Here is a 57,671-nt window from a genome sequence, read left to right as displayed (position 1 = left end):
ATCTAAATTCTAGATTTAAGGACTCCAATTATAAAATATTTTCGGTACTATATGAGCAATTATCTGAGCGCGTAAATATGTTAATTGCAAATTATTCTTCTAAATTTATAGATGCTATAATTGATTTTTCTGAAGATATATTATCTTTAGCTGTAGTTCCTATAGTAAGTTACTATTTTTTAGCTGATAGTGATATTATAAATAAAAAATTTTTGCTCCTATTTTCTTCAACTAAAAGAAAGGTAATAAAGGATTTAGAAGATGATGTAGATAGGGTATTAGGTAAATATATTTTAAGTCAACTTATACTATGTTTAATTGTTGGTGTATTAACCTTTATAGGATTAATTATATTAAAAATACAATTTCCTATATTTTTATCTATACTTAATGCAATAGTTAATATAATACCATACTTTGGAGCTATATTGGGTTCAATTCCTATAATTTTAATAGCATTAGCTAATTCACCCTCTAAGGCTATTTTAGCCTTTATTATGTGTATATTAATTCAACAAATAGAGGGAAATATATTATCTCCTCAAATAACTTCAACAAGTGTAAGTATGCATCCCTTGATAGTTATAATATTACTTTTAATAGGTGATAAATTAGGAGGTTTTATTGGAATGATTTTAGCTGTTCCAATTGGAGTGATAATAAAAGTAATTTATGAAGATATTAATTATAACTTATTTTAAATATATAGTATTGACATAGTTTGAATTTTTTCATATAATTTGCCTATAACTTAATAAAAAGTGATGATAAGAATGAGTAAATAGAATTTTTTTATTTAGAGAGGAAGTGTTTGGGTGAAAACTTCTTAAAAAGTCTATTGAAGCTATCTTTGAGCTATATTTACTTAAGAGGTGTAAAGTTTTTTACATAATTAGGGTGGTACCGCGGAAGTAGAGCTTTCGTCCCTTGGTTAGGGATGTAGGCTTTTTTTTATAAAAAATATTAAATTGGAGGAATTGCTATGAAATATATGGGAGCAAATGAATTAAGAGAGAGTTATTTAAGCTTTTTTGAAGGAAAGGAGCATTTAAGATTAAAGTCAGCACCGCTTATACCTAAAAATGATAAAAGTTTATTACTTATAAATTCAGGTATGGCACCTTTAAAGCCTTATTTTACAGGACTTGAAACTCCGCCTAAAAAGAGGATAACAACTTGTCAAAAGTGCATTAGAACAGGTGATATAGAGAACGTAGGTAAAACTTCAAGACATGGTACTTTTTTTGAAATGCTTGGGAACTTTTCTTTTGGTGATTATTTCAAAAATGAAATAATTCCATGGGCTTGGGAATACATAACAGAAGTTTTAGCTATTCCAAAGGATAAACTTTATGTAACTATTCATTTATCAGATGATGAAGCATTTGAAATTTGGACTTCTAAAACAGATATAGATCCAAAAAGAATTTTTAGATTGGGAGAAGATAACTTCTGGGAAGTTGGTATAGGTCCATGTGGTCCTTGTAGTGAAATACACTTTGATAGAGGTGCTGGAAAAATAGAAACTTCAGAACAGTTTGAAGAAGCTTCTGAAGCTGATAAGATAGTTGAATTCTGGAATCTAGTATTTACACAATTTGATAAGGATGAAGATGGAAAATACAATAATTTAGCTCATCCTAATATAGATACTGGAATGGGACTTGAAAGAATTGCAACTATAATGCAAGGTGTAAATAATATATTTGAAATAGATACAGTTAAAAATATAGTAAATAGGGTTTGTGAACTTACTAATAGTAAATATGGTCAAGATTCGGAAAAAGATATTTCTATAAGAATAATAACAGATCATGTTAAGAGTATATCTATGATGTTATGTGATGGAGTTCAACCATCTAATGAGGGTAGAGGTTATGTATTAAGAAGACTTTTAAGAAGAGCTGCAAGACATGGAAGAAAGCTTGGAGCAGAAGGAATATTTCTTCATAAAATAGTAGATACTGTAGTAGAAAATTACGGTGGAGCTTACGAAGAATTAAGAGAAAAGCAAGATTTTATAAAGAAAATAGTTACGTTAGAAGAAGAAAGATTTAATGAAACTATAGATGCTGGCATGGATAAATTACAGGTTGTTATTGATGAAGTTTTAGCTAACAATAAAAATATAATTGAAGGTAAAGATATATTTACTTTATATGATACATTTGGTTTTCCAGTAGAGCTTACTGAAGAAATAGCAGAAGAAAAAAATCTTAAAATTGATTTAGAAGGTTTTAAATCTCATATGGAAGAACAAAGAAGAAGAGCTCAAGAGGCAAGAGGAGAAAACACATACATGGGGAGTGATGAAAACCCTATCAATAAAATTTCTTCAGACATTATAACTGAATTTGATGGATATTCAAAAACTATTTTGCAAGCAAAGGCTATAGTTTTAGCTACAAAAACAGAATTTGTAAATGAACTTATAAAAGGTGAAGAAGGTTATGTAGTAACAAATGTGACTCCATTTTATGCTGAGATGGGAGGTCAAGTTGGAGACAAAGGTATAATTTCAAATGAAAATTGTAAGATAGAAGTTATAGATTGTAAGAAAAATGTTGGCGGTAAAATAATTCATTATGTAAAAGTAATAGAAGGAAAGCTTACCTTAAATGAACTTGTGACTTTAGAAGTTAATAAAGAAAGAAGAGGAGCTATTTCTAAAAATCATACAGCAACTCATATGTTACATGAGGCTTTAAGAGAAGTTTTAGGTTCTCATGTAAGCCAATCAGGATCTTATGTTGATCAGGAAAGGCTTAGATTTGACTTTACTCATTTCTCAGCCATTACAGAAGACGAACTTAATAAGATAGAAGCTTTAGTTAATGAAAAAATAATGGAAGTGTTTGAAGTAAAAACAGATGTTATGAGTATAGAAGAGGCTAAAAAGTCAGGAGCAATGGCTTTATTTGACGATAAGTACGCTGCTGATGTTAGGGTGGTTTCTGTTGGAGAATTCTCAAAAGAATTATGTGGTGGAACCCATGTATATAATTCAGGTCAAATAGGTATAATAAAGATAGTATCAGAATCAGGGGTTGCGGCTGGTATAAGAAGAATAGAAGCTGTTACAGGAGTAAATGCTATTAAATTCATGGAAAATAAAAATAATCTTTTGAAAGAAGTTTCAAGTATGCTTAAATGTTCTGATAAAGATATAGTTAAAAGATTAAATTCACAAATTCATGAATTAAAAGATAAGGAAAAAGAAATTTTTGAATTAAAAGCAAAGCTTGTACAAGGAGCGGAAGATGACATTTTAGCAAATGCGAGAGAAATAAGAGGGGTTAAGGTTGTTACGTCTAAAGTAGAAGGTTTGGATGGAAACTCTCTTAGAGATTTAGCAGATAAAATAAGAAATAAAATGGAACTTGGAGTTGTAGTACTAGCAAGTGCTGTAGATGGTAAAGTTAACTTTGTAGCTATGGCAACAAAGAATTCTTTATCAAGTGGAGTTCATTGTGGAAAGGTAATTAAAGAAGCTGCAACTGTAGCTGGCGGAGGCGGTGGTGGAAGACCAGACATGGCTCAGGCTGGTGGTAAAAATGCAGAAATGATCGAAAAAGCTCTAGAAAAAGCGTACGAAGTTTTAGAAACTCTTGTAAAATAGTATACAAATTAATAAATATGGGTTATAATAAAATTATAATTATCAATAAAAAATAAATAAAATAAAATGTAAGTTATATTAAATATAGAATAAACTATTATTGTGAGGGGGTGAAACTGCAGTTTTGCAGTGAACTATGGGCAATAACATAGATAATACAATGCAGTTTGACTTTAGTAAAAACAAAAAAGATTTAACTAAGGCTATTTTAACGGAAGTGTATGATTCGCTACAAGAAAAAGGATATAATCCTGTTAATCAGCTAGTTGGATATTTGATATCAGGTGACCCTACTTACATTACAAATTATAATGGGGCGAGGGCTTTGGTAAGAAAACTTGAGAGAGATGAGATTCTTGAGGAAGTAATAAAAGCTTATTTAGAATTAAAATAAAGAGTGCCCTTTGGGCACTCTTTATTTGCACATAAATTTAAAAAATGAGAAACCTTTAAATTAAGGAGAAACAGATGAGAATATTAGGTTTAGATATAGGTTCAAGAACTGTTGGTATAGCGATAAGTGATCCACTTGGATGGACTGCACAAGGTATAACAACAATAAAAAGAAAAAATTATACTCAGGATATTGAGGAAATAAAAAAAATATATGATGAATATGATGTGAGCATAATAGTTGCAGGTATGCCTAAAAATATGAATGGAACAATAGGACCATCAGGAGAGATGGTTAAAGAATTTTGTGAAAAGTTGAAGGAAAGTTTTGATCCTAAGATAGAATTTTGGGATGAAAGACTTACAACGGTAGCTGCACATAAAGCTATGCTAGAAGCAGATTTATCTAGAGCAAAGAGGAAGAAGATAGTTGATAAGATTGCTGCAACATATATTTTACAAGGATATCTAGACAGAATTTCAAATAAATAATAAAAGTAAAAGGAGATAAAAAATGCAAAATGATTTAAGCAGAATAGTTCTAATGGATGAGGATAATAATGAAATAGAATTTAATGTTGTTACTAAGTTAGAAATAGAAGGTGAAGAATACTTTATATTATCACCAGAAGGTGAAGATGATGTGAATATTGCTATGAAAGTAGTATTAGATGAAGAGGGAAATGAAGTTTTAGCAAGCGTAGAAGACGAAAATGAAATAGACATGATAGAAGAAGCATATGCTACCTTATTCCTAGATGAAGAATAAAATAGGAAAAGTGAGGTTTTGAAAATGTCACAATTAACATCAAGAGATTTTGAAAGTTTAAAAGAAGAATTAAAGAAGAGAGGTTATAAATTAACACCTCAAAGAAGATCAATAGTAGATACAATTATTGATAATGAAGGAAAGCATTTAACTACAGAAGAAATTTATGATGAAGTAAAACAAAGGTGTCCTGAAATTGGGCTTGCAACAGTTTATAGAACAATTTTACTTTTAGAAGAAATGGGTGTAGTATATAAGCTTGATTTAAATGATGGCTGTAGTAGATATGAACTTGCTCATGTAAATGAGACTCATAGGCATCATCATTTAGTTTGTAATTCTTGTGGTAAAGTTCTAGAAGTTCAAGATGATCTACTTGAGGATTTAGAAGCACAAATTGAATCAACTTATAAGTTTAAAATATTAGATCATAGTGTTAAATTTTTTGGATTATGTGAAGACTGTAAAGAAAAATAAAGATAATAAAGGGACCTCTATGACGACTATAGATGACAACCTTTGTAATACATAATGTGTAGCAACACGGAAAAGGAGGGGAAATATGAAAAGAGAAAAACTTAAAGTCAAAATAATTCCTTTAGGTGGATTAAATGAAATAGGGAAGAATATAACAGCTATAGAATATAAAGAAGATATAGTGGTTATAGATTGTGGGTTGAAATTTCCAGAAGAAGATATGTTTGGTATAGATATAGTAATACCTGATGTTTCATATTTATTAAAAAATAAAGATAAGGTTAGAGGAATATTTTTAACTCATGGTCATGAAGATCATATAGGAGCGTTACCATATATTCTGAAACAACTAAATGTTCCAGTGTATGGTACTAAACTTACGCTTGGTATAGTAGAGACAAAGCTTAAAGAGCACGGACTTTTAAGTACAACAGAGCTTATAAGAGTAAAGCCTAGAGATGTTATAAAATTACAATCTGTTTCTGTAGAGTTTATAAAAACAAACCATAGTATAGCTGATTCAGTGGCGATTGCTATTCATACTCCTATGGGAGCGGTACTTCATACAGGGGATTTTAAGGTGGATTATACACCGATAGATGGAGAAGTAATGGATTTTGCTAGGTTTGCAGAACTTGGAAGAAAAGGTGTGCTATGTATGATGGCTGATTCTACAAATGTAGAAAGGGCAGGATATACTATGTCTGAAAGAACTGTTGGCGCAAGTTTCTTAAATATATTTGGAAAAGCAAAGGGAAGAATTATAGTTGCTACCTTTGCATCTAATATACACAGAATTCAGCAAATAGTACTTGCAGCAGAAAGCTTAGGAAGAAAAATAGCTGTATCAGGAAGAAGTATGGAAAATATAGTTCAAGTAGCTATAGAATTAGGATATTTAACTGTAGAAAAAGATAGTATGGTAGGTATAGATAATATAAATAAGTATCCAAATGATCAAATAGTCGTGATAACTACAGGTAGTCAAGGTGAGCCTATGTCTGCACTTGCTAGAATGGCAGCGTCAGAACATAGAAAATTAAGTATTGTTGAAGGTGATACTATAATAATATCAGCTACACCAATACCTGGAAACGAAAAAACGGTTTCTAAAGTCATAAATCAACTATTTAAAAAAGGCGCGGAGGTTATATATGAATCTTTAGCGGCTGTACATGTATCAGGGCATGCTTGTCAAGAAGAGCTAAAGCTTATGCATTCATTAGTTAAACCTAAATATTTTATACCTGTACATGGAGAGTATAGACATCTTAAACAACACTCAGAACTTGCAATAAAGTTAGGTCTTCCAGAGCAAAATACAGTAATTGTAGATAATGGAGACATTATAGAACTTTCAAGGGATGCTATAAGAAAAAATGGAACTGTTCAATCAGGCCAAATATTTGTAGATGGTCTTGGAGTTGGTGATGTTGGTAATATAGTATTAAGAGATAGAAAACATTTATCACAAGATGGTATATTAACTGTGGTAGTTACAATTGAAAAAGAAACAGGTACTTTAGTCGCAGGACCAGACATCATTTCTAGAGGTTTTGTTTATGTAAGAGAATCAGAAGATTTGATGGTAGAAGCTAGGGAAATAGTAAAATCAGTATTATTAGATTGTGAAGAAAAGAATATTACTGATTGGGCTACAATGAAGTCTTCTATGAGAGATCAATTAAGAATGTATTTATATGAAAAAACTAAGAGAAAACCAATGATACTTCCAATAATAATGGAGATTTAACTATTTGAGAATGTTATAAGGAGGATAAAAATGAATATTTATGATAAAGCTCACGAATTTGCAAATGAACTTAAAAATTTACCAGAAGTAGTTGAGTATAGAAAAAAATCTCAAGAAGTAAATGAAAATGAAGATCTTAGAAAAATGATAGAAGACTTTAGAAAAGTTCAATTTGAAGCTTATACTGAGCAGATGCAAACTGGAAAAATAAAAGATGAAACTAAAATTAAAATGCAAGAAGTAGCAAATGTTGTTATGTTAAACCCAGAAGTTTCTGCTTATATTCAAGCAGAAGCAAAGTTTGCAGTAATTTGGGAAGATCTTTTAAAAATTTTAAATGAAGCTATTGGTGTTAATGTAATAGCACCAAATGGAAACTAAGGTTTAATTAAATAGTTGACATTTACAATTTATAATATTAAAATCAATATGATAAACAAGATTGGGTACACAAGTATCCAATTTTATTTTGCACTTAATTTTTTGGAGGAATATTAATGAACAATTTTGTAAGAGAAGATATAAGAAACGTAGCAATTATTGCCCACGTTGACCATGGTAAGACAACTTTAGTAGATGCCCTACTTAGACAAAGTAATATATTTAGACAAAATGAAAAATTAGAAGAAAGAGTAATGGATTCTAACGATCTTGAAAAAGAAAGAGGAATTACTATTCTTTCTAAAAATACAGCTGTAATGCATAATGGAATCAAAATAAATATAGTTGATACTCCAGGACATGCTGATTTTGGTGGAGAAGTTGAACGTGTACTTAAAATGGTAGATAGCGTTATACTTGTTGTTGATTCTTATGAAGGACCAATGCCACAAACTAAATTTGTTTTAAGAAAAGCACTAGAACTTGGATTAAATCCAATGGTAGTTATAAATAAAATAGATAAGAATGATGCTAGACCAGAAGTAGTAATAGACGAAGTATTTGAATTATTCTTAGAACTTGGAGCTAATGATGAACAATTAGATTTTCCAATAGTTTATGCTTCAGCTAGACAAGGAATAGCTATGATCAATTTAGAAGAACCTAAAGACAATATGGAAGATTTATTTGAAACTATAATATCACATGTTAAACCACCAGAAGGTTCAAAGGAAGAACCATTCCAAATGCTAGTAACTACACTTGATTCAAGTGAATATGTAGGTAAAATAGCAATAGGTAAAGTAACTAGAGGAACGCTTAAGAAAAATCAACAAGCTGCTATAGTTAGAAAAGATGGAAGTATAACTAACTTTAAAGTTTCAAGTCTTTTCACATATAATGGTCTTAAAAGAGAAGAAACAGAAGAAATTTCAATGGGAGATATAGTTGCTATAAGTGGTATAGGTGATGCTAACATTGGTGAAACTATAGCTGATGCACAAAATCCAGAGGCACTTCCATTTATAGAAATAGACGAGCCTACTTTGAATATGAACTTTATGGTAAATGATTCTCCATTTGCTGGAAAAGAAGGAAAGTTTGTTACTTCAAGACATTTAAGAGATAGACTTATGACAGAACTTGAAACTAATGTAAGTTTAAGAGTTAAAGAATTATCACCAGATTGTTTTGAAGTAAGTGGTAGAGGAGAACTTCATCTTTCAATACTTATAGAAACTATGAGAAGAGAAGGATATGAATTCCAAGTTTCAAAACCAAATGTTATATTCAAAAAAGAAGATGGAGTTACTATGGAACCAATGGAATACTTAACTATAGATGTTCCGGAAGAATTCATGGGACCTGTTATGGAAAAATTAGGACCTAGAAAAGCTGAAATGGTAAATATGACTTCAGCAGTTAATGGTTATTCAAGACTTGAATTTAGAGTTCCAGCTAGAGGCCTTATTGGATTTAGAAATGAATTCATGACAGACACTAAAGGAAATGGAATAATGAATCATGTGTTTGATGGATATGAAAAGCATAAGGGTGATATGCCAGGAAGAAGTAGAGGTTCTCTAATTGTTTTTGAATCTGGAGAAGCTGTAACTTACGGATTATTTAATGCTCAAGAAAGAGGATTATTATTTACAACACCAGGTACTGAAGTTTATTCAGGAATGATATGTGGATCATGCTCAAGAGCAGATGATGTAGAAGTTAATATCTGCAAGAGAAAACATCAATCAAATACAAGAGCATCAGGTTCAGATGATACAGTAAAATTAACTCCTCCTGTTGTTATGTCTCTTGAACAATGCCTTGAATATATCAATTCTGATGAATTAGTAGAGGTTACTCCAGTAAATATAAGAATGAGAAAGAGACTTCTTGATAGTACTGAAAGAAAAAGAGCAGTAAGTAGAAGTAAAAAATAGTTTATTATTTCATATAAACATATTATAATAGGAGTAAATAGCCAAATTAGGCTATTTACTTTTATATATGGGGGATTTTTATGAAAAAATATTTTAATTTAAAAATTATAATTCCTATTTTTGTTTCTTTATTACTAATGATTTCAGGTATAGTTTATTTAAAGTACATACGAACTCAAAATTCACCTTTAATTTCTTCTCAAAGCACAGTTAAAATTGTGGTAAAAGAGGGAGATTCCATTTATAATCTTTTTGATAGTTTAGAAAATGAAAATAAACTTAAAAGTAGTTTTTTTGCTAAGCTATATATTAAGAATAATAAACCTAAAGTAGAAATAAAACCAGGTGAATATAATGTTAGGACTGAAACAAGTCTTAAAAATTTAATAACGCTTTTAACTGAAGGTGGAGATACATTAAAAGTTACAATTCCAGAGGGGTTTACAGTAGATGAAATAGCTACTAGACTTGATAAAAATGGAATAGTAAAAAAGGAAGAATTTTTAAAAGCGTGTAAAGAATACAAAGGAAAAGGTTATATTAAAGATACTCCAGGTAAAAAGTATTTAGTGGAAGGTTTCTTATTTCCAGATACTTATAATTTTTCTAAAAAAGTAAAATCAGAAGATATCATTAAAGAAATGATAGATAGATTTGAGGCTGTTATAAAAGATATACAAATTGAAACAAATGTTGAAATAAAAGAAGAGGACTATGAAAAGTATGCTAATATAGCATCTATGATTGAGAAAGAAGCGAGAGTAGATAAAGATAGAGAACTCATTTCTTCTGTTATCAAAAATAGATTAGACAAGAAAATGATGCTACAAATATGTTCTACAGTTATATATGCTTTGGGAGAACATAAAGATAAGCTTTATGATAAAGACCTTAAAATAGATTCGCCATATAATACTTATAAAAATTATGGACTTCCGGTTGGTCCTATAGGAAATGCAGGAAAACCTTCTATAAAGGCTGCTATAAGTCCTGCTGATACAAATTATATATATTATATATTAGAATTAGATCAAAAAACACATTTCTTCACTAATAAAAGTAGTGAGTTTGAAAATAAAAAGAAAGAGCGCCAAAATGCAGGTCTATAAATTAGGAGGAAAATATGAGCCAAATAACTTATGATTATATGGAAGATTATTTAAGAAGCTTAATTCCAGATAGTACTGGGATATTAAAAGAGCTTGAGGATTTTGCAAAAGAAAATAAGGTTCCAATAGTACAAAAAGAAACTGCAAAATTTTTGGAATTTATGGTGTCATTAAATAAACCAAAAAGAATTTTAGAATTAGGAACAGCTATTGGATATTCATCTATACTTATGTATAATGCGGCAGAAAAAGAGACTAAGATAAAGACTATTGAAAGAAGTCCAGAGATGATTGAACTTGCCAAAAAGAATATAATTAAATATAATTTTAATGATAATATAGAGATTATAGAAGGCGATTGCCTAGACGTACTAAAAGGACTTGAAGGTGAATTTGATTTTATATTTATGGATGCAGGTAAAGGGCATTACAATCATTTTCTTCCAGAATGTTTAAGACTTTTATCAAAAAATGGTATAATAATTGCGGATAATGTGCTTTTTAGAGGTATGGTTGCAACTGATGATTTAGTGAAAAGAAGAAAGATAACCATAGTAAAAAGAATGAGGAGCTATCTTGAAATGGTATCTAATGATAAGGGTTTAATAACCACGGTAATACCTATGGGTGACGGAATAGCTTTAACTAAGAGGAGGTAATTAAATGAGAAAGCCAGAAATTCTTGCTCCAGCTGGGAGCTTAGAAAAACTAAAAACAGCTATAGATTTTGGTGCAGATGCTGTTTATTTAGGGGGAAGTAAGCTTAATTTAAGAGCTTTTGCAGATAATTTTACAAATGAACAAATTTCAGAAGGTGTTAAATATGCTCATGATAGAGGGAAAAAAGTTTATGTAACTATGAATGTTTTTCCTCATAATGCAGACTTAAATGGATTAGAAGAATATTTAACAGAACTTTATAATCTTAAAGTGGATGCTATAATAGCGTCTGATCCAGCTATTATAGCTACAGCTAGGGAAGTAGTTCCTAACTTAGAAATACATTTAAGTACTCAAGCAAATAATGTTAACTGGAGAAGTGCTAAATTCTGGTATGATCAAGGTGTAAAAAGAATAGTTTTAGCTAGAGAAGTTGGATTTAAAGAGATAAGAGAAATGAGGGAAAAGTTACCAGAGGAATGTGATATAGAAGCTTTTGTACATGGTTCTATGTGCATGGCTTATTCAGGAAGATGTTTATTATCTAATTATATGACAGGTAGAGATGCAAATAGAGGGGCTTGTGCTCAAGCTTGTAGATATAAGTATTATTTAGTTGAAGAAAAGAGACCAGGAGAATACTTTGAAATAAAAGAGGATGATAGAGGCAGTTATATCATGAATTCTAAAGATTTATGTATGATAAAGCATATACCTGAAATAGTTGAAAGTGGTATTTATTCTCTTAAAATAGAAGGAAGAATGAAGAGCCCTTATTATGTAGCTGCCATTGTTAAGGCTTATAGACAGGCGTTAGATGCTTATTTAGAAGATCCTGAACACTATGAATTCAAGCAAGAGTGGTTAGATAATCTAATGAAAGTTAGTCATAGAAAATATCATACAGGTTTCTATTTTGGAAAATCAGCAGAGCAAATATATGAGAGCTCATCATATATAAGAGAATATGACATAGTTGGAGTAGTTAGGGATTATGATGCAGAAACTAGCACGGCAATTATAGAGCAAAGAAATAGAATATTTGAAGGGAATACTGTAGAAGTTTTAAGACCGGAAGGTGATTATTTTGAGGTTACATTAAGTGATTTCTATGAAGGTCAAAATAAAATAGATGTCGCAAATAAAGCTCAGATGATATTCAAAGCAAAAACCACAAAACCTTTGAATAAAAATGATATGTTAATAAAAAACAAGGAGGAGAACTAATGAAAAAGCCAATACTAATAGGTATTACAGGTGGAACAGGTTCAGGAAAAAGTACTATAGCAAAAGAAATATTCAATCAATTTGATGAAGATTGCATAGCTATGATAGAACAAGATTCCTATTATAAAGATCAAAGTCATTTGTCAATGGAAGAAAGAGTTAAAACTAATTATGATCATCCTAAAGCTTTTGATAATGATTTATTAGTAGTGCATTTAGAAAAATTATTAAATGGAAATTTAATAGAAAAGCCAATTTATGATTTTTCAATGCATACAAGAATTGAGAATACAGTTCCTGTAGAACCTAAGGAAATAATAATAGTAGAAGGAATATTAGTTCTTGAAGATCCTAGAATAAGAGAACTTCTTGATATTAAAATATATGTGGATACAGATGCTGATGTAAGAATAATAAGAAGGCTTGTTAGAGATATAAATGAAAGAGGAAGAACTGTGGATTCAGTTATTAATCAATATTTAGGAGTTGTAAGACCTATGCACTTACAATTTACAGAGCCAACTAAAAGACATGCAGATTTAATAATACCAGAAGGTGGACAAAATAAAGTAGCGATAGATATTATGGTTGCAAAAATAAAACAAATTCTTCAGAAGTAGTTTGAATAAAATACCTTCCTTAAGGCTAGAATTAAGCTAAGGGAGGTGTTTTTTTTATGCTCAATAATAACAAGATAGAGTTTAAAAGAATAAGGGCTTATAAATGGATAGTATTTGGTATTTTTCTTCTTTTGATAGTAAGACTTTATTATTTACAAAATAAATATAATTTGGTAGCTGAAACTTCTAGTGATGCACATAATTTTCAAAGTGAAAAGATATCAGATACAAACTTTTTGTTACTTGATGATAAGGGTAGAGATTTGTCAGATTATAACAAATCATATGTTTTGATAATTGATTTAAAACCTTTTAAACTAAATAATGTAGAACAAAATCTTCAAAATTTAATGGCCTTTAATTTTATAATGAAATCCGAAGATAAAGATTTTTCGTTCGATAAAGTTATTCAAAGTAACAAATTTAAATTGTATTATAAAATAAGTGAAGATAGTTATAATAAAATAAAAGAGCTTAAAAATTTAAAGGGTATATATTGTTATAGATATGATGAAACTCAAAAAAAAGAGAGTTGGAAAATCGAGAATATGATAATAAAAAATACTTATTATGATGGTGGTAGAGAAACGGAAAAGTCAGTAAATTCGTTAGAACAAAAATTAAATGGATATATAAAAGATAATAAAGTGCCACAAGCAAAATTTTCATTAGATGCAAATAGTATATATAATGAAGAAAAATTTGATATAAGTGATAAAAATTTGAATATACAATTAACATTAGATAGAGATTTACAAGAAAAAATTAGATCAATATTAAACTCTGATAAATACAAGGAGTTTAAAAATATAGGAGCTGTAGTTGTAGAGGCTAAAACTGGAAAAATAAGAGCTTTGGCTCAAAAAAATGAAAGTATGCCTAACTTAATAACGGGAGCTGGTGGCGGCTATGGTTATGATCCGGGTTCTATATTTAAGATAATAACAGAAGAAGCAGCATTAGAATATGGAAACGTAAATTTAAATGAAAAGTATACTTGCGCAGGTCAAAAATGTAAAGGAAAAATTCATGGTACATTAACAGTAAGGCAAGCATTGGATGTTTCTTGTAATTATGTATTTTCAAAACTAGGTGATAAAGTTGGTGAAGATAAAATAGTATATCTTGCGAAGAAACAAGGGTTATTTAGTCGTGTTTTAGGATTGGATGAGAAAACAATGGAGAGTGCAGGACAAGAACCACAAGAAAAAATAGGGATTGATAATTTATCTATAGGTCAGTCTTTATATGTGACACCACTTCAAATGGTGGGAATGTTATCTAGTGTTGTGAATAATGGTAAATATGTAAAACCTTATTTGGTAGATTCCACTGTAAACCAAAAAGGAGAAGTTGCTAATAAATTTAATACAACTTATGAACAAGTTATTTCTCCAACTACAGCGAGACTTGTTAGAGATAATATGATACAAGTTGTTGAAAAGGGGACAGGAATTAATGCCATGATAAAAGGTGTTGAAATAGGTGGTAAAACCGGAACTGCTGAAACCGTTAATGAGGGAAAAAAAGATTTCCATGGATGGTTTATAGGGTTCTTAAAACAAGATAATAATTATTATACAATAGCGGTAATGGTTCCTAATATAGGTGACAAAAATGAAAATGGAGATAATACCGTGGGTGGAAATACCGCAACGCCAGTCTTTAAAGAAATAGTACAAGAAATTATAAAAAAATAAATATAGACAGGCAATTTTTTTTATTGTCATCATATTATATTATAAGCACTACTAGGAGGAGCACCAAGTGTTCGTTTTCAATAATGTTATTGATATGATAGGCAATATAGTAGTACTTTCTGGTTATGTTACTGGAAATACTACATTTCCTCAACCACTAGATGAAAAAGAAGAAGAAAAGTATATTGAAAAGCTTAAGAATGGGGATTTAGAAGCTAAGAGTGTTCTTATTGAAAGAAATTTAAGATTAGTTGCTCACATTGTAAAAAAATATTCCTTCCAAAATAAGGATGTAGATGATTTGATATCTATAGGTACTGTAGGCTTAATAAAAGCAATAGATTCTTTTGATTCTTCTAAAGGAACTAGACTTGCAACTTATGCTGCAAGATGCATTGAAAATGAAATTTTAATGCTTTTTAGAAATAATAAAAAAAGTAAGGGTGAAGTGTACCTTCAAGATCCCATAGGAATCGATAAAGAAGGTAATGAGATATGTTTAATGGATGTTTTAAGTAGTGAAAATGATTCAGTTTTGGAAACTGTGGAAAACAATATTGAAATTAAAACTCTATATAACAAGTTAAATTCTGTACTTACATTGAGAGAACGAGAAATAATAGAAATGAGATATGGTCTTAATGATGGAAACTCTAAGACACAAAGAGAAATAGCTGTTATCTTAGGTATTTCTAGATCTTATGTTTCTAGAATAGAAAAGAAAGCGTTAAAGAAATTATATAAGGAATTTAATTCAAAAAGATGATTCTAAGTAATAGCTAAATTTTTATAATATTTTATAAGAATTTAGCTTTTTCTATGGTAATAAGAAATCTTTTACATTATAATTAGGGTGAGAGAAAATGAAAAGAGGGAGATATTTATGCTAACACTACATGATTTATTGCAAATAACAATACAAGAAGGCGCATCAGATTTACATTTAACAGTTAATTTACCGCCTACAATAAGAGTTAATGGTAATCTGGTTAAAATAGGTAGTGAAAAATTAGAGCAAAGCCATACAGAAGCGTTTGTAAAAGAAATTTTAGGAGATTTTTTTGAAGAATATGATAAAAGAGGAGAATTCGATACATCTTATTCTCTTCATGGGGTAGGAAGATTTAGAGTTAATACTTTTAAACAAAGAAATAGTCATGCTATTGCAATTAGAGTAATTGCTCTCAAGATACCAACATTAACAGAGTTAGGACATCCTCCTATACTTAGAGATTTAGTACTTAAAAAAAGAGGTTTAGTATTGGTGACAGGACCTACAGGAAGTGGTAAAAGTACAACATTAGCAGCTATGATAAATGAAATAAATTACACTAGGGAATGCCATGTAATTACTTTAGAGGATCCTATAGAATTTTTACATAAGCATAATAAGTGTATAGTAAATCAAAGAGAAATAGGAAAAGATAGTGAATCTTATCAAAATGCTTTAAAAGCAATATTAAGAGAAGATCCAGATGTTATACTTGTAGGTGAAATGAGAGATCTTGAAACTATAGCTATAGCTATAACAGCGGCTGAAACAGGTCATCTAGTATTTTCAACACTTCATACTATAGGCGCATCAAAGACTATAGATAGAATAGTTGATGTATTTCCACCATATCAGCAACAACAAATAAGAATTCAATTAGCTGCTGTATTACAAGGAATAGTATCACAGCAACTAGTACCTACTGTAGATGGGAAAAGAGTAGCTGCATTAGAAATAATGACAACAACTCCAGCAATCCAAAACCTTATAAGAGAAGGTAAAACTCATCAAATAGATTCTTCAGTTCAAACAGGAACTAAGTATGGAATGAAGAGTATGGATATGGCTTTAGCTGAATTATATAGAAGAGGAATTATAACAGCGGAAAATGCTTTAAGTTTTTCTGTTGATAGAGAAATGTTAAGTAGAATGCTTATGTTATAAAAAGAACTGACTTTTAGTGTTTTCTAAAAGTCAGTTCTTTAATTTTTGTATATTATAACATAAAATATAAAATTATCCAAATTGAAAAGAGTACGTTTTTTAGTAAATAATAAATTTACACATAATAAAATTAATTTATAGTAAAAATAAGAAAGATATATAGTAATATTTTATATTTTATGCTAAAATAACAATGAACTGGAGGGGAATTTAATGGATGTAGTAAAAATAGTAAAAGAGGTTTTTTGTGAAGCAGTTGGCATTATTGCAATGTATTATTTGATATTATCATTTTTTGGAATAATAAGGTTTAATAAGAAAAGTAATGTAAGTCCCCAAAAAAGTTTTGCTATGATAGTAGCAGCTCATAATGAAGAAGCAGTTGTAAAAGATGTAATAGAAAGTTTAAACAATTTAAATTATCCTAAAGAATTATACGATGTTTTTGTTATAGCTGACAATTGTACGGATGATACTGCAGCAATAGCGAGAAGCCTTGGAGCAAATGTTTTTGAGAGATTTGAAAAAGAAAAAAGAGGAAAAGGTTTTGCACTAGAGTGGATGTTTGATAAAATTTTTAGAATGGAAAAAAAGTATGATGCTGTAGCAATTTTTGATGCAGACAATCTTGTTTCTAAAGATTTTCTTTTGGAGATGAACAAAAAGCTTGTTAAAGGATATAAAGTAGTACAAGGGTATTTAGATTCTAAGAATCCAAAAGATACATGGATAACAGGTTGTTATTCTATATCGTTTTGGAGTTCTAATAGGCTTTTACAAATGTCTAGAAGCAATTTAGGACTTTCAAGTCAATTAGGTGGAACTGGATTTTGTATTGAAACAAATACTTTAAAAGAGTTAGGCTGGGGAGCTACTTGTTTAACAGAGGATTTAGAGTTTACTTGTAAATTGGTGTTAAATGGGCACAAAGTTGGATGGGCTCATGAAGCCGTAGTATATGATGAAAAACCGCTTACTTTAGCTCAATCTTGGTCTCAAAGAAAAAGATGGATGCAAGGTTTTGCAGATGTTTCAAGTAGATATTTTTTTAAACTTATGAAAAGGGCCTTTACAAAATTTGATTTTGTTGCTTTTGATTGTGCAATCTATAGCATTCAACCTATATTATTAATACTTTTTGGTATATCTATGCTTATAACAGTTTATGATCAATCTGGTAAGTTGCTAGATTACATATATAATATTATGAAATCTGGTTTTTCTTTTTCGAGTATAAACATGGGCTTAATTTCATTACTTATTTTACAATTTATATATACACCATTTGTATTGATTTTAGATAAGAAATTGAACTTTAAAATTTTCTTATATTATATATTACCAATGCCTATTTTTGCGTTAACTTGGGTTCCTATATCTATTCAAGGTATAATAAATAAAGATAAAAAAGAATGGTCTCATACAAAACATACAAGAAGTATAAATATACAAGAATTAGAACAAGTTAATTGATTTTAAAAATAACTCAAACAAAATAGTTTGAGTTATTTTTTAAAATTTTAATAAACTAAAGGATTTTTATATTTTATGTTGAATATAAAGAAGAGGTGTTTGAATTGATTTCTAATTAAGATAACAAAGGAGGTATAGAGTACGCAAAATGATTGGATATGTTGTTGGGCTTGACTTAGGTAGTGCTATTATAAATGCTACTTTAGCAGAAGAAAATAACAATGGTGAATTTCAGATATTACATTCAGTAAGTAAAGAATCTAAAGGTATTATTAAAGGAAATATTGTAGATATAGACAAAGCATCAATTGTTATAAAAGAATGTATTAATGAGCTTATTAAGCAGAGCAATGTACATATAAAAGGAATTTATGTTGGTGTAGGTTCATATAATGGGCGTATTGTATCTAAAAAGAATATATATTATACTGATACTGATAATGAAATTATTACTAGAAAAAATATAGAAAAACTTATAGATATGTCTAAAAATGTATCTTTAACAGATAAGGAAATTGTGGTACAATGTATTGTAAACAATTTTTATAATAAAGAGATGGGGATTGTATATAACCCTACTAATAAAAAATGTACTAGTTTAGAATTAAATTCAGATATATTTATTTCTCAAAAAGAACTTTTAAATAATATTAAAAAGGCAGTAATTACAGCTGGTTTTGAGGTAAGTGGTTTTACTTTAAGAATAAATTCATTAAAAAAAATATTTTTAGGAGAAAAAACAGCCACATCTAATATGTTATTAATAGATGTAGGTGCTGAAAAAACAGAAATAGCTTTCTATAAGAATAATGAGTTAGTTGCACTGTCTTACATACCTTTAGGTGGAGAAAATATTACAAATGATTTGGCAATATGTGCATCCATTCCAAAGGAAGAAGCAGAAACTATTAAAAAAACATATAGTTCTTGCTTTATTAGAAAATTAGAAGATGAGAACAGTTTCAAAGCTGGTAATTATGAAATAGACAATAAGTTGTTTTATAATGTTATTATAGCTAGAATAGATGAAATTATTAATTTCATTTATGAAGATTTACTTAATAGTGGTTTTTACGAGGAAATAGATAGTTTAATTCTATTAGGCAATGGACTTAATTATTTTGAAGGAATAAAGAGGATTTTTGAAGAAAAATTCAAAAAAAAGGTTATTAATATAACAAAATATGATTTAGATATTAAAGATTCATCAGCAATTACTTCAATAGCTATTGTTAAAGATGCCTATGATAATGTAAAATTAGTATATGATGAAAATAATATACCAGGAAAAGAAATAACAAATACTGATGAAAGAAAGAAAGATAGTATTAGCAGTAAAAATACGTACTTAAAAAAAATAAGAGGATTTTTTGACTTTTAAAGGAGGAATTGTTTTGTTAGATTTTGATGTTGATATGCATGATTTTGCAAATATTAAAGTAATAGGTTGTGGTGGCGGAGGAAGTAATGCCGTAAATAGAATGATAGTTGAAGGACTTAAAAATGTTGAGTTCATAGCTATAAATACGGACAAGCAAGCGTTAATGCTTTCACATGCAACACAAAAAATACAAGTAGGAGATAAACTTACAAAAGGTTTAGGAGCAGGAGCTAATCCTGAAATAGGTAAAAAAGCAGCAGAAGAAAGTAAGGATGAAATATCAGAAGCTATTAAAGGTTCCGATATGGTATTTATAACTGCCGGAATGGGTGGTGGAACAGGAACCGGTGCAGCACCAGTAGTAGCAGAGATAGCTAAATCTATGGGTATACTGACAGTTGGAGTTGTAACTAAACCTTTCCCATTTGAAGGAAGAAGAAGAATGAAACATGCTGAAATGGGAATAGAAAATCTTAAACAAAGGGTAGATACTTTAGTTACTATACCTAACGAAAGATTACTTACAATGGTAGATAAAAAGACTACTTTATTAGATTCATTTAAACTTGCAGATGATGTTTTAAGACAAGGTGTTCAAGGAATATCTGACCTTATAACAATACCAGGAGTTATAAACTTAGACTTTGCAGATGTAAGAGCTGTAATGCTTGATAAGGGATTAGCTCATATGGGAGTTGGAACTGGAACTGGTGATACAAGAGCTCAAGATGCAGCTAAACAAGCTATATCTTCACCATTACTTGAAACATCAATAGTTGGGGCTACTGGAGTGCTTTTAAATGTAACTGGTGGCGTTGACTTAGGAATGCTAGAAATAAATGAAGCAGCAGAGATAGTTCAAGATGCAGCTGACCCAGATGCAAATATAATATTTGGAGCTGTAATTGATGAAACTTTAAAGGATGAAATTAGAATAACTGTTATAGCGACAGGTTTTGAAAAAGAGATTGTTCAAAGAGGAAACAATATAGCAGAAACTAAAGAAGCACCTAATAAAGAAGAAACAGTTAAAGCTAAAGAAGAGGCAGCAGCTACAGTTGAAACAATTAATATAGGTGATGAATTAGATATACCAGCTTTTTTGAGAAGAAGAAAATAATGTTTAAAAGGATGTAGTTTTACATCCTTTATTTTTAGTGTAAAATGGAAAAAAATGTAATAATTATTGGAATGAATTTTAGAATATCTCCATATGTTTTGACAAAATTTTACTGTTTTAAGTCTTATAATGTATTTAAGGAGTGAAGGCAATGGATGTTTATGTTGATGTTGTAGTTTTGGAGAATTTTATAATTAATTTTTTTTTGCTATTAATCACTATTAATATAGTTAAAATAAGGGGGGATAATAAACGGTTAATATTATCTAGCATAATTGGAGCTTTATATACTCTTCTTATGTTTGTACCAGAGGCTACAATATTAGTTTCATTACCTGTAAAACTTATGATAGCATTTATTATGATAGTGATAGTAGCTTGGAAGAAAAATTTTCTTTTTTATATAAAAAGTTATTTATGCTTTTTGATGTTATCATTTATACTTTGTGGAATATGCTTTGGATTTGCCTTATTTCAGAATCCTTATTCTTTTCAAGAAGGTTATAGAATGGACAATTACTTATACAAATATTTATTATTAGGAATAATAACTTTATATATTTTAATAAATAGAGTAGTATTTTTTATTAAAGATCGTATAAGTGTTTCAAAACTTATTTATGATTTAGAAATTGAGTATAAAGGTAAACAAATAAATGTAAAAGGCTTTTTAGATACAGGTAATTCATTAGTTGAACCTGTTACTTCTTTACCAGTAATAATTTTAGAAAAAAATTTTTTAAATGATATAAAAATAGATGAAGATAGGTGTTTTTATATACCCTATAAGGTTGTTGATGGATTTAATGATAAGTTAATTGGATTCAAGGCTGATAGAGTAAAAATATCTAGTCAAAATGGATTTAGTTATGTAGTGAAGGCAGTTATATGCCTTTGTGATATTAAATTGAGTAAAGATGATGAATTTGTAGCTTTGTTATCGAGAGGAGTAATTTAGGGGTGTGGTATTATGATTAGACTTAAAATTTTATTTAACAGATTTTTATCAAAGTTTAAAATTTTTATACAAGGGGTATATTATGTAGGTGGAAATGATGCATTGCCACCTCCGCTTACAAAGGAAGAAGAAGAGGACTTAGTGCTTAAACTAATGCATGGAGATGAAAGTGTTAGAAGCGTTCTTATAGAAAGAAACCTGAGATTAGTTGTATATATAGCAAGAAAATTTGAAAATACAGGGGTTGGAGTAGAAGACTTAATATCAGTTGGAACAATAGGACTCATAAAAGCTGTAAATACATTTAATCCTGAAAAGAAGATTAAGCTTGCAACATATGCATCTAGGTGCATAGAAAATGAAATTTTAATGTATTTAAGACGTAATTCAAAAGTTAAAGCAGAGATATCTTTCTATGAACCATTAAATATTGACTGGGATGGAAATGAATTGCTTTTATCGGATATTTTAGGAACTGATAATGATATAGTTTATAATTTAATAGAGGATGAGGTAGATAAACAATTACTCTTTCTTGCTATGAAAAATTTATCTGAAAGAGAAAAAGAAATAGTAAAATTGAGATTTGGTTTATATGGAAGCAGGGAAAAAACCCAAAAAGAGGTGGCAGATATGCTAGGTATATCACAATCTTATATATCTAGATTAGAAAAAAAGATAATAAAAAGATTAAAAAAAGAAATTAGTAGGATGGTATAATTAAGTATAAAAATCAACTCTATAGGTAATAATTTAAATGCAGTATTTAATTACTTCTAAGGGGTTGATTATAAATGATTGTCAATAAGGTTGAAATTTGCGGAGTTAATACGGCTAAGTTACCTGTTTTAAAGGAACGTGAGATGAAAGAATTACTTGTAAGAATGAAAAACGGGGAAGAAGAATGTAGAGAAATATTTATAAAGTCGAATTTAAGGTTGGTATTAAGTGTTATACAAAGATTTAATAATAGAGGAGAAAATGTGGATGATTTATTTCAAGTAGGATGTATAGGGCTTATGAAGGCTATAGACAATTTTGATTTAACTCAAAATGTTAAGTTTTCTACATATGCAGTTCCTATGATAATAGGCGAAATAAGAAGGTACCTAAGAGACAATAATTCTATAAGAGTAAGTCGCTCTTTAAGAGACATTGCATATAGAGCACTTGTTGTAAGAGATAAATTAGTTAATGATAATAATAAAGAACCAACCATATCTCAAATTGCAAAAGAATTAAATTTGCCAAGAGAGGAAGTTGTATTTGCATTAGATGCGATTCAAGATCCAGTATCATTATTTGAACCTATATACCATGATGGAGGAGATGCTATCTATGTTATGGATCAAATAAGTGATACTAAAAATCAAGATGATAGTTGGCTTGAGAATATATCTATAAAAGAAGGGATGAAAAAATTAAATCCTAGAGAAAAACTTATATTAACATTAAGATTTTTTAACGGAAGAACTCAAATGGAGGTTGCGGAGGAGATTGGAATATCTCAAGCACAAGTATCAAGGTTAGAAAAAACTGCATTAAGACATATGAAGAAATACATATAGAGCTCTTATGAGCTCTATTTTAAATTTGTAGAAAAATATTTAGATTTGGTAGTTATGAATAATTTATTTTAGAGTAGTATATAAAAGAATAATAGGATTAATAATAAATTTATTACCTTAGTAGCTTAATATATATGGTAAAATTTTTATATAATATTTGGCAGATAGTAATCATACTAATATAATAACTATAAATAATGAGAGGTGATTATATGGAACTTATGATGTATTCTGTTAATAATTTAAAGACTATGGAAGTGATAGATATAAATTTAGGAAGTAAGCTTGGGTTTGTTAGAGATATTAAATTCGATTGTGATGAGAATAGGATAGTTTCTCTTATAGTTCCAGTCCAAGCACAATCGTGGTTTGGTAAAATGGACATGTTAGAAATAATGTGGGATGAAGTTTATAAGATAGGGGTAGACGTAATATTAGTTAAAACAGAAGCTAAAATACACGAAGAGGTATAGTAAATTAAAGAAAAAATGTGTATAATATAGATACTCTTTTATAGAAAGGCGTGAAGAAAATGAGATGTCCATATTGTTTATATGAGGAAAGCAAAGTTGTGGATTCTAGATCTACAGATGATTATAGTACTATAAGAAGAAGAAGAGAGTGTCTAAAATGTAGTAAAAGGTATACAACTTATGAAAAGGTTGAGGATATACCAGTGTTAGTAGTTAAAAAGGATTTAACAAGAGAGAGTTTTAATAAAGAAAAAATTGTAAATGGGTTAATCAAAGCTTGTCAAAAGAGACCTGTATCAAGAGAACAAATAGAAGAAATAGCAGATGAGGTAGAAAAGAATATAAGTAATAAGATGATTACAGAAATAAAGTCTGAAATTCTTGGAGAAATGATAATGGATAAACTTAAATATATAGACGAGGTGTCATATGTTAGATTTGCCTCTGTTTACAGACAGTTTAAGGATGTTAATACTTTTATGGAAGAAATCAAGAATCTTATGAACTATAGAGATGGTAAATAGAGCTACAAATGTAGTTCTATTTTTTTATAAAAAATATTCAAAAAATATAAATGATGGTATACTTATGTTAAGAATGGGTTAATTTCAGTTAAAATATTTAAGCTTATATTTTTAAATAATAAAGTAAATGTTAAAATTAATAAAAAGGTAGTGGTAATGTGATTAATAATATGAAGATTGTAAATGGCGATATAAAGATTAAGAATGATAAAATTAACATATATTTTACAACAGCAGAAGCTAGTATAGATTATAAAATAGGATTAGGGGAGGGAGAAAAATCAATAAATATTTTAGAAAATAAATTAAATTTAAAAAAAATTTATTTTTTGAAGCAGATTCATAGTGATAAGATAATAAACACAAATGACATTAATAATGATTTAATAGTAGAAGGCGATGCACTTATCTCAAACAAAAGAGATATTGGCATAGGTGTTTTTACTGCCGATTGTGTTCCAGTAATAGCTTATGATAAAGAAAAAGAAATAATAGCTGCTATTCATAGTGGGTGGAGAGGCACATATGATAATATAGTAGGAAAAACCATAGATAAAATGATTAAAGACTATGGATGCAGTAATATAGAAACTATTATAGGACCACATATAAAAGAATGTTGTTATGAGGTATCTATGGAAATAGTAGATAAGTTTAATGAAAAATATAACTATAAAACTAAAAGTAGAAACATAAGTATTGAAAGTTATATAAAAGAACAATTAGAAAAATATAATGAAGTTAAAAAAATAGATAATGTTAATCTATGTACTTTTTGTTCAGATAAACCTAAGTTTTATTCTTATCGTAAAGAAGGAGATTTAGCGGGGAGAATGTTTTCGTTTATATTTTTAAATTAGTGGAGGGTACTATGGCAGAGGAAAAAATATTAATTGTAGATGATGAAGAACATATAGTGGAACTATTAAAGTTCAATTTGGAAAGTTCAGGATTCAAAGTTATAACAGCATATAATGGAATAGATGCACTTAAAATAATAAAGGAAGAACATCCTAAGCTAGTATTGCTTGATTTGATGTTGCCAGGACTAGATGGATATGATGTTTGCAAGGAAGTAAGAAGAGACCCATTAATATCTAATATTTCAATAATAATGATAACAGCTAAGGGAGATGAACTAGATAAGATTTTGGGCTTAGAACTTGGTGCAGATGATTATATAACCAAACCATTTTCAGTTAGAGAGTTAGTAGCAAGAGTTAAAGCTGTACTTAGGAGAATAGGGAATAATACAAGCTTTGAAAAAGTGTTTACAATAGGAAATATAAAGGTGGACTTTTTAAAGCATGAAGTCTTAAAAAATGGAGAAAAAATAGATTTAACACTTAAGGAATTTGAATTACTAGAAACTCTAATTAAAAATAGGGGGAAAGTTTTAACTAGAGACACTCTGCTTGATAAAATATGGGGATATGAGTATATAGGAGAAACTAGAACTGTAGATGTTCATATAAGACACTTAAGAAAAAAAGTTGAAGATGATGATAAAAATCCTAAATATATAGAGACTATAAGAGGAATAGGTTATAGATTTTCAAGTGGAGAATAGACAATATGAAAAAGAAAATAATTATATCTGTAATAATAACTATAGCTTTTTCATTGATTGTTTTAACATCATGCTTTATAGCTATTTCAAATTATCAATATATAGATAGTATAAAGAGTAGTTTAGCACATTATAATATACTACTCGAAGAAACCATACTTGATGAAAGTAAGGATAACAATCAAAGATTTGATGCTATAAAAAGATTAGGAGAAGATATTAGATTTAGTTATATAAATAAGGATGGAAAAGTAATTTATGATACAGATACAGAGCTAGATAAATTAGATAATCATCAAAATAGAGAAGAAATAGTAATGGCAAAAAAAACTGGTTCAGGGACTAGTGTAAGGTATAGTAAAACTTTAAATAAAAATATGGTTTACTGTGCTAGCAAGCTTAGAGATGGAAGTATTGTAAGAACATCAGTACCTATGAACAATGTAAAGATATTTCAAAATGAAAATATAAAATATTATTTAATTATATTAGTATTTGTAATAATATTATCAATATTATTATCAATAAAACTTACAAAAATGATTATAGCACCTGTTAAGGAATTACAATTCATAACTTCAAGAATAGCTAAGGGCGAACTTGATAGAAGAGTAAATATAAGATCAGTAGATGAGCTTGACAGTCTTGGAAAGACTTTTAATAATATGGCAGATCAACTTAATCATACCATGGATGAACTTATAGATAAACAAAATAGACTTCAAGCAATTCTTAAGAGTATGGATAGTGGAGTAATAGCTGTAGATAGACTTCATAGGGTAATAATGATAAATCCATATGCAAAAAAAATATTTGGAATAGAGAAAGATATTATAGGTGAGCAACTAATAGACCATATTAGAGATTTTGAATTTGATAGTGTTTTTGATAGTAGTGATGATTATAAGGAAATCAAGATAATATGGCCAAAAGAAAGAGAACTTAGAATTAGAACTGCTGAAATAATAAATGGAACAGAGCATATGGGTACGGTTGCAGTAGTTCAAGATATTACGGATATTAAAAAGCTTGAGAATATGAGATCACAGTTTGTTGCCAATGTTTCACACGAACTAAAAACTCCATTAACATCAATTAAAGGTTTTGCGGAAACTTTAAAGTATGTAGATGATGAGGTTAATAAAGAAAAATTTCTAAATATAATAAATGAAGAAGCAGAAAGGTTAACAAGACTTATTAATGATATATTAACACTTTCTAATATAGAACAAAACAGTGTTCCTGTTAAAGAGTGGTTTTTGCCAGAAGATATAATAGACAATGTATATACGCTTATGAAAATAGAAGCTGAAAAGAAAAATATAAATTTTGTTTTAGTCAAGAATAGCAATGTTGAAATTAAAGGAGATCCAGACAAGTTTAAACAAATGATTATAAATTTAGTTGAAAATGCTATAAAATATTCAGAAGAAAAAGATAGTGTTACTGTAAAAACTGAATTTGTAAGTGGTAAAGTTATTATAACAGTTGATGATACTGGTCCTGGAATTCCTGAAAGAGATCTTTCAAGGATATTTGAAAGATTTTATAGAGTTGATAAAGCAAGGTCTAGATCTAAGGGCGGGACTGGATTAGGGCTTGCTATTGTAAAACATATTGTAAAATCTTTCAATGGAAATATAGATGTATATAGTAAGCTTGGGGAAGGAACTAAATTTGTAGTATCTATAAAAGCTAAAAAAAAGAAATAAGTTTAACGAAGTCATGATAAACTTTATGAAGTTTGTTATGACTTTTTGTTATATGCAAGAATTTATTAAATTATATTTAAAAATAAAAATTTTAAAAAGAAGCGAATACTCAATATAGTTAATACTATTAACTGCGAATAGCAAAATTAAACTTAAATTTTTATTTAACAAAGGCATAACAATATATTTACATATTTGCAATATAGAGCAATCTGAATTTTACAATCGTTAAGTAAAATAATCTTACATATTAATGAGAAAAATGTGAAAACAAAAATATTTTATAATTATGTAAAAAATACGCAAAGTTTAAATAATAAGTTTTTAGGAGTACAAGAAGCTAGCTATGAAGGAATGAACATAGTTAATTTAGCTACATATGAGGTAAAGGAAAAATCTTATAATATAGATGAGATGGTAGATCTTGAATAATTGGTTTTGTGAATTTAGAGAATAAACTAGTGGGAATAGAAATTAAATCTGTGAAAATGTATAAAAAAATAAGGTATATATAAAATAGTAATGAAGAAGGCATTAATTTTATAAATAAACTTAAATGTAGAATGAAATAAGCAAGGAAATATTAAATTTAGATAAATATTTAGAAAAGTTTAAGGTAAATGTTAAATAACCTTAACAAAAGCATAAAAATGCTTAACATAGGTCTAATCTTTACTTAACTTAAGGCATGTATTATTAATATTGTAAGATGTATACAAAAAATATTTATATAAAATTTGGAGGGTAATATTATGAAAAATAAAAGAGTTAGGGTGACGATAGCAGCATTAGCTGTAACTATGATAGCAGGAGTTATAGTTGGGTGTGATAAGAAAGAGGAAAAAAAGACATCAGGTGATAACAAAGTAACAGGATCAATACAAATATCAGGTTCATCAGCCATGGGAGAATTTGTTGAAAAATCAGCTGCTGATTTTAAGGCGAAAAATCCAGATGCAAACATAAGTGTACAAAGCAACGGAAGTGGTACTGGGCTTACACAAGTTTTACAAGGAAATGTGGACATAGCTAACTCAGATATATTTGCAAATGAAAAATTAACAGAAGATCAAGCTAAAGAGTTACAAGATCATCAGGTTTTGGCAGAAGGTTTTGCAATAGTAACAAATAAAGATGTAGCAGTAAAAACTCTTAAAAAAGATGAAATAAAAAAAATATTCTCAGGTGAGATTAAAAACTGGAAAGATGTTGGAGGTCCAGATGAAGATATAACACTAGTTCACAGACCTTCTTCTTCAGGAACTAGAGCAACATTTATAAAAACAATTTTAGATGGTAAAAAAGAATTAGAAAATGATAAGATTGGTATTACACAAGATAATAATGGTTCGGTAAGAACTGCATTAGAAAAAACAAAAGGAGCTGTAAGTTATGTAGCTTTATCAGCTGTAGTATCGGAAGAAGCTAAAAAGGCTTTAAATGTTTTGGAAATAGATGGTGTTTCTTCTAGTAAAGAAAATATATCAACAGGAAAATATCCATTCTGGTCATGGGGGCATATGTATACAAAAGGTGAAGCAAAAGACTTATCAAAGGCCTTTATAGAATTTATAAAAAGTGATGCAAATAAACAAAATCTTGAAAAGTTCGGTTTTGTTTCAGGCGCTGAAATGAAAGTTAAATAAATTTAAAAGCATAAGACTGGCTTAATTTTGCCGGTCTTATATTTTAAGGTATATTAGACTATTATTTTCATTCATATGTCTAAAGAATAAAAATTAAAAGGAATGTGCAATATGAGAAAAAGAAGTTTTTGGCAAAAATTTAAAAATGAATATATAGGTAAAGGGTTTGCATATGTTTGTGGAATGCTAATTGTTTCTATAACACTTTCAATAATATTTTTTATAGCTACAAAAGGAATAAATACATTTATAAAAGATGGGTATTCCTTAAGTCATTTTTTAACATCAACAGAATGGAAGCCAGATGATGATAATCCTAGTTTTGGAGCTTTAGTTTTTATTTCTGGTTCATCCTTTGTTTCAATTGGAGCTGTTTTATTAAGTACTCCTATAGCTATAGGGCTTGCGATATTTATGAATATGATATCTCCAAAGCTTTCGAAAAAGATTTTACAACCAGCATTAGAACTTTTTGTAGGGATACCTTCAGTAGTGTATGGATGGATTGGTGTAAGTGTTTTAGTTCCTCTTATAAAGAACAATTTTGGAGGATTAGGATTTAGTTTAGGAGCAGCAATGTTGGTTTTGAGTGTGATGATATTGCCAACTATAGCATCAATTGCATCTGATTCTATAAAGTCTATGCCAAGAGAGTATATTGAGGCATCTTATGGCCTTGGAGCTACTAGATGGCAGACTATATATAAAGTTGTTATTCCATCTTGTAAGCAAGGAATACTTACAGGTGTTGTATTAGGCCTTGCAAGAGCATTTGGAGAAGCACTTGCTGTACAAATGGTAATAGGAAATACATTTAAAATGGCAACATCATTAAACTCATCAACTAGTACACTTACAAGTGTTATAACTATGGATATGGCTAATGTTCCATTTGGAACAGCATGGAATGATGCTTTGTGGTCATTAGCATTTATATTATTAATAATTTCATTTTTATTTATTTTATTAATTAGAAAAATAGGAAATAGGGGTGAAGCTTAATGAATGCAAAGAAAGTGGATAAGGTAGCAACGATAATATTATATTTAATAGCTGGATTTGTAGTAGCTTTACTTGGTATTTTCATAATTTATATATTATACAGAGGTAGAAATAATATATTTGACTTTAACTTTATATTTGGATCACAAAAGCTAGGTGAAGCTGGTGGTGGAATAGGAATGCAACTTTTTAACTCATTTTATATGCTTTTAGTATCACTTATTATAACTATACCTATTGGATTAGGTGCAGGTATATTTTTAGCTGAGTATGCAAAGGAAGGGAAAATTGTACGATTTATAAGGTTATGTATAGAAACAATGGCAGCACTTCCATCAATAGTTGTAGGCCTTTTTGGACTTTTAATATTTGTGACTATGTTTAAATTAGGATATTCAATACTTGCAGGTGCACTATCAGTTAGTATTTTAAATTTGCCAGCTTTGACAAGGGTGTCTGAAAATGCAATAAGAGAATCATCTAAAAAGGTTAAAGAGGCTTCTTTAGGTCTTGGAGCAACAAAATGGCAAACTATAAAGAAAGTGATATTACCATCTGCTATGCCACAAATATTAACTGGAATTATACTTGCGGCTGGTAGAATATTTGGAGAAGCTGCGGCATTTTTATACACAGCAGGGATGACAGGTAATCTTTATAAATTTGATGCTTTTAGCTTAACTGATAAAGTTTCATCCTTTAGTTTGTTTAGACCAGCAGAAACTCTAGCTGTACACATATGGAAGGTTAATTCAGAATCAAGTTCACCAGATGCTTTTCAGATAGCAAATGGAACATCAGCAGTACTTATAATAGTGGTTTTGTTATTTAATATAACAGCCAGATTACTTGGTAATAAGTTATATAAAGCTTATAGTGGGAAGTAGGAGGAGAAAATATGACTATAATAAAGGCAGAAAAATTAAATTTATTTTATGGAACTAACCAGGCGCTTAAAAATATAAACTTGGAAATAAAGGAGAACACTGTTACAGCTCTTATAGGACCATCAGGATGTGGAAAATCTACATTTTTAAGAACTATAAACAGAATGAATGATTTAATAGAAGGTGTTAAGATTAATGGAAGGGTGTTATTTGAGGGGAAAGATATATATAGTGATTATGACGAAATATTTCTAAGAAAAAGAGTAGGCATGGTTTTCCAAAAACCAAATCCATTTCCAATGTCTATATATGATAATATAGCTTATGGACCAAGAATTCATGGCATTAAAGATAAGGAAAAATTAGATGAAATAGTGGAAAAAAGCTTAAAAGGAGCTGCACTTTGGGAAGAAGTTAAAGATAGACTAAAAAAAAGTGCATTAGGCTTGTCAGGAGGTCAACAACAAAGACTTTGTATTGCAAGAACATTAGCTGTAGAGCCAGAGATTTTACTTATGGATGAACCAACATCAGCACTAGATCCAATATCAACAAGCAAAATAGAAGAACTTATGGATGATTTAAAGAAAAAATATACTGTAATAATAGTTACTCATAATATGCAACAAGCTGGAAGAATAGCCGATAATACAGCCTTTTTCTTAAATGGTGAAATAGTAGAGTATGGGAAAACAGAAGACATATTTTATAAACCAAAAGATAAAAGGACTGAGGATTATATAACAGGAAGATTTGGATAAAATATTAAGGGGTGATTTTTATGACAAGAACAACTTTTGACATGGGACTTAAGCAACTTCATAATGAAATAATAAAAATGGGAAGTATAGTTGAAAAACAAATACATCATTCAGTAGAATCTCTTGTGAATCAAAATATAGAAGAAGCAGATAAGGTTATAGGGGATGACGACTTAGTAGATAATCTTCAAAAGGAGATAGAAGATAAATGTATAAAGTTTATTGCTATGGAACAACCTTTAGCTATTGATCTTAGAAATATATTTACGGCTACAAAAATAGTAACTGATTTGGAGCGTATGGCAGATCATGCTGTAGATATAGCAAAGATAACAAAAAGATTAGCTAAAGAAAATTACATGAAGGAACTCATTCATATACCAGAAATGGCTACTATAGTTAAAAAAATGATAAAAGAGTCTATAGATGCTTATATAACTAATGATGTAGATAAAGCTTATGATATATGTAAAAAAGATGATGAAGTAGATACTATATATAGACAAATCTTTGAAGAATTAATAGTATTTATGAGAGATAAGCATAGCCATGTTGAGCAGGCGTCACAGCTTTTATTTGTTTGTAAATATTTAGAAAGGATAGCTGATCATGTTACAAATATTTGTGAATGGACTATATATTTAGTTACTGGGAAATTTGTAGATTTAAATGATTAGGGAAAAAACTAGCCTTATTTGAGGTTAGTTTTTTTATATACATAAGAAATTATAGAATTAATCATATCAATATTTTGGAATAATATAAATGCAATTATAGAATATAATATGCAAAAACAATTTCTAATTATATAACTTATCTTTTTCTTTCAGTTGACTATAATATCTAATTAATGTATTATTACATATTGATAAAGTATTTAAAAAATAAGGAGTGAGAAGATGAAAAATAAAATTTCTAAAATAGAAATTGGTGGCATTGCTGAAGAATTGGGGATAGAAGTTGGAGATATGCTTTTATCTATAAATGGCACTGAAATAAAGGATATTATAGATTATAAATTTCTTCTTGCTGATGATTATATTGAAGTGGAAATAGAAAAAGTTAATGGAGAAGTTTGGGAACTTGAAATAGAAAAAGATTTTGACGAAGATTTAGGTGTTGAATTTGAAGACGCTATTTTAGATACTGCAAAAAGATGCAGTAATAACTGTATGTTTTGTTTTATAGATCAAAACCCTAAAGGTATGAGAGAAACTTTATATTTTAAGGATGACGATTCAAGGTTAAGTTTTTTACAAGGTAACTTTGTTACTCTTACAAATATGAAGGATGAAGATATTGATAGAATAATAAGATATAGAATAAGTCCCATAAATGTATCAGTACATACTACAAATCCAGAATTAAGAGTAAAGATGCTTAATAATAGATTTGCTGGTAAAGTTTATGAAAGACTTAAAAGGCTTGCAGAGGCTGATATAACAATTAATGCCCAAATAGTTTCTATTCCTGGTGTTAATAATGGCGAGGAACTTCTAAATACAGTAGAGGATTTATATAAATTATATCCAGCTGTTCAAAATGTAGCAGCTGTACCAGTTGGAATAACTAAATTTAGAGAAGGATTACCTATACTTAATACATATGATAAAGAAAGCTCAAAAAAAGAAATTTTGGATATTGAAGGACTTCAACAAAAGTATATTAAGGAAATAGGAAATCCATTTATAAGACTTGCAGATGAATTTTATGTTATGGCTGAAAAGGAAGTACCATCTGCTGATTTTTATGGTGAATATGAACAATTACAAGATGGTATTGGAATGATTAGACTTTTAAGGGATACCATAAAAGAAGAAATTGAAAATTTAAATCAAAATAAAAAAGGAAGCTTTGCTTTTGTAACAGGTACATCAGCTTATGATGAAATAAAACATGTGGCTGATATGATATCTGAACGCAATAAAAATATAAAAATAGATGCATTTAAGATAATTAATGAATTCTATGGAGAGACAATAACTGTAGCTGGACTTTTAACAGGTGGAGATATTATAAATCAGTTAAAGGGAAAAATAGACTTTAAGTACTTAATAATGCCGGAAAATATGTTTAGAAAAGGTTATGAATTAAGTAATTCAAAAGAGCAAATAATGCTAGACGATAAAAAAATATCAGATATAGAAGAAGCATTAGATGTTCAGGTTATTGTTTGCAAAATTACAGGAGAAGATTTAATAAGCTTAATAAACGAACATTTAGAGGAGGAAATATAATGGGAAAACCTATAGTTGCTATAGTTGGAAGACCTAATGTTGGTAAGTCAACACTTTTTAATAAATTAGCAGGAAAGAGAATTTCAATAGTTCAAGATACACCAGGTGTAACTAGAGACAGAGTATATGCAGAGGCAGAATGGTTACGTCATACATTTACAATGATAGACACAGGCGGTATAGAACCAGAAAATCAAAATATAATAATAAAACAAATGAGAAGGCAAGCACAGCTTGCTATAGAAACTGCGGATGTTATTATATTTGTAGTTGATGGTAAAGAAGGACTTACTGGTGCAGATAAAGAAGTTGCGCAAATGCTTAGAAAGAGTAAAAAACCAGTAGTTTTAGTTGTGAATAAGGTTGATACAATTAAAGAAGAAGATAATGCATGGGAATTTTATAATTTAGGTATAGGGGATCCAGTAACAATATCATCATCTCAAGCTCTTGGTCTTGGAGATATGCTAGATAGAGTTGTTGAATATTTTCCAAGTGATGATGAAGGCGAAGACGAAGAAGAGGAAAATATAAAAATTGCTATGGTTGGAAAGCCAAACGTAGGTAAATCTTCTCTTATAAATAAACTTCTTGGTGAAGATAGAGTTATAGTATCTAATATACCTGGAACTACTAGAGATTCAATAGATAGCTATTTAGAAACAGAGCAAGGCAAATTTACACTTATAGATACAGCTGGTATAAGAAGAAAAAGTAAAGTTAAAGAAGAAATAGAGAGATATTCGGTAATTAGAACTTTTGCGGCTATAGAAAAGGCTGATGTTGTTATATTAATTATTGATGCACAAGAAGGCGTAACAGATCAAGATGAAAAGATTATAGGTTTTGCGCATGAAATGAAAAAAGCCATAATGGTAATAGTTAACAAGTGGGATCTTATAGAAAAAGATGATAAAACTATGTTAAACTATAAAAAAGATTTACAAGGTAATCTTAAATTTATGCCTTATGCTGAATTTTTGTTTATATCAGCACTTACAGGACAAAGAGTTCATAAAGTACTTGAAATAGCTAAAAAGTGTTATGATAACTACTCTAAGAGAATATCAACAGGTATATTAAATGAAGTTATAAATAGAGCTGTTCTTATGAAAGAACCACCAGTAGTAGCACTTAAGAGATTAAAAATATATTATGCTACTCAGGTTGCAGCAAGACCGCCAAAATTCTTATTCTTTGTTAATGATAAAAGTGCACTACATTTCTCTTATGAAAGATATTTAGAAAATCAATTAAGAGATAGTTTTGATTTTAAAGGAACAGGTATTAATATAGAATATAGGGAAAGGAAGGATAAGTAAATGGAGAAAGTGACTTTTTTAGGCGGGGGAAGTTTTGGAACTGCCCTTAGCATATTACTAGCTAACAAAGGATATGATGTTAGTATCTGGGATAGAGATGAAAAAGTAGTAGATGAAATTAACCTTAAAAGAACAAATGATAAATATATAAAAGGGTTAAACATACCTAAAAATGTCACAGCATTTACAAGTTTAGACAAGGCTTTGAAGGAGAGTAGGTATGTAATACTTGCTGTTCCTTCACATGTCATAAGAATAATTTGTGAAAATATTCTATCAAAGATTAATAAAGATGCAATAATAATAAGTATAGCAAAAGGAATAGAAGAAAGAACTAATCTTAGAATATCGGAAGTTATAAAAAGTGTATTGCCTGAAAATGAGGTAGTTATACTTTCTGGTCCTAGCCATGCAGAAGAGGTAGCGTTAGGTATACCTACAACAATTGTAGCATCCTCAGATAATATGGATTCAGCTAAAAGAGTACAGGACTTATTTATAACATCTAATTTTAGAGTATATACTAATGATGATTTAATAGGTGTTGAAATAGGTGGGGCTGTAAAAAATATTATAGCATTAGCGGCTGGTGTATCAGATGGTATAGGTTATGGAGATAATACAAAGGCTGCACTTATGACAAGAGCTATGACTGAAATAAGTAGAATAGGCCTAAAAATGGGAGGAAGGCTCGAAACATTTTATGGATTAACGGGTATGGGTGATTTAATAGTTACTTGTACAAGTATGCACAGTAGAAATAGAAGAGCCGGAATTTTAATTGGAAAAGGTTATACTAAGGATGAAGCATCTGAAGAAGTTGGTATGGTGGTAGAAGGAATAAAGGCTTGCAAGGCTTTTTATGAACTTAAGGAAAAAGAAAATATATCAATGCCTATAACAGATGTTTTGTATAAGGTTATATTTATGAATAAAGACCCTGAAGAAGCGGTTTTAGAGCTTATGGAAAGAGAAAAGAAAAGTGAATTATTATAAAATGAGTAAGGTAGAAAAAAATTTCTGCCTTACTCATTTTTTAGGTATAAATTTACTTAGACTTAAGTATATATATATTGTTAATAATAAGAAGGAGGGTATATCTTGGAGGAGTTTAACATATACAAGGATATATCAGATAGAACTCAAGGAGATATTTATGTTGGGGTTGTAGGTCCAGTAAGAACAGGTAAATCTACATTTATTAAAAGATTCATGGATCTAATGGTGATACCAAAGATAGAGAATACTTATAAAAAGGAAAGGGCAAAGGATGAACTGCCACAAAGCGGTTCAGGGAAGAGTATACACACAACAGAGCCAAAGTTTGTACCCAATGAAGCTGTGGAAATACAACTTGAAGAAGGAATAAAATTTAAAGTTAGGATGGTAGATTGTGTAGGATACATTGTCAAGGGAGCTTTAGGATATCAAGAGGGCGAAGATACAAAGATGGTAAATACACCATGGTTTGATTATGAAATTCCTTTTGAAGATGCAGCGGAGATAGGAACTAGAAAGGTAATAACAGACCATTCTACTATAGGCTTTGTCATAACTACAGATGGTAGTATTACAGGAATAAATAGAGATGACTACTTAGACGCCGAAGAAAGGGTAATAAATGAACTGAAATTAATTAATAAACCCTTTATTATTGTACTTAATAGCTCTACGCCAACACGTGGAGAAACAGAAAAACTTAAGGAAGATATGGAAGCTAAGTATAATGTACCAGTAGAAATAATGGATGTTGCGAACATGGATCAAAATAATGTAAACAACTTATTTGGTAGAGTACTTAAAGAATTTCCTGTAAAAGAAATTAATATTGATATGCCAGAATGGATAGAAAAGTTGGAACCAGCTCATTGGCTTAAGGTTAACTTTATAAACATAGTTAAAGATATGTGTAAAAACATATTTAAGGTTAGAGATATTAAAGAATGGTTAGATAGTTTAGTTGACGAAGAGTTTTTAGGAGCTACTGAAATTTGTGAAATGAATCTTGGAGATGGAATAGCTAGAATCAAAATGAATCCTCAAAAAGGAATCTTCTACAAGATAATAAGTGAGCTTTGTGGCTCAGATCTTAGTAATGAGAGTGATTTGCTTGCATTAATTAAACAGCTTAATCATGCAAAGATTGAGTACGATAAAGTTGAGGAAGCATTGAAAGATGTTAAGAATACAGGTTATGGTTTAGTGGCACCTCAGCTTTCAGAAATGAAATTTGAGAAACCTGATATTGACAAACAGGGTTCTAAGTATGTAGTTAAATTAAAAGCAAGTGCTCCAAGTTTACATTTAATAAAGGCAGATGTTCAAACTGAAATTTGTCCTATAATGGGAACTGAAAAGGAAACTCAAGAAGTATTTAAGACTCTTCTTGAACAATTTGAAAATGATCCTGAAAAATTATGGCAAAGTAATATGTTTGGAAAATCTTTAGAAATGTTAGTTAAAGAGGGTCTTCAGAATAAGTTGTATAAGATGCCAGACGATATTCAAGCAAAAATACAAAAAACACTTCAGAGGATTATAAATGAAGGTAATGGAAATTTAATTTGTATAATATTTTAAATTTAGAATCAAAGATGGTTGATTTAAAATCAACCATCTTTATTTTTTGTAACAATTCAATACTTATTATTAATAAATAATAAGTATTGACAAAATAAAGAAATTTATTATAATAAAAATATGGAAGTTAACAAATAATAATTTTAAATAAATAATTTAAGAGGTGCGATATATGAAAATTAAATTTCAAGGAAATGAAGTAAATTTATTAGGAACTCAAGTAAAAGTAGGAGAAAAGATAAAAGATTTTAAAGTAGTTAATAATGATTTATCAGAATTGACACTAAAGGATACAAAAGGGGTAAGAATATTTTTAGCTGTTCCATCTGTAGATACTCCTGTTTGTGACTTAGAAGTTGTAACTTTTAATAACAAAATTAAAGAACTACAAGATGTGAATTGTTATACTGTATCAATGGATTTACCATTTGCTCAAGCAAGGTGGTGTCAAGCTAAGTCTATATCAAATGTTAAAGTTGTATCTGATTATAAGGACAGAAGTTTTAGTGAAGCTACTGGAACTTATATTAAAGAACTAGGGTTATTAACAAGAGCAGCTTTTGTAGTTAACTCTGAAAATAAATTAGTCTATGTAGAATATTTAGATGAGATAACAAATCAACCAAAATTTGATGAAATATTAGAAGCAGCTAAAATGGCTAAATAGGAATTCTATCCTTAAGGGGTGACATATATTGTCACCTCTTTTTGCATATATAAATACTTTTATACATATTAATTATAAAGCGAATTTGAGAAGTATATTAAGTAAATATAAAAGTTTTTTATATTTGCTTGAAAAAGGGGTGGAAAAATGAATGGAATTGCATCTATTTTGGTTTTAGCTGGTATTTCTGAGGCTGTTTGGGAAAGCTTAAAGATGATTAGAAAAGATAAAAAATTTGATGTTAATAGGATTGGAGCGATGATTGTTGGGGTTTTACTTTGTATTTTAACAAAAGCTGATATATTGAGTATGGTTGGCTTTGATGTTTCTATACCAATAGTAGGAGAGGTGCTTACAGGACTTTTAATATCTAGAGGAGCAAATTTTATAAATGATCTTTATGGTAGTATATATAATGTCCAGTGTAATACTAAAGAAAAAAACAGAATTACTAACCTTGAATATTATTATAGTTAGAGTATAATCTTATTTGAGATTTATATATTTTTGGAGGATTCAAATGAAAAAAATTGCGGTAGTATTTAATGGTGGAACCATTTCTATGAAGGTGGATGAAAGAATACAGGCTGCTGTACCTAGTTTAACAGCAGAAGAGATAATGGCTATGGTTACTGGAATAGAAGGCTTTGCAAAAATTGAGTCACATAGTTTTTCAAGCCTTCCAAGTCCTCATATAACACCAGATATAATGCTTGATTTATCAAAGTTTGTACAAGAGTTAGTAGAGAGAGATGACATAGATGGGGTTGTAATAACACATGGAACTGATACTCTAGAAGAAACGGCTTATTTTTTAGATTTAACAATTAAGACAGAAAAACCTATAGTGATTACTGGTGCTATGAGAAGTAGTTCAGAACTTGGTTACGATGGACCTTTTAATCTTGCAACATCAATTTGTACTGCTATATCAGAAGAAGCTAAAGCTAGAGGGGTTTTAGTTTGTTTTAATGGAGAACTAAATAGTGCGTCAGAGGTTACAAAAGCAAACTCAATGAGTTTGAATGCTTTTAAAACGCCTAGTTTTGGACCTATAGGTATAGTTGATAACAATAAAGTTATTTTTTATAGAGATGTAATAGAAAATACTTATATTCCTATAGATAAACTAGATAAAAAAGTTGGTCTTATAAAATGTGTAAGTGGTATGGATGAGGATATAGTGAATTTTTACACAAATAATAATTATAGTGGTTTAGTAATAGAGGCCATGGGCAGAGGAAATGTGCCACCTAATATAGTTCCAGCCATAGAAAAAGCTTTACATAAAGGACTTATAATTGTTGTGACTTCAAGATGCTTTGAAGGAAGGGTTTTTGAATCCTATGGTTATATAGGTGGAGGAAAAAATCTTAGAGATTTAGGTGTGATTTTTGGAGAAAGTATGCCTGGGCAAAAGGCTAGAATTAAATTGTTAATATCTTTAAGTGCAAAATTTAAAAAATCTAAAATACAAGATGTATTTGAACAAGGAAGATACATAATTTAATTTGTAAACTTTCTGTTAACAAACCGTTGACTTTATAGTAAACCTGTAATAAAGTATCTATATAATATTTTTTATGTAATAGACAAGTGTTTATATGGGTATTTTAAGGAGGCAAAATCATGGTTAGAAGTATGACAGGGTTTGGTAGAGCCACTAGTGAAGAAGGTAAAGAAAGAATAATTTCACTAGAAATGAAAAGTGTAAATCATAGATATCTGGATATGAATATAAGAATGCCTAAGTCTTTTATAGCATTAGAAGACAAAATAAGAAGAGTAGTAAATGAAAAATTAAATAGAGGTAAAGTAGATATTTTCATAAATTATAAAAATTATGGTCATAATCAAGCAGAAGTTAAATTAAATACAATGCTTGCTGATAGTTATGTTAAATGTTTATCGGAGCTTGAAGAAAGGTATTCAGATATTAAAAATGATATTAGTTTGTCATTAATCTCACGATACCCAGAAATTATAACATTAGAAGAAAAAGAAGATGATTTAGATGAAATATGGCTTGAAGTTAAAGAGCTTCTAGAAAAAGCATTAATAATGATGGTAGATATGAGAATGGTAGAAGGTGAAAAACTTTCAGAGGATATAGCTAAGAAATGTATTTTAATAGAGGATTGGGTAAATCAAATAGATTCTAAATCAGATGTTGTTGTTGAAAACTATAGGGTTAAGCTTAAAGATAGAGTAGAAGAACTTTTAGGTGATTTACAGGTGGATGAAGCGAGAATTGCTATGGAAGTAGCAGTATTTGCAGATAAAGCTACTATAGATGAAGAAATTACTAGACTTAGAAGTCATATAATACAACTTAGAAATACTTTGGCTTTAAATGAGCCAATAGGAAGAAAGCTTGATTTCATAGTTCAAGAAATAAATAGAGAAGCTAATACTATAGCGTCTAAGTCAACAGATATAGAAATAACTAATTTAGTTATAAATATAAAAAACATGATTGAAAAAATCAGAGAACAAATTCAAAATATAGAATAATAGGAGGAACAAAATGGGCATTAAGTTAATAAACATTGGTTTTGGTAACATAGTTTCCGCAAATAGACTTGTTGCAATAGTTAGTCCAGAATCTGCACCAATTAAAAGAATAATTCAAGAGGCTAGAGACAGAGGGATGTTAATAGATGCAACCTATGGTAGAAGAACAAGAGCTGTTATAATTACAGATTCAGATCATGTTATATTATCAGCAGTCCAACCAGAAACAGTAGCACATAGATTATCTACAAAAGATGAAGTTGTAGAAGAGGTTGAAGAATAATGCATATGAGGAACAAAGGCATTTTAATGGTAATATCAGGTCCTTCAGGCGCAGGCAAAGGAACTATATGTAAAGCCTTACTTGAAAAAAATGAGGATATATTTTTATCTGTATCAGCAACAACAAGAAATCCTAGGGATGGAGAAGTTGACGGTGTAAATTATCATTTTCTTAAGAAGGAAGATTTTTTAAGTAGAATAGATGCAGGTGATTTTTTAGAATATGCAGAAGTGTATGGTAATTATTATGGTACACCAAAGTCAAGCGTTGAAAAAATGCTTAATGAAGGTAAAAATGTTATATTGGAAATAGATATACAAGGTGCACTTGAAGTTAAAGAAAAGTTTGAAGGTGGGGTATTTATATTTATACTTCCTCCATCTATGGAAGAGTTAAAACAAAGAATAATTAAAAGAGGCAGTGAGACGCCTGAAAGTTTGATGACAAGATTCAAATCAGCATATCAAGAAATAAATTATGTATCAAAATATAATTATGCTGTAGTTAATGATACAGTAGAAGAGGCTACTGAAAAAATAGAAGCCATAATTATGGCTGAAAGATGCAGAGTAGACAGAATAAAAGAAAATATACTAGATTCTAAGGAGGGTTTTATTCATGAACAACTCTATGATTAATCCATCAATAGTTGACTTATTACAAAAGGTAGATAACAGATATTCACTTGTTATAGTAACATCAAAAAGAGCAAGACAAATAATAGATGGGTCAGATACTTTTGTAAAAGTTAATTCAAATAAACCACTAACAATAGCTATAAATGAAGTTAATGAAGATGTGGTAAAATATGAACAACTAAAAGAAGGTATAAAGTAAAATGGAACAAAAATGTGTTGTAGTTGGAGTAAGTGGTGGAATAGCTGTTTATAAAGCACTTGATGTTATAAGCCGTCTAAGAAAGCAGGATGTTGATGTGAGAGTTATAATGACTAAATCAGCAACAGAATTTGTTACTCCATTATCATTTCAAGCTTTAAGTCACAATATGGTTGTAACAGACATGTTTGATGAACCAAAAGCATGGGAAATCCAGCATATATCATTAGCTAAAAGAGCAGATTTAATGCTTATAGTACCAGCTACAGCTAATATAATTGGTAAGGTAGCAAATGGAATAGCTGATGATATGTTATCTACAACTATTATGGCTACAAAGGCCCCAGTTGTCTTTGCACCAGCAATGAATACAAATATGTATGGAAATCAAATAGTGCAAGATAATATGAAAAAATTAAAAGAATATGGCTATAAATTCATAGAACCAGCTGCAGGAATACTTGCTTGTGGTGATGAAGGAATGGGTAAACTTCAAGATACTGAAATAATAGTAGAAAAAGTATTATCAATGTTACATGAACCTAAAGACCTTCTAGGAAAGAGAGTTTTAATAACAGCAGGACCTACAATTGCAAATCTTGATCCAGTTAGATTTATTACAAATAGATCCACAGGGAAGATGGGGTACGCTATTGCGGAAGAAGCTAGAGATAGAGGTGCAGAAGTTACTTTAGTTTCAGGTCCTACTAATATAAAATCTCCTCAAGATGTCAAATTTATTAGTGTGAACACTAATGAAGAAATGCTTAAGGTTGTTTTAGATAATTTTGATTCACAAGATATAGTAATAAAATCAGCTGCAGTTGCTGACTATAAACCTAAGGTTTACAGTGAAAATAAAATAAAAAAGTTAGAAAATAATCTTTCTGTAGAGTTTGTAAAAGATACTGACATTTTAAAAACTTTAGGTGAAAGAAAGAAAAATCAAATTTTAGTTGGTTTTGCAGCAGAGAGTAATGATCTTTTGCAAAATGCTAAAGGTAAGCTAGAAAGAAAAAATTTAGATTTTATAGTTGCTAATGATATATGTTCTAAAGAAACAGGCTTTGGTACTCAAGATAATAAGGTTTCAATTTTATCAAGAACTGGAGAAGTTATTCATTTAGAAAAAATGACAAAAAGATTAGTAGCAAAAACCATATTTGACATTATAAAAGGGCGCAAATAGCGCTTTTTTATTTTATAAAGGGTGATTTTCATGGCAGAATATGCAGGAATTATAATAAATAATGATTCAGTACAGGTTGATAAACCTTTTACATATAAGATTAAAGAGGAATTTAAATCAAACATTAGTTTAGGACATAGGGTAAAGGTTCCTTTTGGAAAAGGAAATAGGCAAGTAGAAGGCTTTGTTATAGAACTATATGATAGTTTGAATAAAAGCAATGATTTTAGAATGAAGTCTATAAGTTCATTAATAGATAATGAACCGATCTTAACAGATAATGATTTGAAGCTTATATTATTTATGAGAAAGAGATATTTATGTAAATATATAGATGCAATTAGAGTTATGATACCACCTGGAATTATGAGAGGTGGAAGAGAAAAGACTAAAAGTTCTGTTTTCTTTGTTTTAAAGGATAAAGGATTACTTAGAGAAAATTATTCAAAAGCCCTGGATATTATAGAAAAGAATAGTGGGCTTTATACAAAAACAGAATTAAATAAATTTTATAATATATCAATGTATACTATAAATAAGCTTCAGGAAAAAGGATTTGTTGAAATTAAGGATGTTCAGGTCCAAAGGGTGGATAATAGAGTTTTCGAGAATTATGAAAAGAGAATTTTAAATGAAGAACAAACCTTGGCTTTAAACAAAATAGTTAATTCTCAGTATAGGGTGTTCTTATTAAAAGGAGTTACTGGAAGTGGTAAAACTGAAATTTATATGAATCTAGTAGAGAAAACTATAAAAAATAATAAGAGTGCTTTGATTTTAGTTCCTGAAATAGCTCTAACACCTCAGATGATAGAAAGGTTTAAAGGAAGATTTGGTCCTGATGTAGCTGTTTTTCATAGTAGATTATCAGATGGAGAGCGGTTTGATGAATGGTTTAGAGTAAAAGAAGGAAGAGTTAAGTTAGTTATAGGTGCAAGATCAGCAATATTTTTACCGTTTAAGGATTTGGGACTTATAGTTATCGATGAAGAGCATGAAGCAACATATAAGTCTGAAATGAGTCCAAGGTATAATACAAAAGAAATAGCAGAATACAAGAGTATATTAAATTCTTGTAAGGTAATACTAGGCTCAGCAACACCTAGTGTTGAGAGTTATTATAGAGCTTTAAACGAAGAAATAGAACTTGTGGAAATAAAGAAAAGAGCAAATGCTAAAGCGATGCCTGATATGCATATTGTAGATATGCGTGAGGAATTAAGAGTGCAAAATAAGTCTATGTTTAGTAGACTATTATATAGTAAAATAGATGATAGATTAAAAAAAGGCGAACAGATAATTTTATTTTTAAATAGAAGAGGTTTTTCAAGCTTTGTATCTTGTCGTAAATGTGGTTTTGTTTTTAAATGCAAGCATTGCGATGTGGCCATGACTTATCATAATAATGGGTTTTTAACTTGTCATTATTGTGGAGTTTCTGAAAAAATTAGGAAAACATGCCCTAGTTGTGGTAGTATATATGTAAAACATTTTGGAACTGGAACAGAGAAAGTAGAAAATGAAATAAAAAGGCTTTTTAGTAATGCAAGAGTATTAAGAATGGATGTAGATACCACGCGAAGTAAAAATTCCTTTGAAAAAATATATAATGATTTTAAAAATAAACAGGCTGATATTTTAATAGGTACACAAATGATATCAAAAGGTTTGGATTTTGAAAATGTAAGTTTAGTTGGGGTTATAGCGGCTGACATGAGTATTAATATGCCTGACTATAAGGCTTCAGAGAGAAGTTTTCAACTTATAACCCAAGTTTCAGGAAGAGCTGGAAGAGGGGAAATAGGTGGTGATGTTATAATTCAAACATATAATCCAGAAAACTATACATTAAATTATATAAAAAATAATGATTATGAAGGATTTTTAAGGGAAGAATTACCTCTTAGAAAGGCTATGAATTATCCACCATTTTCAAAATTATTACTTATAGGAATAAGTTCTAAATTTGAAAATGAGCTTATAGATTTTGCAAAAAAATTAGGTAGTGAACTTAGTAGCCTTTTAGAAGACTACGGAAATTTAGAAATTTTAGGACCTTGTCCATGTGCTATTCAGAAGATTAAGGAAATGTATAGGTGGCAGATATTAATAAAAGGTGAAGTAAATGAAATTATTGCTAATATTATTAAGGAAAGGGTTTATGATTTTTCAAAGGATGTTTATAATAATATTAGAATAATATTAGATGTTAATCCCAATAGTTTGATATAAGGAGGATAAGAGTATGGCTTTAAGAACTATAAGAAGATACGGAGACGATTTATTAAGAAAGAAAAGTAGGGTAGTAGATGATATAAATGATAGAATAAGAGTTTTGATAAAAGATATGATTGAAACTATGTATGAATATAGTGGTGTTGGTCTTGCTGCACCACAGGTTGGAATTTTAAAAAGAATATTTGTTGTTGATATTTTAGATGGAAATGGAGTTAGGGTATTTATTAATCCTGAAATAATAGAAAAAAGTGGTTCTAATAGAGCTACTGAAGGTTGTTTAAGTATTCCAGGAACTCAAGATGAGGTTGAAAGACCTACAAAAATAAAGGTTAAGGCTTTAAATGAAAATGGAGAAGAGTTTGTTTTAGAAGCGGAAGACTTTTTAGCGAGAGCAATTTGTCATGAAAATGATCATTTAGATGGAATTTTGTTTGTAGACCATGTTAAGTAATCACAAAGGAGGCTTATTTTATGAAAATAGTATTTATGGGTACACCAGATTTTGCTGTACCATCACTTAAAAAACTTATAGATGAGTTTGATGTTGTAGCAGTTTTTACCCAACCTGACAGACCTAAAGGTAGAGGTAAGAAGCTTGCAATGTCAGCAGTAAAAGAGGTTGCTGTAGAGAATAATATTCCTGTTTATCAACCTGTAAAACTTAGGAATGAATCAGAAATAATAGAAGAGCTTAAGGCTATGAAACCAGATTTTATAATAGTAGTAGCTTTTGGACAAATTTTATCTAAAGAAGTTTTAGATATACCTAAATACGGGTGTATAAATTTGCATGCATCATTGCTTCCTAAATATAGAGGAGCAGCTCCTATAAATTGGAGTATTATAAATGGCGAAAAGTTTTCTGGAAACACTACTATGCTAATGGATGTAGGATTAGATACAGGAGATATGCTACTTAAAAATCAAGTAGAAATAACTGAAAATTTAACAGCAGGTGAATTACATGATAAACTTATGGTAAGTGGTGCAGATCTTTTAGTGGAAACAATAAAAGGAATTAAGAATGAAACAATTAAACCTATAAAACAAAATGAAGAAGAAACTTGTTATGCATCTATGCTTAATAAGGAGTTAGCAAAAATAAATTGGAATAAGTCAGCTAGAGATATTCATAATTTAGTTAGAGGACTAAATCCTTGGCCTATAGCTTATACTTATTATAATGAAATACCAATGAAACTTCATAAGACTAAAGCAATTTCAAGAATTAGTAACAAAAAGCCAGGAACTATACTTAGTGTAGATAAAAATGGTATAGAAGTTTCAACAGGAGATGGAATTTTATTAATAGAAAAATTACAATTTCCAAATTCTAAACCATTATTTGTAGAACAATTTATAAATGGAAATGGATTAGAAGTTGGAGTAGTACTTGGTAATTAAGGAGGTTGTTTTATGTATTGGTTATTGCTTTTACCAGCAATTATAATATCTTTTTGGGCTCAAATTAAGGTTTCAACTACATTTGATAAATATAAACAGGTGGGAAGCTTTAATGGGTTTAGTGGAGCTGAGGTAGCTAGAATGATACTTGATTATAATGGGCTTCATGATATACCAGTTGAATTAGTGGCTGGAACTCTTAGTGATCATTATGATCCAAGTAATAGAGTATTAAGACTTTCAGAAGAAGTTTATTATGGTAAATCAGTGGCATCAATAGGAGTAGCAGCTCATGAAACAGGGCATGCAATGCAGCACAAAGAATCTTATGGTCCAATGGGATTAAGATCTGCCATAGTTCCAATTGCTAATTTTGGATCAGGAGCTTCATGGTTAATTTTAATTTTAGGATTATTTATGGGAATGAGAAGTTTGGTTTTTTTAGGAATTATACTATTCTCATTTGTGGTACTTTTTCAAATAGTAACGTTGCCAGTTGAATTTAATGCATCAAGTAGGGCACTACGAACATTAGAGGATAGAGGAATACTTCAAGGCGAGGAAATTAAGGGAGCTAAAAAAGTGTTAGATGCTGCAGCAATGACATATGTGGCGGCAACTATAATGGCAGTAGTTAACTTAATTAGATTAATAATGATTAGTCAAAATAGAGACTAGAAATAAGAGGTAAGGATGAAAGCAAGGAAAATTATAGTAAAAATCTTAGATAATATATTTAATAATAGGGCTTATTCTAATATAGAGTTAAATAAATATCTAAATAGTGAAGAGATTGATTCAAAAGACAGAGCTTTAATTACAGAAGTAGTATATGGTACAATAAAATATAAAAGTACCATAGATACTATATTATCTAATTATGTTAAGGATATAGCATTAATTGATGTGGCTGTTATTAATATATTAAGAAGTGCCATATATCAAATGAGATTTTTAGATAGAGTTCCGGATTATGCAGTGGTAAATGATTCTGTTAATCTATCTAAAGAAGTATCACAAAATTCTTCAAGATTTGTCAATGGTGTTCTTAGAAATTATATAAGAAATGAAAAGAAAAATTATAAAGAAGGATTTGCAAAACTAGAAAGCATATGTTTTGATTATTCTTTTGATAAATGGATGGTAAAGTTATTTATACTTCAATATGGTGAAGAACTTGCATTAGAAATACTAAAAGGATTAAATTATAGACCTAATATTACTGTTAGAGTTAATAGTAACAAATCTGATTATGATGAAGTTTTTGAAAAGCTAGAAGAAGAAGGATATGATGTAGAAGAAGGTAGTATTTCACCAGATGCTATAAAGATAAATAAGGGAAGTACTATCGAAAAGAATCCATTATTTATATCTGGTGATATTACAGTTCAGGACGAAAGTGCTATGATGGTTGCACCTTTATTTAACTTTGATTCAAATGATATTGTTATGGATCTTTGCAGTGCACCAGGAGGAAAAACAACTCACATAGCAGAGCTTTTACAAAATGAAGGTGAAGTTTTAGCGTTTGATGTTCATGAACATAAGTTAAAACTTATAGAAGAACATAAGGAAAGACTACATCTTGAAAATATAAAAACTGATATTATGGATGCAACCAAATTAAATGCTAAATATATAAATTATGCAACTAAAGTATTAATAGATGTACCTTGTTCTGGAATAGGTATAATAAGAAAGAAACCTGAGATTAAATGGACTAAGAATGCTAGGGAATTAAGAGATTTAGTTCAAATCCAAAGGAATATAATGGAAAATGCTTGGGAATATTTAAGAGTTGGTGGAGAATTGATATACTCTACATGCACACTTAACAAAAAGGAAAATGAAGAAAATATAGATTGGTTTTTAGATAAACATAATGATGCAGTAATAGAAAAAGTGTTTATAGGAAATTCAAAAAACATAATAAACAATGAGAATGGTTCTGTAACAATATTACCAAATGAATATATGGATGGCTTTTTTATAGCAAAACTTAAAAAAAGGTAGTAGGTGATACGGTGGAAAATATACTAAACTTTAATTTGCAAGAATTACAAGCTTGGATGAAAGAAAATAAAGAGGGAGCATTTAGGGCAAAGCAAGTTTTTGATTGGCTTTATAAGGATATAAATAGCTTTGATGATATGAAAAATGTTCCAAAAACGTTAATAGAAAAACTGAAGACTAATTTTTATATAGGGCTTCCGGAAATTGTTGAGGTTTTTGAATCTAAAGAAGATGATACAAAGAAGATGTTACTTGCTTTAAAAGATGGCAACTTAATAGAAACTGTTCTTATGAAATATAAGCATGGAAATTCTATATGTGTATCTTCACAAGTTGGTTGCAGAATGGGATGTAAGTTTTGTGCTTCAACTATAGATGGTAGAATAAGAGATCTTACAGCAGGAGAAATTTTAGCTCAGGTTATTTTAGGTCAAAAAGTTTTAAATGACAGAATATCGAATATAGTTCTTATGGGTAGTGGGGAACCGTTTGATAATTATGAAAATGTGATAAAGTTTTTAAGTCTTGTTAATGCTGATTATGGACTTAATATAGGGCAAAGACATATAACACTATCAACTTGTGGTATAGTTCCTAAAATTTATGAATTAGCAGATTTAGATACTCAAATAACATTAGCTATTTCACTGCATTCAGTAACAGATGAAAAAAGAAAGCAAATAATGCCTATAGCAAATAAATATTCTATAGATGAAATATTAAAAGCTTGTAGATATTTTATAGAGAAAACAAAAAGACGAGTTACCTTTGAATATTCATTAGTTAAGGGTGTTAATGATGGTTCTGAGGATGCCAAAGCATTAGGAAAGCTTTTAAAGGGTATGTTATGTCATGTTAATTTAATTCCCGTAAATGAAATAAAGGAAAATGAATTTAGAAGACCTTCAAAAAGTGATATAGATAGGTTTGCGGAAATTCTAAAAGGTTATGGTGTAGAGGCAACAGTAAGACGTGAAATGGGAACAGATATTAATGCTGCTTGTGGGCAGCTTAGAAGAAGTTATTTAAAGGAAAATAACCGATAGGGGGAGGAATATGATAGGTCACATTACTGATATAGGTAATTATAGAAGCATTAATGAGGATTATGTTAATAGTTATATATGTGATGAATTTAGTATATTTGTAGTTGCAGATGGTATGGGTGGACATAATGCAGGAGAAATTGCTAGCAAAATGGCAGTAGAAGGCATAATAGATTTTGTAAAGCTAAATTACAATAATTATGATAAAGAAAAGCTTCTTACAGATGCGATAGTTGATATAAATTATAAAATTTTTAAGTATTCATTAGATAATGAAGCTCTACAAGGAATGGGTACTACAATTATAGCAGCTATAAAATTTAATAATAAAATACAAATAGCCAATGTAGGAGATAGTTCTTGTTTTGCTATTAGTAAAGATACTATAGTAAAAGTAACAAAGGATCATTCTCTAGTACAAGAGCTTTTGGATTGTGGATCAATTACAGAGGAGCAAGCTAGAGTTCATCCAAGAAAGAATATAATAACTAGAGCTGTAGGAACAAATGTTAAAATAGATGTTGATATTTATAATATAGAAAATAATCAATATGAATATTTTATATTGTGTACAGATGGACTTACCAATGATGTTACGAAAACGGAAATATTAAATTTCATAAAAAATAGCAGTAACCTTCAAGTAGTTTGTGAAAATTTAGTTACGCAAGCTAAAAGTGTAGGAGGTAAGGATAATATTACAGTTTTAATTTTTAAAGGAGAGTTTTAAATGATAGGTAACATATTAGGTGATAGATACGAGATAATTGAAAAAATAGGGGAAGGTGGCATGTCTCATGTATATAAAGCTAAGTGTAATAAGCTTAAAAGATATGTTGCTGTTAAAATTTTAAAGGATACATTTAAAGATAATGAAGAAATAGTTGAAAAGTTTAAGAGAGAGGCTACTGCTATTGCTAATCTTTCTGATGCAAATATAGTTAATGTATTAGATGTAGGGACTCAAGATAGTATGCACTATATAGTTATGGAATATGTTAAAGGTAAAACTTTAAAAGATATAATAAAAGAACAGGGGAGATTATCTTCAGATGTAGCCATAAGTATAGCTATTAAAATTGCAAGGGCATTAGATTGTGCACATAAAAATAATATAATTCATAGAGATATTAAACCCCAAAATATCCTTGTAACACCAGAAGGGGCAGTTAAAGTAACTGATTTTGGGATAGCTAAATCAGCAGATTCATCAACTATATCTTATACGAATAGTGTTATGGGATCAGCCCATTATTTTTCACCAGAACAAGCTAAAGGTACTTTTTTAGACTGTAGAACAGATATATATTCGTTAGGAGCAGTTATTTATGAAATGGTAACAGGAAAGCTTCCATTTGAAGCTGAATCACCTGTAGCCATAGCGTTAAAGCATATACAAGAACCTTTAGTAGCTCCTAAGGTTTTAAATAGTTCAATTCCAAATAGTCTTAATTATTTAATAATAAAGGCAATGGAAAAAGAGCCTATTAAAAGATATCAAACAGCTAAAGAGATAATAGTTGATTTAGAAAAAGTAAAAAATGACCCAAATGTAGTATTAATGAGTAATAATTCTGAAGCAGATGATTTTACTAGAGTAATGGCACCTGTAAATGTAGAAGATGAAAACTCAATTAATAAAGGTCAAAAATCTAAAAAAGATGAAGACTTAGAAGACGAATATGATGATGAAGAGGATTATGAAGATGAAGAGGATGATGATAAAAAGTCGTCTAGAAAAAATCTAAAAAAGAAAATATTATATCCATTAATTTTTATATTATTATTAGGATTAGGTGGGTTAAGTGCATATTTCTTTAGTAAGGGCTCTGGGGATAGTAATAAGGAAAAAATAGTTCCTAATATTATCGGTATGAAGGATGCAGATGCACGTGATGCAGTAGAGAAAGCTGGGCTTAGATATTACATAGCTGGTTCAGTTAAGAGTGATAAACCAGAAGGAACTGTTGTTGAGTGCACTCCAAATCAGGGAGAAAAGGCAACTACAGAAGTTAGAGTTAAGTTAAGTGCGGCTGAAGAAAAGATAAGCGTTCCTGATTTAAGTAAAATGGATCAAAATGCAGCAAAAGCTAAACTTTCAGAACTTGGTCTTGAGTTAGGTGATGTTAAAGAAGAAGACAGTGATTCTGTTCAAAAAGGAGCTGTAATGTCTCAAGATCCAGCAAGGGATACTAAGGTAGATAAAAATACTAAGGTTAATATAGTTATAAGTAAAGGTAAAAAACAAGTTACTGTAACAGTACCATCTGTTACAGGACTTACTAAAGATCAGGCAAAAGCAAAGCTAGATCAGTTAAAGCTTGGAGTTGAATTTATAAAGGGAGATAGGAAAACTCCTGATAAAGATTCATCAGGTAAGGTATATGCTCAGAATCCGGATGGAGGTCTTACAACAATAGAAGGGCAATCTGTTAAGGTTACTTATTATGATGATTTTGTAGAAGAAAAGAAGTTTTTTGATGTGTCAGGATTGATAGGTAAATCAAAAAATGATGTAGAAGCTTGGAGAAATGGTAAAAAAGTAAATGTCCAATATAGTGGAGAAGATGTTATAGGCGCTACTGTTAGTGCTATAGCTCCAAGTACTTCTGTTGAAGAAGGAGGAACTATTAAAGTTACTTTAGTTGCTCCTAATAAACCTAAACAATAATATTTATAAGAGTTCTATATAAAACCAATTAAAGAGTTTTAGTATAGAGCTCTTTTAATTTTAAGATAATATTTATAGAATATAAAGTTAAAATAAATTTGCAATTTATAATAAAATCTGGTTATTATAAATATATAACTAAAAATTATTTGGAGGAAATATGAAGGGAATTATAATTAAAGGTATAGGTGGCTTTTATTATGTAAAAACAGAACAAGGAATAATAGAATGTAAAGCTAGAGGAAAGTTTAGACATAAGGATATGAAGCCTATGGTAGGTGATAATGTAATTATATCCATAGAAAAAAATAAGGGAGCCATAGAAGATATTTTAGATAGGTCTTCAGAGCTTATAAGGCCGACAGTAGCTAATATATCTCAAGCCTTTGTAGTATTTGCAATTAAAAATCCAGATTTGAATTTTGATTTGTTAAATAGATTTTTAGTACTTTGTGAACATAATGAAATACATGCAACAGTTTGCTTAAATAAAGTAGACCTTTGTACAGAGGAAGAGAGAGAAGAGATAAAGAATAAGATAAATTCTATAGGATATGAAGTTTTATTTATAAATGCAAAGGCAGGAAAAGGGTTAGATATTCTAAAAGAAAGATTTAAAAATAATGTTACAGTGCTTTGTGGACCATCTGGAGCTGGAAAATCTACACTTTTAAATGCACTTATAGAAAAAGAACATATGGAAACTGGGTCAGTGAGTGAAAAGATTGGAAGAGGAAAACATACTACAAGGCATAGTGAACTTATAGAAATAGAAGGTGGATTTTTAGTAGATACACCTGGATTTTCAACATTAGAAGTAGACTTTATAGAAAAAGATGATTTAAAATATGCTTTTCCGGAATTTATAGAGTATAATAATGAATGTAGGTTTAGAGGTTGTAGTCATTATAAAGAACCTAATTGTAAAGTTAAAGAAGCTGTAGAAGAGGGAAAAATAAACGTAAAAAGATATGAATTTTATGTTAGAACCTTAGAGGAAATAATGAGTAGGAGGACAAACAAATGGTAAAAATAGCACCATCTATGCTGTCAGCAGATTTTTTGAATTTAGGAGATCAAATTAAAAGAGTTGAAAAGGGAGGGGCAGATTTTCTACACATAGATGTAATGGATGGAAGATTTGTTCCTAATATAAGTTTTGGATTTCCACTAATAAAACCGCTTAGAAAGATAACCAATTTGATTTTTGATGTTCATTTAATGATAGAAGAACCATCAAAATATATTGATGAGTTTGTAGCTTCAGGTGCAGATATAATAACAGTTCACTATGAAGCTGATAGACATATACATAGAACTATATCATATATTAAAAGTAAAGGGATAAAAGCTGGAGTTTCATTAAATCCAGGTACACCGGTTTCTGTACTTAAAGATATTATAGAAGAACTAGATATGGTTCTTATAATGTCTGTTAATCCTGGTTTTGGAGGTCAAAGTTTTATAAAAAATTCTTTAGAGAAAATAAAAGAAGTTAAAGAACTGGCTATAAGAAAAAGTAACAAAGATATTTTAATACAAGTTGATGGCGGAATAGATTCTAGTAATGCAAAATTAGTAACAGAAGCTGGTGCAAATGTTTTAGTGGCGGGTTCAGCTGTATTTAAAAATGATGAAATAGAAAAAAATATAAAGGCTATTAGAGAGGTAATTTAAAATGAAATGCCTTATAGTAACAGGTGGCACTGAGCCAAAGGAAATGCTTTTTAAAGAAGAAGTAGCAAAAGCAGAGCTTTTAATAGCGGCAGATAAGGGTGTTGAAACTTATTTTAAGTATAATGTAAGACCTGATTTTCTATTAGGTGATTTGGATTCAGCTATTAGTGTTAGTAAAGAATTTTTGGATTCTATTAAAATTATAAAGTTTAATCCAGAAAAAGATTTTACAGATACGGAATTAGCAGTAGAAAAAGCTATAGAATTGGGAGCTACAGAAATTGTTTTATTAGGGGCAACAGGAACTAGATTGGATCATGTTATTGGTAACTTAGGCATATTAAATAGGTGTTTAAGCAAAAATGTACGAGCAATAATTAAAGATGATAATAATAAGATTTTTGTAGTTAATAAAGGTTGCAATTTATTTGGAGAGAAAGGCCAATTTATTTCTTTTCAAGCACTAGGAGAGGAAGTTAAGGGTTTTAGTATAAAAGGCGCTAAATATCCTTTAGATTCTTATAATTTAAGTTTTGGAGACCCTAGAACTATTTCGAATGAATTTTTAGATTCATCAATACATATTGACTTTAAAACAGGTAAGATTTTAGTTATTTATTCTAGGGATTAATAGGAACATTTTAAGAAGCTTCGGCATATAATAAATAAGAGTAATATTGTATAGAGGGTATTTATGAAATTTGTTGCTATAAAACTACCTAAATTTCTTTCCTGTATTCTTAGAGTTTTTGTTAAAAAGGAAAAGAAATAACATTCTCTACATAAGAGAAAATAATAAAAATTTTTTGTTAAGAAAATTAATAGAAAAAGAGGAAAATAAAGAAGTAGTTTTCAAGTCTTTGAAAACTACTTCTTTATTTTTAATTCAACGCTAAAGATTAAACTAAATAGTATATAATAAGGGTTAATTAAATTACTATTTAAATAAAAATTATTAGATATAGAAAACTTTTATGTAATATAGTTTATCAAAAAATATATATAAGAGCTTGTATAAAAAAAAAACTCCAATCAAATTATGATTGGAGTTCTAATTTCCTTTAAAAAAGAAAACGCAATTGTAAAACAACTGCATTTTTATCAAAGTTATTATATAGCTCTTTGAACCTTACCTGATCTTAAGCATCTTGTGCATACGTGAACAGTTTTTGGAGTTCCGCTAACGATAGCTTTAACTTTCTTTATGTTTGGAGCCCAAGTTCTTTTTGAGTGTATAACAGAGTGGCTGACTTGATTACCAGCAACAACACCCTTGTTACAGATTTCGCATCTTCTTGACATTAAATACACCTCCTTATGCTGTGAAGATAAATCTTCAATAGGACAGATAATATTTTATCATAATAACTATATAATATGCAAGAGAAATATAAAATTAATATAGAAAAATATATAACTATTGATATATATGCCTTGAATAATATTCCTATATAATATAGAATAGACTATATGGAAAGTTTCAAGGAGGAATCATTATGATAGGATATTCAAATGAACAAGGAAATGTTACTTACTCAGATGAAGTTTTAGCAAAGATAGTAGGTCTTTCAACAATGGAATGTTATGGCGTAGTTGGAATGGTTTCTAAAACTGCAACTGAAGGCTTTTGGGAACTTATTAGAGTTGAAAATCTAAGTAAGGGTGTAAAAATAAATTTTAATGAAAATAAACTTATCATAGAATTATTTGTTATGGTTGAATATGGAACAAAGATATCAGTAATAGCAAATAATATAATTCAAAAAGTAAGATATAATGTAGAAAACTATACAGGACTAAAGGTGTCAGCTATTACCGTTAATGTTCAAGCTGTGAGAGTCTAGGAGGTAAAATTAATGAACTATTCAAAAATAAATGGCGAAAACTTTTATTACATGGTAATAAATGCATCAAATAGATTAGAGGAACAAAGTGACTATGTAAATGCATTGAATGTTTTTCCTGTACCAGACGGGGATACAGGAACTAATATGTCAATGACATTTAAAGCAGCTGTTAAAGAAATAGAAGGTATTAATAGCACCAACATAGGAGAAGTATCTAAAAAATTAGCAAAAGGCGCTTTAATGGGTGCAAGAGGGAACTCAGGAGTTATACTTTCTCAAATATTAAGAGGTATATCAAAAGGCCTTGAAAACAAGGAAAGTGTTTCTTCAAAGGAGTTATCAGAAGCCTTACAAGAAGGAAGTAAAGCAGCTTATAAAGCGGTAATGAGACCTACAGAAGGAACAATACTTACGATTATAAGAGCAGCAGGAGAAGCAGCTGTTAAATCAAATAAAACAGATATTACAGAACTTATGAATGAGGTTTGTATTCAAAGCAAAAAAATGCTTGATAAAACACCAGAAATGTTACCAGCTTTAAAAAAGGCAAAGGTTGTAGATTCAGGTGGTATGGGTCTTTTAATAATACTTCAAGGTATGCATGAAGCATTAAAGAGTGACTTAAAGGCAAGTATACAAAATGTATCTGTTAAAGCACCAGGTGCAGGTAATGTTTCAGCAGCAAATAATTTAAATGATCACGATATAAAATTTGGTTATTGTACAGAGTTTATTATTCTTGGTGATGCCAAAAATGCTAATAAATTTAAAGAAGAAATAGAGTCTATGGGTGATTCTATGATAGTAGTTGGTTATGAGGATGTTATAAAAGTACATATTCATACCAATGATCCAGGTAAGGTTCTTTCAAAGGCTGTTATGCTTGGAGAATTATCTAAAATAAAAATAGATAATATGAGAGAAGAACATAGAGAACTTTTAACTAAAGAAGATTATAAAAAGGCTGAGCTAGAAAATACAATAGAAGCTCCAGTTGTAGCTGAAAGTAAAAAATATGCATTTATATCAGTTGCAATGGGAAGTGGAATAAAGAATATATTTGAAGATTTGGGTGTGGATTTCGTTATAGAAGGCGGTCAAACTATGAACCCAAGTACACAAGATATTCTAGAATGTATAGATAAGTTAAATGCTGAGCATATATTTGTACTACCAAATAATAAGAATATAATTATGGCAGCAACACAAGCAGCTGAAATCTCAGATAAAGATATAAGAGTGATACCTACTAAGACTATACCACAAGGAATAACTTGTTTAACCATGTTTAATCCAGAAGCAGAAGTAGAAGAAAATGTAGAGGAATTAAACTCAAATATAGAGATGGTTAAAACTGGTTCAGTAACTTATGCTGTAAGGGATACTGAAATGGACGGAATAGAAATAAAAGAAGGTAATATTTTAGGTCTTATAGAAGGAAAGATTAAAGAAGTAGGATCAGATGTGTATGATTTAACAGAAAG

The 57,671-nt window shown here is 29.4% G+C and carries 60 protein-coding genes and 1 other annotated feature (2 of these 61 cut by a window edge); of the genes, 59 read left to right on the top strand and 1 reads right to left on the bottom strand.

The features are described from left to right. The 57 genes from BUB01_RS10685 to spoVM form a co-directional block, all read left to right on the top strand. Positions 1-701, top strand: the 3' portion of a protein-coding gene (locus BUB01_RS10685; RefSeq protein ID WP_072987128.1) for an AI-2E family transporter. It extends 325 nt beyond the left edge of the window; only the last 701 of its 1,026 coding nucleotides appear in the window; the start codon falls outside the window, past its left edge; the stop codon is at positions 699-701. Between the two features lie 54 nt (positions 702-755). Next, positions 756-931, top strand: a binding site (T-box leader). A gap of 51 nt (positions 932-982) precedes the next feature. After that, positions 983-3,619, top strand: a complete 2,637-nt coding sequence (gene alaS, locus BUB01_RS10680) for an alanine--tRNA ligase (RefSeq protein ID WP_072987126.1) — start codon at positions 983-985, stop codon at positions 3,617-3,619. A 136-nt stretch (positions 3,620-3,755) separates the two neighbouring features. Then, positions 3,756-4,013 (top strand): IreB family regulatory phosphoprotein, encoded by a 258-nt coding sequence (locus tag BUB01_RS10675; RefSeq protein ID WP_072987123.1) that lies wholly within the window; start codon positions 3,756-3,758, stop codon positions 4,011-4,013. 74 nt (positions 4,014-4,087) lie between these two features. Further along, the gene (gene ruvX, locus BUB01_RS10670) at positions 4,088-4,504 is read left to right on the top strand and encodes a Holliday junction resolvase RuvX (protein WP_072987120.1); all 417 of its coding nucleotides are present in this window, start codon (positions 4,088-4,090) and stop codon (positions 4,502-4,504) included. Positions 4,505-4,526: 22 nt separating this feature from the next. Next, positions 4,527-4,781: a DUF1292 domain-containing protein gene (locus tag BUB01_RS10665; RefSeq protein ID WP_072987117.1), complete on the top strand. Its 255-nt coding sequence runs from the start codon at positions 4,527-4,529 to the stop codon at positions 4,779-4,781. Between the two features lie 24 nt (positions 4,782-4,805). After that, positions 4,806-5,258 carry a Fur family transcriptional regulator gene (locus BUB01_RS10660; RefSeq protein ID WP_072987103.1) on the top strand — a complete coding sequence of 151 codons (453 nt, stop codon included), beginning with the start codon at positions 4,806-4,808 and terminating at the stop codon, positions 5,256-5,258. A gap of 85 nt (positions 5,259-5,343) precedes the next feature. Next, positions 5,344-7,011: a ribonuclease J gene (locus BUB01_RS10655; RefSeq protein ID WP_072987100.1), complete on the top strand. Its 1,668-nt coding sequence runs from the start codon at positions 5,344-5,346 to the stop codon at positions 7,009-7,011. A 30-nt stretch (positions 7,012-7,041) separates the two neighbouring features. Next, positions 7,042-7,392, top strand: a complete 351-nt coding sequence (locus BUB01_RS10650) for a YlbF family regulator (RefSeq protein WP_072987097.1) — start codon at positions 7,042-7,044, stop codon at positions 7,390-7,392. Between the two features lie 116 nt (positions 7,393-7,508). Further along, positions 7,509-9,335 (top strand): translational GTPase TypA, encoded by a 1,827-nt coding sequence (typA, locus tag BUB01_RS10645; protein WP_072987095.1) that lies wholly within the window; start codon positions 7,509-7,511, stop codon positions 9,333-9,335. 80 nt (positions 9,336-9,415) lie between these two features. Further along, complete coding sequence (gene mltG / locus BUB01_RS10640; RefSeq protein WP_072987092.1) at positions 9,416-10,444, top strand: endolytic transglycosylase MltG; 1,029 nt, start codon at positions 9,416-9,418, stop codon at positions 10,442-10,444. Between the two features lie 14 nt (positions 10,445-10,458). After that, positions 10,459-11,103 (top strand): O-methyltransferase, encoded by a 645-nt coding sequence (locus BUB01_RS10635; protein WP_072987089.1) that lies wholly within the window; start codon positions 10,459-10,461, stop codon positions 11,101-11,103. Positions 11,104-11,107: 4 nt separating this feature from the next. After that, positions 11,108-12,331 carry a peptidase U32 family protein gene (locus BUB01_RS10630; RefSeq protein WP_072987087.1) on the top strand — a complete coding sequence of 408 codons (1,224 nt, stop codon included), beginning with the start codon at positions 11,108-11,110 and terminating at the stop codon, positions 12,329-12,331. Continuing rightward, positions 12,331-12,951, top strand: a complete 621-nt coding sequence (gene udk / locus BUB01_RS10625) for a uridine kinase (RefSeq protein WP_072987085.1) — start codon at positions 12,331-12,333, stop codon at positions 12,949-12,951. Before BUB01_RS10630 ends, udk begins: the two co-directional genes overlap by 1 nt. Positions 12,952-13,007: 56 nt before the next feature. After that, on the top strand, positions 13,008-14,651 hold the full coding sequence (locus BUB01_RS10620; protein ID WP_072987082.1) for a peptidoglycan D,D-transpeptidase FtsI family protein: 1,644 nt from the start codon (positions 13,008-13,010) through the stop codon (positions 14,649-14,651). A gap of 67 nt (positions 14,652-14,718) precedes the next feature. After that, positions 14,719-15,417 carry an RNA polymerase sporulation sigma factor SigK gene (sigK, locus tag BUB01_RS10615; protein ID WP_072987079.1) on the top strand — a complete coding sequence of 233 codons (699 nt, stop codon included), beginning with the start codon at positions 14,719-14,721 and terminating at the stop codon, positions 15,415-15,417. A 117-nt stretch (positions 15,418-15,534) separates the two neighbouring features. Then, complete coding sequence (locus tag BUB01_RS10610; protein WP_072987077.1) at positions 15,535-16,587, top strand: type IV pilus twitching motility protein PilT; 1,053 nt, start codon at positions 15,535-15,537, stop codon at positions 16,585-16,587. A 213-nt stretch (positions 16,588-16,800) separates the two neighbouring features. Next, entirely contained in the window at positions 16,801-18,060 is a 1,260-nt protein-coding gene (locus tag BUB01_RS10605) for a glycosyltransferase family 2 protein (protein WP_072987074.1), read from the top strand. A gap of 148 nt (positions 18,061-18,208) precedes the next feature. Further along, the gene (locus BUB01_RS10600) at positions 18,209-19,441 is read left to right on the top strand and encodes a cell division FtsA domain-containing protein (RefSeq protein ID WP_072987070.1); all 1,233 of its coding nucleotides are present in this window, start codon (positions 18,209-18,211) and stop codon (positions 19,439-19,441) included. A gap of 13 nt (positions 19,442-19,454) precedes the next feature. Then, the gene (gene ftsZ, locus BUB01_RS10595) at positions 19,455-20,561 is read left to right on the top strand and encodes a cell division protein FtsZ (protein ID WP_072987587.1); all 1,107 of its coding nucleotides are present in this window, start codon (positions 19,455-19,457) and stop codon (positions 20,559-20,561) included. A gap of 151 nt (positions 20,562-20,712) precedes the next feature. Continuing rightward, positions 20,713-21,519 carry a sigma-E processing peptidase SpoIIGA gene (gene spoIIGA, locus BUB01_RS10590; protein WP_072987067.1) on the top strand — a complete coding sequence of 269 codons (807 nt, stop codon included), beginning with the start codon at positions 20,713-20,715 and terminating at the stop codon, positions 21,517-21,519. 12 nt (positions 21,520-21,531) lie between these two features. After that, positions 21,532-22,239, top strand: coding sequence for an RNA polymerase sporulation sigma factor SigE (gene sigE, locus BUB01_RS10585; RefSeq protein ID WP_072987064.1), 708 nt, complete (start codon positions 21,532-21,534; stop codon positions 22,237-22,239). A gap of 74 nt (positions 22,240-22,313) precedes the next feature. Further along, positions 22,314-23,087, top strand: a complete 774-nt coding sequence (sigG, locus tag BUB01_RS10580; protein ID WP_072987061.1) for an RNA polymerase sporulation sigma factor SigG — start codon at positions 22,314-22,316, stop codon at positions 23,085-23,087. A 212-nt stretch (positions 23,088-23,299) separates the two neighbouring features. Further along, positions 23,300-23,560 (top strand): YlmC/YmxH family sporulation protein, encoded by a 261-nt coding sequence (locus BUB01_RS10575; protein ID WP_072987059.1) that lies wholly within the window; start codon positions 23,300-23,302, stop codon positions 23,558-23,560. A gap of 59 nt (positions 23,561-23,619) precedes the next feature. Next, positions 23,620-24,084, top strand: coding sequence for a transcriptional regulator NrdR (nrdR, locus tag BUB01_RS10570; RefSeq protein WP_072987056.1), 465 nt, complete (start codon positions 23,620-23,622; stop codon positions 24,082-24,084). 170 nt (positions 24,085-24,254) lie between these two features. After that, positions 24,255-24,944 (top strand): peptidoglycan editing factor PgeF, encoded by a 690-nt coding sequence (gene pgeF / locus BUB01_RS10565; RefSeq protein ID WP_072987584.1) that lies wholly within the window; start codon positions 24,255-24,257, stop codon positions 24,942-24,944. Between the two features lie 11 nt (positions 24,945-24,955). Further along, positions 24,956-25,654: a response regulator transcription factor gene (locus BUB01_RS10560; protein WP_072987053.1), complete on the top strand. Its 699-nt coding sequence runs from the start codon at positions 24,956-24,958 to the stop codon at positions 25,652-25,654. A 5-nt stretch (positions 25,655-25,659) separates the two neighbouring features. Further along, on the top strand, positions 25,660-27,366 hold the full coding sequence (locus tag BUB01_RS10555; protein ID WP_072987050.1) for a sensor histidine kinase: 1,707 nt from the start codon (positions 25,660-25,662) through the stop codon (positions 27,364-27,366). Positions 27,367-27,630: 264 nt separating this feature from the next. Next, a complete protein-coding gene (locus BUB01_RS23200; protein ID WP_159433233.1) occupies positions 27,631-27,798 on the top strand; it encodes a hypothetical protein in 168 nt (55 codons plus the stop codon). Between the two features lie 320 nt (positions 27,799-28,118). Beyond that, positions 28,119-29,012 (top strand): phosphate ABC transporter substrate-binding protein, encoded by an 894-nt coding sequence (locus BUB01_RS10550; RefSeq protein WP_072987047.1) that lies wholly within the window; start codon positions 28,119-28,121, stop codon positions 29,010-29,012. Between the two features lie 111 nt (positions 29,013-29,123). Further along, on the top strand, positions 29,124-30,014 hold the full coding sequence (gene pstC, locus BUB01_RS10545) for a phosphate ABC transporter permease subunit PstC (RefSeq protein WP_072987044.1): 891 nt from the start codon (positions 29,124-29,126) through the stop codon (positions 30,012-30,014). Beyond that, positions 30,014-30,901: a phosphate ABC transporter permease PstA gene (gene pstA, locus BUB01_RS10540; protein ID WP_072987041.1), complete on the top strand. Its 888-nt coding sequence runs from the start codon at positions 30,014-30,016 to the stop codon at positions 30,899-30,901. The genes pstC and pstA overlap by 1 nt, the downstream gene beginning before the upstream one ends. 11 nt (positions 30,902-30,912) lie before the next feature. Then, positions 30,913-31,662, top strand: coding sequence for a phosphate ABC transporter ATP-binding protein PstB (pstB, locus tag BUB01_RS10535; RefSeq protein ID WP_072987039.1), 750 nt, complete (start codon positions 30,913-30,915; stop codon positions 31,660-31,662). Positions 31,663-31,682: 20 nt separating this feature from the next. Then, positions 31,683-32,339, top strand: coding sequence for a phosphate signaling complex protein PhoU (phoU, locus tag BUB01_RS10530; RefSeq protein ID WP_072987036.1), 657 nt, complete (start codon positions 31,683-31,685; stop codon positions 32,337-32,339). Positions 32,340-32,561: 222 nt separating this feature from the next. Beyond that, entirely contained in the window at positions 32,562-33,899 is a 1,338-nt protein-coding gene (locus tag BUB01_RS10525; protein WP_072987033.1) for a DUF512 domain-containing protein, read from the top strand. Then, positions 33,899-35,221, top strand: coding sequence for a ribosome biogenesis GTPase Der (gene der, locus BUB01_RS10520; protein WP_072987030.1), 1,323 nt, complete (start codon positions 33,899-33,901; stop codon positions 35,219-35,221). Before BUB01_RS10525 ends, der begins: the two co-directional genes overlap by 1 nt. Then, positions 35,222-36,217 carry an NAD(P)H-dependent glycerol-3-phosphate dehydrogenase gene (locus BUB01_RS10515; RefSeq protein ID WP_072987025.1) on the top strand — a complete coding sequence of 332 codons (996 nt, stop codon included), beginning with the start codon at positions 35,222-35,224 and terminating at the stop codon, positions 36,215-36,217. Between the two features lie 105 nt (positions 36,218-36,322). Then, on the top strand, positions 36,323-37,801 hold the full coding sequence (spoIVA, locus tag BUB01_RS10510) for a stage IV sporulation protein A (protein WP_072987022.1): 1,479 nt from the start codon (positions 36,323-36,325) through the stop codon (positions 37,799-37,801). A gap of 172 nt (positions 37,802-37,973) precedes the next feature. After that, positions 37,974-38,468 (top strand): thiol peroxidase, encoded by a 495-nt coding sequence (gene tpx, locus BUB01_RS10505; protein WP_072987019.1) that lies wholly within the window; start codon positions 37,974-37,976, stop codon positions 38,466-38,468. A 147-nt stretch (positions 38,469-38,615) separates the two neighbouring features. After that, positions 38,616-38,945, top strand: coding sequence for a hypothetical protein (locus tag BUB01_RS10500; RefSeq protein ID WP_072987016.1), 330 nt, complete (start codon positions 38,616-38,618; stop codon positions 38,943-38,945). A 43-nt stretch (positions 38,946-38,988) separates the two neighbouring features. Next, on the top strand, positions 38,989-39,978 hold the full coding sequence (locus tag BUB01_RS10495) for an asparaginase (RefSeq protein ID WP_072987013.1): 990 nt from the start codon (positions 38,989-38,991) through the stop codon (positions 39,976-39,978). Between the two features lie 119 nt (positions 39,979-40,097). After that, entirely contained in the window at positions 40,098-40,982 is an 885-nt protein-coding gene (locus BUB01_RS10490) for a YicC/YloC family endoribonuclease (protein WP_072987010.1), read from the top strand. Between the two features lie 13 nt (positions 40,983-40,995). Continuing rightward, on the top strand, positions 40,996-41,265 hold the full coding sequence (gene remA / locus BUB01_RS10485) for an extracellular matrix/biofilm regulator RemA (RefSeq protein WP_072987007.1): 270 nt from the start codon (positions 40,996-40,998) through the stop codon (positions 41,263-41,265). After that, the gene (gene gmk, locus BUB01_RS10480; RefSeq protein WP_072987004.1) at positions 41,265-41,903 is read left to right on the top strand and encodes a guanylate kinase; all 639 of its coding nucleotides are present in this window, start codon (positions 41,265-41,267) and stop codon (positions 41,901-41,903) included. The genes remA and gmk overlap by 1 nt, the downstream gene beginning before the upstream one ends. Continuing rightward, positions 41,884-42,102 carry a DNA-directed RNA polymerase subunit omega gene (gene rpoZ / locus BUB01_RS10475; protein WP_072987001.1) on the top strand — a complete coding sequence of 73 codons (219 nt, stop codon included), beginning with the start codon at positions 41,884-41,886 and terminating at the stop codon, positions 42,100-42,102. Before gmk ends, rpoZ begins: the two co-directional genes overlap by 20 nt. A 1-nt stretch (position 42,103) precedes the next feature. Then, positions 42,104-43,291 carry a bifunctional phosphopantothenoylcysteine decarboxylase/phosphopantothenate--cysteine ligase CoaBC gene (gene coaBC / locus BUB01_RS10470; protein ID WP_072986998.1) on the top strand — a complete coding sequence of 396 codons (1,188 nt, stop codon included), beginning with the start codon at positions 42,104-42,106 and terminating at the stop codon, positions 43,289-43,291. 30 nt (positions 43,292-43,321) lie between these two features. Further along, the gene (gene priA, locus BUB01_RS10465; protein WP_072986995.1) at positions 43,322-45,523 is read left to right on the top strand and encodes a primosomal protein N'; all 2,202 of its coding nucleotides are present in this window, start codon (positions 43,322-43,324) and stop codon (positions 45,521-45,523) included. A gap of 13 nt (positions 45,524-45,536) precedes the next feature. Next, a complete protein-coding gene (gene def, locus BUB01_RS10460) occupies positions 45,537-45,980 on the top strand; it encodes a peptide deformylase (RefSeq protein ID WP_072986992.1) in 444 nt (147 codons plus the stop codon). 20 nt (positions 45,981-46,000) lie between these two features. Continuing rightward, on the top strand, positions 46,001-46,933 hold the full coding sequence (gene fmt, locus BUB01_RS10455; protein ID WP_072986989.1) for a methionyl-tRNA formyltransferase: 933 nt from the start codon (positions 46,001-46,003) through the stop codon (positions 46,931-46,933). 12 nt (positions 46,934-46,945) lie between these two features. Continuing rightward, entirely contained in the window at positions 46,946-47,611 is a 666-nt protein-coding gene (locus BUB01_RS10450; protein ID WP_072986986.1) for a zinc metallopeptidase, read from the top strand. A 15-nt stretch (positions 47,612-47,626) separates the two neighbouring features. Then, entirely contained in the window at positions 47,627-48,946 is a 1,320-nt protein-coding gene (rsmB, locus tag BUB01_RS10445; protein ID WP_072986983.1) for a 16S rRNA (cytosine(967)-C(5))-methyltransferase RsmB, read from the top strand. Positions 48,947-48,957: 11 nt separating this feature from the next. Then, the gene (rlmN, locus tag BUB01_RS10440) at positions 48,958-49,992 is read left to right on the top strand and encodes a dual-specificity RNA methyltransferase RlmN (RefSeq protein ID WP_072986980.1); all 1,035 of its coding nucleotides are present in this window, start codon (positions 48,958-48,960) and stop codon (positions 49,990-49,992) included. Between the two features lie 10 nt (positions 49,993-50,002). Beyond that, positions 50,003-50,722, top strand: a complete 720-nt coding sequence (locus tag BUB01_RS10435) for a Stp1/IreP family PP2C-type Ser/Thr phosphatase (RefSeq protein ID WP_072986977.1) — start codon at positions 50,003-50,005, stop codon at positions 50,720-50,722. Next, a complete protein-coding gene (gene pknB, locus BUB01_RS10430; RefSeq protein WP_072986973.1) occupies positions 50,723-52,663 on the top strand; it encodes a Stk1 family PASTA domain-containing Ser/Thr kinase in 1,941 nt (646 codons plus the stop codon). A gap of 160 nt (positions 52,664-52,823) precedes the next feature. Further along, complete coding sequence (gene rsgA / locus BUB01_RS10425) at positions 52,824-53,693, top strand: ribosome small subunit-dependent GTPase A (RefSeq protein WP_072986970.1); 870 nt, start codon at positions 52,824-52,826, stop codon at positions 53,691-53,693. Further along, positions 53,687-54,340 carry a ribulose-phosphate 3-epimerase gene (gene rpe, locus BUB01_RS10420; protein ID WP_072986967.1) on the top strand — a complete coding sequence of 218 codons (654 nt, stop codon included), beginning with the start codon at positions 53,687-53,689 and terminating at the stop codon, positions 54,338-54,340. The genes rsgA and rpe overlap by 7 nt, the downstream gene beginning before the upstream one ends. Before the next feature lies 1 nt (position 54,341). Beyond that, entirely contained in the window at positions 54,342-54,971 is a 630-nt protein-coding gene (locus BUB01_RS10415) for a thiamine diphosphokinase (RefSeq protein ID WP_072986965.1), read from the top strand. Between the two features lie 63 nt (positions 54,972-55,034). Then, the gene (spoVM, locus tag BUB01_RS23965; RefSeq protein WP_143152489.1) at positions 55,035-55,112 is read left to right on the top strand and encodes a stage V sporulation protein SpoVM; all 78 of its coding nucleotides are present in this window, start codon (positions 55,035-55,037) and stop codon (positions 55,110-55,112) included. Between the two features lie 338 nt (positions 55,113-55,450). On the opposite strand, the gene rpmB is transcribed toward spoVM, so the two are convergent. Then, the gene (gene rpmB, locus BUB01_RS10410) at positions 55,451-55,642 is read right to left on the bottom strand and encodes a 50S ribosomal protein L28 (RefSeq protein WP_072986962.1); all 192 of its coding nucleotides are present in this window, start codon (positions 55,640-55,642) and stop codon (positions 55,451-55,453) included. A gap of 194 nt (positions 55,643-55,836) precedes the next feature. On the opposite strand from rpmB, the gene BUB01_RS10405 reads away from it, so the two are divergent. Both BUB01_RS10405 and BUB01_RS10400 read left to right on the top strand, forming a co-directional pair. Beyond that, entirely contained in the window at positions 55,837-56,184 is a 348-nt protein-coding gene (locus tag BUB01_RS10405) for an Asp23/Gls24 family envelope stress response protein (protein ID WP_072986959.1), read from the top strand. Positions 56,185-56,196: 12 nt separating this feature from the next. After that, a protein-coding gene (locus BUB01_RS10400) for a DAK2 domain-containing protein (RefSeq protein WP_072986956.1) crosses the window boundary here: on the top strand, positions 56,197-57,671 show its 5' portion. It continues 181 nt past the right edge of the window; only the first 1,475 of its 1,656 coding nucleotides appear in the window; the start codon lies at positions 56,197-56,199; its stop codon lies beyond the right edge, outside the window.

The sequence above is a fragment of the Clostridium cavendishii DSM 21758 genome, from assembly GCF_900141845.1.
Lineage (GTDB): Bacteria > Bacillota > Clostridia > Clostridiales > Clostridiaceae > Clostridium_AG > Clostridium_AG cavendishii.
This window is presented reverse-complemented; position numbering and strand designations above follow the sequence as displayed.

Coding starts and splice junctions, on each gene's coding strand:
- BUB01_RS10610 (WP_072987077.1), top strand. CDS start 15,535: ATGCTAACACTACATGATTTATTGCAAATAACAATACAAGAAGGCGCA.
- BUB01_RS10435 (WP_072986977.1), top strand. CDS start 50,003: ATGATAGGTCACATTACTGATATAGGTAATTATAGAAGCATTAATGAG.
- priA (WP_072986995.1), top strand. CDS start 43,322: ATGGCAGAATATGCAGGAATTATAATAAATAATGATTCAGTACAGGTT.
- rsgA (WP_072986970.1), top strand. CDS start 52,824: ATGAAGGGAATTATAATTAAAGGTATAGGTGGCTTTTATTATGTAAAA.
- sigG (WP_072987061.1), top strand. CDS start 22,314: ATGATTGTCAATAAGGTTGAAATTTGCGGAGTTAATACGGCTAAGTTA.
- sigE (WP_072987064.1), top strand. CDS start 21,532: ATGATTAGACTTAAAATTTTATTTAACAGATTTTTATCAAAGTTTAAA.
- pknB (WP_072986973.1), top strand. CDS start 50,723: ATGATAGGTAACATATTAGGTGATAGATACGAGATAATTGAAAAAATA.
- rpmB (WP_072986962.1), bottom strand. CDS start 55,642: ATGTCAAGAAGATGCGAAATCTGTAACAAGGGTGTTGTTGCTGGTAAT.
- pstA (WP_072987041.1), top strand. CDS start 30,014: ATGAATGCAAAGAAAGTGGATAAGGTAGCAACGATAATATTATATTTA.
- pgeF (WP_072987584.1), top strand. CDS start 24,255: ATGAAGATTGTAAATGGCGATATAAAGATTAAGAATGATAAAATTAAC.
- BUB01_RS10620 (WP_072987082.1), top strand. CDS start 13,008: ATGCTCAATAATAACAAGATAGAGTTTAAAAGAATAAGGGCTTATAAA.
- mltG (WP_072987092.1), top strand. CDS start 9,416: ATGAAAAAATATTTTAATTTAAAAATTATAATTCCTATTTTTGTTTCT.
- pstB (WP_072987039.1), top strand. CDS start 30,913: ATGACTATAATAAAGGCAGAAAAATTAAATTTATTTTATGGAACTAAC.
- gmk (WP_072987004.1), top strand. CDS start 41,265: ATGCATATGAGGAACAAAGGCATTTTAATGGTAATATCAGGTCCTTCA.
- alaS (WP_072987126.1), top strand. CDS start 983: ATGAAATATATGGGAGCAAATGAATTAAGAGAGAGTTATTTAAGCTTT.
- ruvX (WP_072987120.1), top strand. CDS start 4,088: ATGAGAATATTAGGTTTAGATATAGGTTCAAGAACTGTTGGTATAGCG.
- rpe (WP_072986967.1), top strand. CDS start 53,687: ATGGTAAAAATAGCACCATCTATGCTGTCAGCAGATTTTTTGAATTTA.
- rsmB (WP_072986983.1), top strand. CDS start 47,627: ATGAAAGCAAGGAAAATTATAGTAAAAATCTTAGATAATATATTTAAT.
- coaBC (WP_072986998.1), top strand. CDS start 42,104: ATGGAACAAAAATGTGTTGTAGTTGGAGTAAGTGGTGGAATAGCTGTT.
- rpoZ (WP_072987001.1), top strand. CDS start 41,884: ATGAACAACTCTATGATTAATCCATCAATAGTTGACTTATTACAAAAG.
- BUB01_RS10650 (WP_072987097.1), top strand. CDS start 7,042: ATGAATATTTATGATAAAGCTCACGAATTTGCAAATGAACTTAAAAAT.
- BUB01_RS10415 (WP_072986965.1), top strand. CDS start 54,342: ATGAAATGCCTTATAGTAACAGGTGGCACTGAGCCAAAGGAAATGCTT.
- BUB01_RS10560 (WP_072987053.1), top strand. CDS start 24,956: ATGGCAGAGGAAAAAATATTAATTGTAGATGATGAAGAACATATAGTG.
- BUB01_RS10495 (WP_072987013.1), top strand. CDS start 38,989: ATGAAAAAAATTGCGGTAGTATTTAATGGTGGAACCATTTCTATGAAG.
- BUB01_RS10500 (WP_072987016.1), top strand. CDS start 38,616: ATGAATGGAATTGCATCTATTTTGGTTTTAGCTGGTATTTCTGAGGCT.
- fmt (WP_072986989.1), top strand. CDS start 46,001: ATGAAAATAGTATTTATGGGTACACCAGATTTTGCTGTACCATCACTT.
- def (WP_072986992.1), top strand. CDS start 45,537: ATGGCTTTAAGAACTATAAGAAGATACGGAGACGATTTATTAAGAAAG.
- der (WP_072987030.1), top strand. CDS start 33,899: ATGGGAAAACCTATAGTTGCTATAGTTGGAAGACCTAATGTTGGTAAG.
- BUB01_RS10655 (WP_072987100.1), top strand. CDS start 5,344: ATGAAAAGAGAAAAACTTAAAGTCAAAATAATTCCTTTAGGTGGATTA.
- BUB01_RS10660 (WP_072987103.1), top strand. CDS start 4,806: ATGTCACAATTAACATCAAGAGATTTTGAAAGTTTAAAAGAAGAATTA.
- udk (WP_072987085.1), top strand. CDS start 12,331: ATGAAAAAGCCAATACTAATAGGTATTACAGGTGGAACAGGTTCAGGA.
- nrdR (WP_072987056.1), top strand. CDS start 23,620: ATGAGATGTCCATATTGTTTATATGAGGAAAGCAAAGTTGTGGATTCT.
- BUB01_RS10605 (WP_072987074.1), top strand. CDS start 16,801: ATGGATGTAGTAAAAATAGTAAAAGAGGTTTTTTGTGAAGCAGTTGGC.
- BUB01_RS10630 (WP_072987087.1), top strand. CDS start 11,108: ATGAGAAAGCCAGAAATTCTTGCTCCAGCTGGGAGCTTAGAAAAACTA.
- BUB01_RS10450 (WP_072986986.1), top strand. CDS start 46,946: ATGTATTGGTTATTGCTTTTACCAGCAATTATAATATCTTTTTGGGCT.
- BUB01_RS10515 (WP_072987025.1), top strand. CDS start 35,222: ATGGAGAAAGTGACTTTTTTAGGCGGGGGAAGTTTTGGAACTGCCCTT.
- tpx (WP_072987019.1), top strand. CDS start 37,974: ATGAAAATTAAATTTCAAGGAAATGAAGTAAATTTATTAGGAACTCAA.
- BUB01_RS10405 (WP_072986959.1), top strand. CDS start 55,837: ATGATAGGATATTCAAATGAACAAGGAAATGTTACTTACTCAGATGAA.
- pstC (WP_072987044.1), top strand. CDS start 29,124: ATGAGAAAAAGAAGTTTTTGGCAAAAATTTAAAAATGAATATATAGGT.
- BUB01_RS10555 (WP_072987050.1), top strand. CDS start 25,660: ATGAAAAAGAAAATAATTATATCTGTAATAATAACTATAGCTTTTTCA.
- BUB01_RS10525 (WP_072987033.1), top strand. CDS start 32,562: ATGAAAAATAAAATTTCTAAAATAGAAATTGGTGGCATTGCTGAAGAA.
- BUB01_RS10665 (WP_072987117.1), top strand. CDS start 4,527: ATGCAAAATGATTTAAGCAGAATAGTTCTAATGGATGAGGATAATAAT.
- BUB01_RS10575 (WP_072987059.1), top strand. CDS start 23,300: ATGGAACTTATGATGTATTCTGTTAATAATTTAAAGACTATGGAAGTG.
- BUB01_RS10635 (WP_072987089.1), top strand. CDS start 10,459: ATGAGCCAAATAACTTATGATTATATGGAAGATTATTTAAGAAGCTTA.
- spoVM (WP_143152489.1), top strand. CDS start 55,035: ATGAAATTTGTTGCTATAAAACTACCTAAATTTCTTTCCTGTATTCTT.
- phoU (WP_072987036.1), top strand. CDS start 31,683: ATGACAAGAACAACTTTTGACATGGGACTTAAGCAACTTCATAATGAA.
- BUB01_RS10675 (WP_072987123.1), top strand. CDS start 3,756: ATGGGCAATAACATAGATAATACAATGCAGTTTGACTTTAGTAAAAAC.
- BUB01_RS10490 (WP_072987010.1), top strand. CDS start 40,098: ATGGTTAGAAGTATGACAGGGTTTGGTAGAGCCACTAGTGAAGAAGGT.
- BUB01_RS10600 (WP_072987070.1), top strand. CDS start 18,209: ATGATTGGATATGTTGTTGGGCTTGACTTAGGTAGTGCTATTATAAAT.
- spoIIGA (WP_072987067.1), top strand. CDS start 20,713: ATGGATGTTTATGTTGATGTTGTAGTTTTGGAGAATTTTATAATTAAT.
- remA (WP_072987007.1), top strand. CDS start 40,996: ATGGGCATTAAGTTAATAAACATTGGTTTTGGTAACATAGTTTCCGCA.
- typA (WP_072987095.1), top strand. CDS start 7,509: ATGAACAATTTTGTAAGAGAAGATATAAGAAACGTAGCAATTATTGCC.
- BUB01_RS10550 (WP_072987047.1), top strand. CDS start 28,119: ATGAAAAATAAAAGAGTTAGGGTGACGATAGCAGCATTAGCTGTAACT.